At 71.8% G+C, this 57671-nt stretch carries 50 protein-coding genes (2 of these 50 running past the window's edge); 9 read left to right on the forward strand and 41 right to left on the reverse strand.

Annotation, left to right across the window (positions count from 1 at the left end):
* From ACG83_RS20575 to ACG83_RS20665, 19 genes are all read right to left on the reverse strand, one after another.
* On the reverse strand, positions 1-453 hold the 5' portion of the coding sequence (locus ACG83_RS20575) for an AMP-binding protein (RefSeq protein WP_054567970.1). 1140 nt of this gene lie to the left of the window's left edge; the window shows 453 of its 1593 coding nt (coding positions 1-453); the start codon lies at positions 451-453; its stop codon lies beyond the left edge, outside the window.
* 177 nt (positions 454-630) lie between these two features.
* A complete protein-coding gene (locus ACG83_RS20580) occupies positions 631-1038 on the reverse strand; it encodes a Zn-ribbon domain-containing OB-fold protein (RefSeq protein ID WP_054567795.1) in 408 nt (135 codons plus the stop codon).
* A complete protein-coding gene (locus tag ACG83_RS20585) occupies positions 1035-2273 on the reverse strand; it encodes an acetyl-CoA acetyltransferase (RefSeq protein WP_369812903.1) in 1239 nt (412 codons plus the stop codon). The genes ACG83_RS20580 and ACG83_RS20585 overlap by 4 nt, the downstream gene beginning before the upstream one ends.
* Positions 2270-3481, reverse strand: coding sequence for an amidohydrolase family protein (locus ACG83_RS20590; RefSeq protein ID WP_054567796.1), 1212 nt, complete (start codon positions 3479-3481; stop codon positions 2270-2272). Before ACG83_RS20590 ends, ACG83_RS20585 begins: the two co-directional genes overlap by 4 nt.
* 10 nt (positions 3482-3491) lie before the next feature.
* Positions 3492-4304 carry a mycofactocin-coupled SDR family oxidoreductase gene (locus ACG83_RS20595; RefSeq protein WP_054567797.1) on the reverse strand — a complete coding sequence of 271 codons (813 nt, stop codon included), beginning with the start codon at positions 4302-4304 and terminating at the stop codon, positions 3492-3494.
* A 71-nt stretch (positions 4305-4375) separates the two neighbouring features.
* Positions 4376-5203, reverse strand: a complete 828-nt coding sequence (locus tag ACG83_RS20600; RefSeq protein ID WP_054567798.1) for an enoyl-CoA hydratase family protein — start codon at positions 5201-5203, stop codon at positions 4376-4378.
* Complete coding sequence (locus ACG83_RS20605) at positions 5200-6462, reverse strand: acyl-CoA dehydrogenase family protein (RefSeq protein ID WP_054567799.1); 1263 nt, start codon at positions 6460-6462, stop codon at positions 5200-5202. Before ACG83_RS20605 ends, ACG83_RS20600 begins: the two co-directional genes overlap by 4 nt.
* The gene (locus ACG83_RS20610) at positions 6459-7445 is read right to left on the reverse strand and encodes a VOC family protein (protein ID WP_054567800.1); all 987 of its coding nucleotides are present in this window, start codon (positions 7443-7445) and stop codon (positions 6459-6461) included. Before ACG83_RS20610 ends, ACG83_RS20605 begins: the two co-directional genes overlap by 4 nt.
* Positions 7445-8335 carry an SDR family NAD(P)-dependent oxidoreductase gene (locus tag ACG83_RS20615; protein WP_054567801.1) on the reverse strand — a complete coding sequence of 297 codons (891 nt, stop codon included), beginning with the start codon at positions 8333-8335 and terminating at the stop codon, positions 7445-7447. Before ACG83_RS20615 ends, ACG83_RS20610 begins: the two co-directional genes overlap by 1 nt.
* Positions 8336-8415: 80 nt before the next feature.
* The gene (locus tag ACG83_RS20620) at positions 8416-9498 is read right to left on the reverse strand and encodes a cyclase family protein (protein ID WP_158230791.1); all 1083 of its coding nucleotides are present in this window, start codon (positions 9496-9498) and stop codon (positions 8416-8418) included.
* 140 nt (positions 9499-9638) lie between these two features.
* A complete protein-coding gene (locus tag ACG83_RS20625; protein WP_054567803.1) occupies positions 9639-10676 on the reverse strand; it encodes an LLM class F420-dependent oxidoreductase in 1038 nt (345 codons plus the stop codon).
* Positions 10673-12523 (reverse strand): AMP-binding protein, encoded by a 1851-nt coding sequence (locus ACG83_RS20630; protein ID WP_054567804.1) that lies wholly within the window; start codon positions 12521-12523, stop codon positions 10673-10675. The genes ACG83_RS20625 and ACG83_RS20630 overlap by 4 nt, the downstream gene beginning before the upstream one ends.
* A 5-nt stretch (positions 12524-12528) precedes the next feature.
* A complete protein-coding gene (locus ACG83_RS20635) occupies positions 12529-13272 on the reverse strand; it encodes an SDR family NAD(P)-dependent oxidoreductase (RefSeq protein WP_054567972.1) in 744 nt (247 codons plus the stop codon).
* An 8-nt stretch (positions 13273-13280) separates the two neighbouring features.
* Complete coding sequence (locus tag ACG83_RS20640; RefSeq protein WP_054567805.1) at positions 13281-14108, reverse strand: enoyl-CoA hydratase/isomerase family protein; 828 nt, start codon at positions 14106-14108, stop codon at positions 13281-13283.
* Positions 14102-15370 (reverse strand): acyl-CoA dehydrogenase family protein, encoded by a 1269-nt coding sequence (locus ACG83_RS20645; RefSeq protein ID WP_083473403.1) that lies wholly within the window; start codon positions 15368-15370, stop codon positions 14102-14104. Before ACG83_RS20645 ends, ACG83_RS20640 begins: the two co-directional genes overlap by 7 nt.
* Positions 15370-16551 (reverse strand): acyl-CoA dehydrogenase family protein, encoded by a 1182-nt coding sequence (locus tag ACG83_RS20650; RefSeq protein ID WP_054567807.1) that lies wholly within the window; start codon positions 16549-16551, stop codon positions 15370-15372. Before ACG83_RS20650 ends, ACG83_RS20645 begins: the two co-directional genes overlap by 1 nt.
* 136 nt (positions 16552-16687) lie before the next feature.
* Entirely contained in the window at positions 16688-16885 is a 198-nt protein-coding gene (locus ACG83_RS20655; protein WP_054567808.1) for a ferredoxin, read from the reverse strand.
* Between the two features lie 31 nt (positions 16886-16916).
* The gene (locus ACG83_RS20660) at positions 16917-18392 is read right to left on the reverse strand and encodes an aldehyde dehydrogenase family protein (protein WP_054567809.1); all 1476 of its coding nucleotides are present in this window, start codon (positions 18390-18392) and stop codon (positions 16917-16919) included.
* Between the two features lie 15 nt (positions 18393-18407).
* Complete coding sequence (locus ACG83_RS20665; protein WP_161934779.1) at positions 18408-19598, reverse strand: cytochrome P450; 1191 nt, start codon at positions 19596-19598, stop codon at positions 18408-18410.
* A gap of 200 nt (positions 19599-19798) precedes the next feature.
* Between ACG83_RS20665 and ACG83_RS20670 the strand changes: the two genes are divergently transcribed.
* Positions 19799-21001 (forward strand): CaiB/BaiF CoA-transferase family protein, encoded by a 1203-nt coding sequence (locus ACG83_RS20670; protein ID WP_054567811.1) that lies wholly within the window; start codon positions 19799-19801, stop codon positions 20999-21001.
* On the opposite strand, the gene ACG83_RS20675 is transcribed toward ACG83_RS20670, so the two are convergent.
* From ACG83_RS20675 to ACG83_RS20700, 6 genes are all read right to left on the reverse strand, one after another.
* On the reverse strand, positions 20977-22257 hold the full coding sequence (locus tag ACG83_RS20675) for an MFS transporter (RefSeq protein ID WP_054567812.1): 1281 nt from the start codon (positions 22255-22257) through the stop codon (positions 20977-20979). The genes ACG83_RS20670 and ACG83_RS20675 overlap by 25 nt on opposite strands.
* An 11-nt stretch (positions 22258-22268) precedes the next feature.
* Positions 22269-23276 (reverse strand): ABC transporter permease, encoded by a 1008-nt coding sequence (locus ACG83_RS20680; protein WP_083473405.1) that lies wholly within the window; start codon positions 23274-23276, stop codon positions 22269-22271.
* On the reverse strand, positions 23273-24103 hold the full coding sequence (locus tag ACG83_RS20685) for an ABC transporter ATP-binding protein (protein ID WP_063793137.1): 831 nt from the start codon (positions 24101-24103) through the stop codon (positions 23273-23275). Before ACG83_RS20685 ends, ACG83_RS20680 begins: the two co-directional genes overlap by 4 nt.
* A 49-nt stretch (positions 24104-24152) precedes the next feature.
* Positions 24153-25307 (reverse strand): CaiB/BaiF CoA-transferase family protein, encoded by a 1155-nt coding sequence (locus tag ACG83_RS20690; RefSeq protein WP_054567974.1) that lies wholly within the window; start codon positions 25305-25307, stop codon positions 24153-24155.
* A complete protein-coding gene (locus ACG83_RS20695) occupies positions 25304-26515 on the reverse strand; it encodes a CaiB/BaiF CoA-transferase family protein (protein ID WP_063793138.1) in 1212 nt (403 codons plus the stop codon). The genes ACG83_RS20690 and ACG83_RS20695 overlap by 4 nt, the downstream gene beginning before the upstream one ends.
* Before the next feature lie 127 nt (positions 26516-26642).
* On the reverse strand, positions 26643-27779 hold the full coding sequence (locus ACG83_RS20700; protein ID WP_131831146.1) for a hypothetical protein: 1137 nt from the start codon (positions 27777-27779) through the stop codon (positions 26643-26645).
* A 267-nt stretch (positions 27780-28046) separates the two neighbouring features.
* On the opposite strand from ACG83_RS20700, the gene ACG83_RS20705 reads away from it, so the two are divergent.
* Positions 28047-31061, forward strand: coding sequence for an AAA family ATPase (locus ACG83_RS20705; protein ID WP_054567814.1), 3015 nt, complete (start codon positions 28047-28049; stop codon positions 31059-31061).
* A 124-nt stretch (positions 31062-31185) separates the two neighbouring features.
* Positions 31186-32403 (forward strand): CaiB/BaiF CoA-transferase family protein, encoded by a 1218-nt coding sequence (locus ACG83_RS20710; RefSeq protein ID WP_054567815.1) that lies wholly within the window; start codon positions 31186-31188, stop codon positions 32401-32403.
* 157 nt (positions 32404-32560) lie between these two features.
* On the opposite strand, the gene ACG83_RS20715 is transcribed toward ACG83_RS20710, so the two are convergent.
* The 13 genes from ACG83_RS20715 to ACG83_RS20775 form a co-directional block, all read right to left on the reverse strand.
* A complete protein-coding gene (locus ACG83_RS20715; protein ID WP_152991457.1) occupies positions 32561-34426 on the reverse strand; it encodes an NAD(P)/FAD-dependent oxidoreductase in 1866 nt (621 codons plus the stop codon).
* Positions 34427-34666: 240 nt separating this feature from the next.
* Positions 34667-35857 carry a galactokinase gene (gene galK, locus ACG83_RS20720; protein ID WP_076828669.1) on the reverse strand — a complete coding sequence of 397 codons (1191 nt, stop codon included), beginning with the start codon at positions 35855-35857 and terminating at the stop codon, positions 34667-34669.
* Between the two features lie 299 nt (positions 35858-36156).
* Positions 36157-36966, reverse strand: a complete 810-nt coding sequence (locus ACG83_RS20725; protein WP_054567976.1) for an NAD(P)-dependent oxidoreductase — start codon at positions 36964-36966, stop codon at positions 36157-36159.
* 29 nt (positions 36967-36995) lie between these two features.
* Positions 36996-37736: a 3'(2'),5'-bisphosphate nucleotidase CysQ gene (locus ACG83_RS20730; RefSeq protein WP_116437454.1), complete on the reverse strand. Its 741-nt coding sequence runs from the start codon at positions 37734-37736 to the stop codon at positions 36996-36998.
* Positions 37737-37750: 14 nt separating this feature from the next.
* Complete coding sequence (gene cysN, locus ACG83_RS20735; RefSeq protein WP_054567977.1) at positions 37751-39679, reverse strand: sulfate adenylyltransferase subunit CysN; 1929 nt, start codon at positions 39677-39679, stop codon at positions 37751-37753.
* Between the two features lie 16 nt (positions 39680-39695).
* Complete coding sequence (gene cysD / locus ACG83_RS20740; protein ID WP_054567978.1) at positions 39696-40625, reverse strand: sulfate adenylyltransferase subunit CysD; 930 nt, start codon at positions 40623-40625, stop codon at positions 39696-39698.
* Positions 40625-41383: a carboxymuconolactone decarboxylase family protein gene (locus tag ACG83_RS20745; protein WP_054567818.1), complete on the reverse strand. Its 759-nt coding sequence runs from the start codon at positions 41381-41383 to the stop codon at positions 40625-40627. Before ACG83_RS20745 ends, cysD begins: the two co-directional genes overlap by 1 nt.
* Positions 41384-41422: 39 nt before the next feature.
* Positions 41423-42457 (reverse strand): zinc-binding dehydrogenase, encoded by a 1035-nt coding sequence (locus ACG83_RS20750; protein ID WP_054567819.1) that lies wholly within the window; start codon positions 42455-42457, stop codon positions 41423-41425.
* Positions 42454-43260, reverse strand: coding sequence for a sugar phosphate isomerase/epimerase (locus ACG83_RS20755; protein ID WP_054567820.1), 807 nt, complete (start codon positions 43258-43260; stop codon positions 42454-42456). Before ACG83_RS20755 ends, ACG83_RS20750 begins: the two co-directional genes overlap by 4 nt.
* Entirely contained in the window at positions 43257-44492 is a 1236-nt protein-coding gene (locus ACG83_RS20760) for an MBL fold metallo-hydrolase (RefSeq protein ID WP_054567821.1), read from the reverse strand. Before ACG83_RS20760 ends, ACG83_RS20755 begins: the two co-directional genes overlap by 4 nt.
* Complete coding sequence (locus ACG83_RS20765; protein WP_054567822.1) at positions 44489-45760, reverse strand: sulfotransferase; 1272 nt, start codon at positions 45758-45760, stop codon at positions 44489-44491. The genes ACG83_RS20760 and ACG83_RS20765 overlap by 4 nt, the downstream gene beginning before the upstream one ends.
* Positions 45751-46557: an SDR family NAD(P)-dependent oxidoreductase gene (locus tag ACG83_RS20770; protein ID WP_054567823.1), complete on the reverse strand. Its 807-nt coding sequence runs from the start codon at positions 46555-46557 to the stop codon at positions 45751-45753. Before ACG83_RS20770 ends, ACG83_RS20765 begins: the two co-directional genes overlap by 10 nt.
* A 32-nt stretch (positions 46558-46589) precedes the next feature.
* Complete coding sequence (locus tag ACG83_RS20775) at positions 46590-47384, reverse strand: SDR family NAD(P)-dependent oxidoreductase (RefSeq protein ID WP_054567824.1); 795 nt, start codon at positions 47382-47384, stop codon at positions 46590-46592.
* 161 nt (positions 47385-47545) lie between these two features.
* Here ACG83_RS20775 and ACG83_RS20780 point away from each other — a divergent pair, with 161 nt between their 5' ends.
* The 6 genes from ACG83_RS20780 (at position 47546) to ACG83_RS20805 (ending at position 54896) form a co-directional block, all read left to right on the forward strand.
* On the forward strand, positions 47546-48478 hold the full coding sequence (locus tag ACG83_RS20780) for an IclR family transcriptional regulator (protein WP_054567825.1): 933 nt from the start codon (positions 47546-47548) through the stop codon (positions 48476-48478).
* A 646-nt stretch (positions 48479-49124) separates the two neighbouring features.
* Positions 49125-50690, forward strand: a complete 1566-nt coding sequence (locus ACG83_RS20785) for an ABC transporter substrate-binding protein (RefSeq protein WP_083473408.1) — start codon at positions 49125-49127, stop codon at positions 50688-50690.
* A 109-nt stretch (positions 50691-50799) separates the two neighbouring features.
* Positions 50800-51750 carry an ABC transporter permease gene (locus tag ACG83_RS20790; protein WP_054567826.1) on the forward strand — a complete coding sequence of 317 codons (951 nt, stop codon included), beginning with the start codon at positions 50800-50802 and terminating at the stop codon, positions 51748-51750.
* A 1-nt stretch (position 51751) separates the two neighbouring features.
* Positions 51752-52663, forward strand: coding sequence for an ABC transporter permease (locus ACG83_RS20795; protein WP_083473409.1), 912 nt, complete (start codon positions 51752-51754; stop codon positions 52661-52663).
* A gap of 120 nt (positions 52664-52783) precedes the next feature.
* On the forward strand, positions 52784-53848 hold the full coding sequence (locus tag ACG83_RS20800) for an ABC transporter ATP-binding protein (RefSeq protein ID WP_054567827.1): 1065 nt from the start codon (positions 52784-52786) through the stop codon (positions 53846-53848).
* On the forward strand, positions 53802-54896 hold the full coding sequence (locus tag ACG83_RS20805) for an ABC transporter ATP-binding protein (protein ID WP_235498053.1): 1095 nt from the start codon (positions 53802-53804) through the stop codon (positions 54894-54896). The genes ACG83_RS20800 and ACG83_RS20805 overlap by 47 nt, the downstream gene beginning before the upstream one ends.
* 319 nt (positions 54897-55215) lie before the next feature.
* Here ACG83_RS20805 and ACG83_RS20810 read toward each other — a convergent pair whose 3' ends face one another.
* From ACG83_RS20810 to ACG83_RS20820, 3 genes are all read right to left on the reverse strand, one after another.
* The gene (locus ACG83_RS20810) at positions 55216-56244 is read right to left on the reverse strand and encodes a ketopantoate reductase family protein (protein ID WP_054567828.1); all 1029 of its coding nucleotides are present in this window, start codon (positions 56242-56244) and stop codon (positions 55216-55218) included.
* A 224-nt stretch (positions 56245-56468) separates the two neighbouring features.
* Positions 56469-57332, reverse strand: a complete 864-nt coding sequence (locus ACG83_RS20815; RefSeq protein WP_054567829.1) for an SDR family oxidoreductase — start codon at positions 57330-57332, stop codon at positions 56469-56471.
* 163 nt (positions 57333-57495) lie between these two features.
* On the reverse strand, positions 57496-57671 hold the final stretch of the coding sequence (locus ACG83_RS20820) for an aldehyde dehydrogenase family protein (protein ID WP_054567830.1). Its footprint extends 1225 nt past the window's final position; only the last 176 of its 1401 coding nucleotides appear in the window; its start codon lies beyond the right edge, outside the window; the stop codon is at positions 57496-57498.

Genomic DNA, 57671 nt, shown 5'->3' on the forward strand with positions numbered 1-57671 from the left:
GTATCGCTCGTCCGCCCGGATCAGCAGCGGCGGATGGGTGACGCCGCCGAGGCCGGCGACCGCGGCCGCGACCAGGTCATCGAACTGCGGGTCGTGGATGAGGACCGCGGCCTCGGAGTGCTCGAGGATGTAGGCGATCTCGCCGGCGGACAGCCGGGTGTTGACGGCGACGAGGGGCACCCCCGCCCACGGCACGCCGAAGCTCGCCTCCAGCAGGACATGGGTGTTCGGCGCGAGGACCGCGACGGGCCGCCCGCCGGCGGGACCGACGAGCGCTCCCGCCAGCCGGCGGCACCGGTCCCGCAGCTCGCGGTAGGTCCAGCGGTGGTCACCGTCGACCACGGCGAGCCGGTCGCCGTGCGCGGCGGCGGCCCGGTCGAGGTAGGCCACCGGAGTCAGGGGCTCGAACGACAGCGCGTCGAGCCTCGCCCGCTCGGCTCCCGGCCTCGGCATCGAGCCCGCCATCGACCCCGGCCCGAAGCCCGACCCGGACTCCGACTCAGACTCCGGCTCCGGCTCCGGCTCCGTTAATTCAGGCACGTGCGGCACAGCCGTCTCCTTCGTGCGGACGCGGCCGGCTGCCTGTCGCGGGCGTTGGAGGGGCCCACGGGGCGACCGCGGTGGTGACTGTCAGGACACGCAAGGTTCCCACTGGACGAGGGTCTGGGCGGGCGTGTGCACGAACACCGCTCGTACCGGCGTCCCGGCGGTGATGGCGCCATCCGGCACGAGATTGCCGAACATGGCCAGGCCGGGCCGTTCCACCAGCTCGACGAGGACCACGGTGTAGGGGACCCGGTCGCGCAGACCTGCCCCGAACGGGTGGTGGGTGCGCGTCCAGGACAGCACCCGGCCATGCCCGCTGACCGGCCGCCACGTGCACCGGTCGGAGGTGCACACGCCGCACCGCGGGCCAGGTGGGAAGCGCGGCGTCCCGCAGTCGTCGCAGTGCTGGACGAGCAGCGCACCCCGGTCGGCACCGGCCCAGAACGGCGCGATCCACGGCGGGTGCACCGGCTCGGCGGCAGGCGGGCTCATGGCTGCCTCCGCAGCAGGACGGCCGACGAGATGCCGGTGGGAAAACCGGGCTGGGCGGTCGACAGCGCCACCTCGCAGCCCGGCACCTGGCGCGCACCGGCGTCACCGCGCAGCTGCGACACCGCCTCGGCGATGTGGTTGATCCCGTGGACGTAGCCCTCGGACAGGAAGCCGCCATGGGTGTTCACCGGCAGCCGCCCGCCCGGGGCGGTGACGCCGCCGGCGACGAACGGCCCGGCCTCACCCCGACCGCAGAATCCGTAGTCCTCGAGCTGCAGCAGCACGGCGATGGTGAAGGCGTCGTACAGCTCGGCGACGTCGACGTCCGCCGGCCCGATCCCGGCCCGTGCCCACAGGGTGCGGGCGACCAGGGCGCTGCTGGACGTCGTGAGGTCGGCGGCGCCGTGCCCGAATCCGTCCGGGCCGAAGGCGCTCGCCCAGGCGCGGACGGTGACGGGCCGATGGCGCAGGTCCCGGGCCCGCGGCGTGGTGGTGAGCACGAGGGCGCAGGCGCCGTCGGTCTCCAGGCAGCAGTCGAGCAGCCGCAGCGGCTCGGTGACCAGGCGGGAGGACAGGTACTCACGCATGGTCAGCGGCCCGCGCATGACCGCGCGCTCGTTGTCGGCGGCGAAGCACCGCTGGGCCAGGGCGACCTGGCCCAGGTGTTCCTCGGTGGTGCCGAAACGGTCCATGTGCATCCGGGCGCTCAGCGCGTAGACCTGCGACGGCGAGACGAGGCCGTAGGGCACCTGGAACAGGGTGTCGGGGCGGGTGATCGGGGCGCCGCCGCCGGTGCCGCCCATCCGGTGACCGGACCGGCCGTTGAGCGAGCGGTACACGACCACATGGGTCGCCTGCCCGGTGTGCAGCGCGGCGGCGGCGTGGCCGACGAGGGCGGGTGCCTTGCTGCCGCCGCCGAGCTCCTCATGGCTCCAGGTGATGCCGCGCAGGCCCAGGGCCGCCGCGAGCTCGTGCGGCCCGGCCGAGTCGTTGAGGTGGTGGGTGGCGACGCCGTCGAGGTCGGCGGGGGCGAGGCCCGCGTCCTCGACGGCGGCGAGGACCGCCGAGGCCGCCATGGCCAGCGGGGAGAGCCCGGACCGCTTGCTGAAGGGGTGGTAGCCGACGCCGACGACGGCGGCGGTGTCGCGCAGCTCGGCGAACGGGTGCCCCGCCGGGGCGGCCCGCGGCGCCACGGCGGCCCGCGGCGGCAAGGCTGCCTGCGGCGCCATGGTCACGGCAGGGCCGGGGGCTCGGCCGGGGTGAACCGGAACAGCCTCTCCGCGTTCCCCCGCAGGATCTTGTACTGGGTCTCGGCGGGCAGGTGCGCCATCCGCTCGCGGGCGAGCTTACGGCTGTGCGGCCAGGTCGAGTCCGAGTGCGGGTAGTCGGTCTCGATCATGATGTTGTCCTCGCCGATGAACTGCAGGTTCGCCAGGCCCACGGCGTCGTCGATGAAGCAGCCGTAGATGTGCCGGCGGAAGGTCTCCCACGGGTCGAGCGTCATCAGGTCGAGGTCGGGGTTGACGGCGGTCGGGAACGAACCGGGCATCGGGTCGAACGAGACCCCCTTCGTCGCCCATGCGCGCTGGGTGTGGATGACCTGCTCGGCGCGCTGCAGGAAGAACGGGATCCAGCCCATGTTCCCCTCCGACAGCGCGATCTTCAGGTTGGGGAAGCGCTGGAACACCCCCGAGAAGATCCATTCCAGCATCGCGCCGGCGGTGCGCACCGAGCCGAACGACAGGTTCGCCAGCACCGGCGAGTCGGGTGAGATCGTCGACAGCTGCGACGAGGACCCGACGTGCATGCACACGACCAGCTCGAGGTCCTGCGCCGCCGCGAACACCGGGTCCCAGTAGCGGGCCGGGTCGTGGATGGTGGGCAGGCCCAGCGGCGCCGGGTTCTCGGAGAACGCGACGGCCCGCGCCCCCTTGGCCGCCACCCGCTCCAGCTCGCGCGCCGCCAGCCGCGGGTCCCACAACGGCATGATCACCAGCGGGATGAGCCGCCCGGGGGCGGCCCCGCACCACTCGTCGATCATCCAGTCGTTGTAGGCCCGCACGCCTTCCAGCGCCAGCTCCTTGTCGGAGGCCTCCCAGAAGATCTGGCCGCAGAAGCGCGGGAAGGACGGGAAGCACAGCGACGCGAGCACCCCGTCGACGTCCATGTCCGCGACCCGCGCCACCGGGTCGTAGCAGCCGGGTGCCATGTCGGCGTACCGGATGGCCTCGGGCGAGTAGTCCTTGCCCTTGCCGACCACGGCGGACAGGCCGCTGGTCGGGACACGCTTGCCCTCGAAGACCCAGAACTCCAGGTCACCGTCGGTGACCAGCCGGGGCGCGGCGTCGCGGAACTTCGCCGGCATCCGGCTCTGCCACACATGCGGCGGCTCCAGCACGTGGTCGTCGACCGAGATCAGCCAGTCGAGATCGAGATCGGTCATCGCTGCCCCTTCACTTGACGAGGATTCCGGCGTCGACCGGCAGCGTGACGCCGGTGACGTAGCGGGCGGCGTCGGAGACCAGCCACAGGATGGCGTTGGTGACGTCGGACGCCTCGACGTAGGGCACCGGCAGCGCGTTCGACATCGCCTGCGAGCTGCCCACGGTGGTGATCCACTTCTCCATCACCGGATTGATGATCATCGGGGTGTTGACCCCGGTCGGGTGCACGGTGTTGACCCGGATCGAGTGCGGGGCCAGCGCGTTCGCGTAGCTGCGCATGAGCCCGACGACGCCGTGCTTCGAGGCCGCGTACCCGATGGACCCGGGGGCGTCCCCACCCACTCCGCGCAGGCCCGCCGTGGAGCTGGTGAGAACCACCGAGCCGCCGGGCCCGCGGTCGATCAGCGCCTGCTTGGCGACCTCGACGGTGTTCCAGACACCGACCAGGTTCACCGCGACGACGTCCAGGAACTGGGCCGGGTCGTCCGCGCCGATCGCCATCGGCGCGATGCCCGCGTTCGCCAGGACGATGTCGCATCCGCCGAGCTCGGCGACACCGGCCTCGAACGCCTCCCGAAGCCCGGCGCGGTCACGGACATCGGCCTGGCGGGCCACGATCCGCCGGCCGTGCGCGCGGACCTCGGCGGCGGTCTCGGCCAGGTCGTCCTCGCTGGCCAGCGCGTAGGCGACGGTGTCGATCGGGGCGCAGATGTCGACCGCGATGATGTCGGCGCCCTCCTGCGCGAGCCGCACGGCGTGGCTGCGCCCCTGGCCACGCGCCGCACCGGTGATGAAGGCGACCTTGCCTTCGAGCAGTCCCATCGATGACCTCCTGATCGGTTCGGTTCGGACGCCGGCGGCTTCCGGCTGCGTCCGGCGGTGTCCCGGTGGCGTCAGCGGCCCGTCCACGCCGGTGGGCGCCGGGCGTTGAACGCGCTGTGGAACTCGGAGTGGTCCGCCGTCGTCATCAGCAGGGCCTGGGTCATGGCGTCGAGCTCCATGGACGCGCCGATCGGCATGTCGAGCTCACGGGTGAGCAGCGCCTTCGTCTGCCGGTAGGCCAGCGTCGGGCCGTCCGCGAGCCGGCGGGCCAGCGCGTCCACCGTCGCGGTCAGCTCGTCGTCGTCGACGAGCATGCTCGCCAGCCCGTAGCGGTCGGCGGTCTCGGCGTTGATCGTGTCCCCGAGCATCAGCAGCTGGGTGGCGCGACCGAGCCCGACGACCCGCGGGAGCAGGTACGCCGCGCCCATGTCGCCACCGGAGAGCCCGACCTTGGTGAACAGGAACGCGAACCGGGCCTTGTGCGAGAGGACCCGGAAGTCCGACGCCAGCGCGATGACCGATCCGGCGCCGGCGGCGATGCCCTGGATCGCCGAGATGATCGGGATGTCGACCTCGCGCATGGCGCGGATGACGTCGCCGGTCATCTTGGTGAAGCCCATCAGGTCGTGGGCGTCCATCTTGATCAGCTCACCGATGATCTCGTTGACGTCGCCGCCGCCGCAGAACCCCTTGCCCTCACCCCGGATGACGAGGACCTTCGTGTCGCCCCGGTGCGGCAGCTCGTGCAGCAGGTCGCGCAGGTCCGCGTAGCTCTGGAAGGTCAGCGGGTTGAGCTTCTCCGGCCGGTTGAGGGTCACCGTGGCGACCCCGTCGGCGACGTCGAACTTGAAGTGCTCCCAGTTCTCCGTGATCGACGCTGAGGCGCGGTACAGGCTCATCGGGCAGGCTCCCTGGTAGGCGGTGCGGAACGGGTCGTGTCGGCGGTGGCCGTGTCGGCGGCCGCGGCCGCCCGGGCGTACAGCGACCGGGCGATGATCGTGCGCTGGATCTCCGAGGCGCCCTCGTAGATCCGCGGGGCCCGGACATCGCGGTACAGGTGCTCCAGCAGGTGCCCGCGCTGCAGGCCGCGGGCCCCGTGCAGCTGCAGCGCCTGGTCGACGACGACCTGGGCGGCCTCGGTGGCGAAGAGCTTGGCCATCGCCGCGCTCCGGGTGATCTCGGCCCGCCCGGCCGGCCCGCTGTTGGCGGCACCGCCATTGGCCGCGCCGCCGTCGGCCAAGCCGTCGTAGGCCGCGGCGGCGGCCCGCACCAGCAGCCGGGCCGCCTGCACCCGGGTCGCCAGGTCCGCGAGCGTGTGCGCGACGGACTGCTGCGCCGACAGCGGCCCGCCGAAGGCCTGGCGCCGCGCCGTCCAGTCGACGGCGGCGTCGAGGGCGGCCTGAGCCATGCCGACGGCGAACGCGCCGACGCTGGGCCGGAACAGGTCGAGGGTGCGCATCGCGACCCGGAAACCGGCGTCGACCTCGCCGAGAACGTCGGCGCGGCCGACCCGGACACCGTCGAAGTCGAGCGTTCCGAGCGGATGCGGGCTGAGCATGTCCAGCGGCTCGCCGGTGAGCCCCGGCGCGTCGCCGGGCACCGCGAAGGCGGTGACACCGCGGGCGCCGCCGTCCGCGCGGGTCCGGGCGAAGACGGTGTAGACGTCGGCCCACGGCGCGTTGGAGATCCAGGTCTTGCGGCCGGTGAGCCGCCAGCCGTCGCCGTCCGGGTCCGGATCGGCGCGCAGGGCCAGCGCCGCCGCATCCGAACCGGCTTCCGGCTCGGACAGCGCGAACGCGGCGATGACCTCGCCGGTGACGACGCCCGGGATCCACCGGCGCACCGTGCCCGGGGAGCCGGACTGCAGGATCGGGTAGCTGCCCAGCCCCTGCAGCGCCAGCGCGGTCTCCGCCTCGGTGCTGACGGTGGCGAGCGTCTCGCGCAGCAGGCACAGCTGCATCGCCGCGGCGTCGCGCGGTTCCTCGCCGGGCTGCCCACCGAACAGCGCGCGCAGCAGCCCCAGCTCGCCCAGCTGCCGCAACAGCGGCCGGTTCACCCGGCCCTCGGTGCTCGGGACGTGGACGAGTTTCGCCGTCGCGACGTCGCGGACCTGGTCGGCGAACGCACGCTGGGCGTCGGTCAGGTCGAACTGGCTCACGCCATCACCTCCGATCCGAGCGGGGCCAGGTAGGGCAGCTCCCGGGCGAAGCGCCACTGGACGCCGAACCCGTCGGCGGGCGCCACCACGACCGCGCCGGCGCCGTCTCGGTGGGCCGCGGTGCCGACGGCGGCGAGGTGCGCCGCGGCGGCGCCGGTGTCGGCGACCAGGAAGGTGATCCCGAGGTAGTGGTCGGCGGCGTCGGTCACCAGGCCGGCGTACGGGCTGCCCGGCCGCGGGACGCCCAGCTCGAACACCGAGCCGGCGAGCATGAGGTAGGTGCTGTCGGTGCCCAGGTCCGGGTTGGGTGCGGTGCCGAGCACGGTGCCGCCAAGGGCTTCGGCGTACAGGCGCAGCGCCCGCTCGGGCCGCCGGGTCAGCACGGTGTGGTGCGAGCCGCGGATGATCGTCATGGGGTCGTCCGGCGGCGGGGCGCCGGGCAGCCTCCAGTCGGGCCGCAGCCGCGGGTCACCCTTGCGCGAGTAGTACTCGACGTAACGGTCCGCGAGCTGGAAGAACTCGTAGCGCAGCCCGGTGTCGGCCGGTTCGCTGAAGAACAACAGGATGTCCGGGGCCATCGCCGAGACGGGGACGTGGCCGCCCTCCACCCGGCGGCCCAGCTGGTCATGGGTGCGGATGCCATGGCCGGCCAGGTGCGCGGCGGCGGCGACGGCGTCGTCGACGTACCAGCCGAGCCCGATCGGGCGCTGGTCGGCGAGGTCGTAGCGGTCCTGGCCGGACAGCCGGCCCTGGGCGTGCATCGACGGGCACAGCGCGTCGAGGACGACGTCGCCCACGACCATGAAGAACGAGTAGTCCTTCGGGTAGTCGACGTCGAGCATCGAGATGTCGTACCGGTCCGCCCAGCGGACGTCGGGGCGGCTGAACACGGCCCGGTACCAGGCCCGGGCCGCCTCCAGGTCGACCACCGCGAACGTCGGGTGGAACATCCGGCGGACCACCTGGGCACCGGCGGCGCCCATCAGTTCGCCCGCCGGTACTGGTCGGCGGACGTCGACAGGACCTGGAACCGGTCGGTGGCGAGCAGCCCGTCGAGGCGGTCGAAGACGTCGTCGAGGTCGTCGGTGGCGGCGACGCCGTCGGTCTTCGCGGTGAAGATGTTCGCCCACACCCCCATGCCCGCGCTGAGCACGTGGCCGGTGACCGCGCAGTCCGCGTGGGCCAGGTAGAGCGCGACCGGCGAGGCCAGCTCGGGCACCAGCAGTGCCGCGTCGACGCCAGACCTCTCGGCGAACCACGCCTGCGACATCGGGGTGATCGCGACCGGGCACAGCGCGTTGATCCGGATGTCGGTGTCGGTGTTGTCCTGGGCGGCGGCCCGGGTCATGCCGATGACGCCGGCCTTGGCGGTGCAGTACGCGAGGACGCCCTGCCCGCCGAACGCGCCGAGCGCGGACGCGGTGTTGACGATCCGGCCGTACCCCTGGCGGCGCATGTGGCGCAGCGCCGAGCTCATGGTCCAGAAGCCGCCCATGAGGTTGACCCGCCAGTTGTCGTACATCAGCGCCGTCCCGGTGTCCTGCGCGGTGCCGAAGCCGTGCATCCCGGCGTTGTTGATGACGATGTCGATGCGCCCGTGCGCCTCGACGGCACGCTCGACGAGCCCGCGGGCGTACCGCTCGTCGCCGATGTCACCCTCGTCCGCGTCGGCGGTGACGCCTTCGGCCGCGAGCAGCTCGACGACGCCGCGGGCGGTCTCCTGCTCGGCGCTCTCCCCCTGCTCGCGGCGGATGTCGTTGAGCACGACGGTGGCGCCGCGGCGGGCCAGGGCCAGGGCGTGCCGGCGGCCCAGGCCGCTGCCGGCCCCGGTCACCACCGCGACCTGTCCGTCGAAACGGTATTTGCCGGTCATCGCGCGAAAGTCCCTTCTGGAGATGGACGGGCTGGGCGGACGGGCGCGCTGACGTGGGCCTGCGGGCCCGCAGGCCCACGTCAGCGCAGCGCGACCGCGTTCGCCGGGGAGCTGACCCCGCCGGGCAGGTGCAGCGGCGCGGAGACGACGAGGCACTCGTAGCGGCCGTCGCCGTGGCAGGCCCGGGCCAGCTCGTCGAGGTCCCACAGCTCGCCGAGGGCCATCCCGAGCAGCGGCACGAGCAGGAAGTGCAGGAAGACGTCCTCGCAGTGCGCCGGGTCGAGCAGCCACGAGGTGGCCTGCGCGCGGCTCAGCGGCCAGCCGCGCGGCCACACCTCGACCGCCGGGTTGTCCACGGCGACGGCCGCCGGGTGCAGGTCCCACAGGAACGCGGCCATCTCCCGGCCGGGCGCGAGGCCCGGGTTGGCCAGCTCCTCGGCCATCGCCTCGCCGAGCCGCGCCCGCCGCCGCGCGCTTCCGGCGCGGTACCAGCCGAGCCAACCGGTGCGGATCAGCAGGATGTCCCCGGTCTCGACGGTCGTGCCCTGCGCGGCGAGCGCGCCGGCGAGGTCGTCCGGGGTGACGGCGACGGAGCTCGCGTGGTCGATCGGCCGGCCGGCCGCGCCCAGGTACCGGTCGACGTCCACGAGGACGGCCCGGCCGGCGATGCCGCGGCTGGCCCAGTGCTCCATCCCATGGTCGGTGCAGGGCAGGCCGTTGTAGTACTCCCACCGGGGGTGGCGGACGTGGCCGAAGCCGTCCCACTGGCTCGACCCCTGCGGGTTCCAGTCCGACAGCGTCTCGTCCCGGCCCACGGGCAGGGCCCGGATCGTGTGCTGGAACCGGGAGCGGCGGAACAGCGGCGGCCCGGGGACGTCGAGAGGCAGGTCCAGCGGGATCACCCGGTGGTCCCGGACGGTCGCCACACCGGCGGCCAGCCGCGCCGGAGTGAGCAGGTTGAGCGTGCCCAGCCGGTCCTCGGCTCCCCACAGGCCCCAGGACGAGCCTGGCGGGGCGCCCGGCGTCACCGGCAGCTCGGCGTAGCTGGGCAGGTCCGCGGAGACGGCCGCAGGTGCGGGGGAACGAGCGGGTGCGGGTGCAGGAGAACTCGGGGCAGCCGGGGAATGCGCGGCTGCCGCCGGTAAGGATGTCCCTGTCGTCAACGTGCCTCCCTGAATCAGGGCCACCGCGGGAGTGGCCTGGCCCCGTTCGTGTGTTTCCACCGTCGCGTGGCCGCGTTACGCGGGGCGTTTCGCGCCCGCTTCCGACCGCGTGGGGATGCGCAGGATCCGCGCGACGGATGTCAGTCCGCCAGGTGGGCGGCAAGCGCGGTGATCAGGCGCTCGTAGGCCTCGACGTCGCCGGCGGCGGTCTCCGGCACGATCACCGGCTCCAGCCCGGTGCTCGCGAACTCGCGCAGCCGGCGGGCGCACTCCCGGGCGGTGCCGACCACCGCCAGGTCACGGACGACGTCCTCGGGCAGCGCGTCGGCCATGGCGTCCAGGTCGGGCTGCGCGGTGACCCGTTCGACGACGGCGCCGAGCCCCAGCGAGGTGAACCAGCGGGCGTACGGCGGGACCCGCAGGTAGGAGGCGAGGCCGCGGCGCAGCGTCACCGGCGTGCGGTCGGCGCCCGGCTCGGCGAGCGCCACCCGCACCAGCGCGAGCCGGCGGAACGGCCGGCCCGCCACCGCGGTCTCCGCCGCGAGCGTGGCCGCCGCGGAGGCCGGGACGAAGTTGAGGATCACCCCGTCGGCGCGCTCGCCGGCCAGCCGCCGCATGCCCGGCCCAAGTGCTGCCAGCAGCAACGGCGGCCGGGCGGCCGGCACGGTCAGCGTGAACCCGCTGGAGCTGAAGGCCTCCCCGGAGTGGAAGGTGCGGCGCCCGCCCAGCACGTCGTCGAGGATCGTCAGCGCGTCGCCGACCGCGGCGAGCGGGCGGGTGGGCGCCAGCCCGTGGAAGGACCGCATGATGCGCGGTGAGGAGACACCGATCCCCAGGGCGAACCGGCCGCCGGACAGGGTCGCCAGCGTGTTCGCCGACATCCCGAGCAGCGCCGGGGTGCGGGAGCCGATCGGGACGATGGCGGTCCCCAGCTCCACCGAGACGGTCGCCGCGGCCGCCGCCGCCAGCTGGGCGAAGGCGTCCGCTCCGCTGACCTCGGCGGCCCACACGGAGGTGAAGCCGAGCCGTTCGGCGAGGCCGGCGAGCGCCGCGGTGCGTGGCGCCGGCACCGCCCGGTACGGCAGCAGAACGCCGGCACGCAGCCCACCGAGCCCGGCACGGCCAGCGCTCACGGCTCCGTCGGCGCTCAGTACACGGGCGGCTCGGTCGGCGGTCACGCCGTCACCGCCCCGCGCCCGCCGGGTGGCAGATCCCGTACCAGGTCGCGCAGCACGAACTTCTGGATCTTCCCGGACGCGGTGCGCGGCATGACATCGACCAGCTCGACCCGCTCCGGCCAGTAGGTCTTCGAGACGCTCAGCGTCGCCAGGTAGGACGTCAGGTCACCGAGCGTCAGGCGCGGCCCCGGTCTGGGCACGACCACGGCGCAGGCCCGCTCCCCGAGCCGTTCGTCGGGGTAGGGCACGATCGCGATGTCGGCGACCCGCGGGTGCGCGTAGAGCATCGTCTCGACCTCGGTGACCGGGATGTTCTCGCCGCCGCGGATGATGATGTCCTTGAGCCGGCCGGTGATCCGCACGCCGCCGTCGGCGTCGAGGCGGGCGATGTCACCGGTGCGGAACCAGCCGTCGCCGTCGTAGGCCTCCCCGGTCCGTTCCGGGCGGCGGACGTAGCCGAGCGCCTGCGAGGCTCCGCGCACGAGCAGCTGGCCCTCCTGCCCGACCGGCAGGTCGGCCCCGGTGGGGTCGACCACCCGGGCCGACATCCACGGGCAGGGGACGCCGTCGCTGCGCGCGGCCGCGTCCCGCCCCTGGCCGGCCCGGGTGAAGGTGACGGCGCCGTTCTCGGTCATGCCCCAGACGGCGACCACCCGGGTGCCCAGCACCTCGTCCGCCTCGGTGACGACCGCGGGCGGGATCGCGGCACCCCCGGCGATGAAGTAGCGCAGCGACGTGGCCGTGGGGGTGGCGGCGCGCTGGGCGCGGATGATGTCGACGAGGAACGCGGTGGTGGCGAACGTCCACGTCGCCCGTTCCGCCGCGATGATGTCCAGCCCCGCCCGCGGCTCCCAGACGTCCTGCAGCACCGTCGTCATCCCGTGCGACAGCGGTGCCAGCACGCCGTAGACCAGCCCGGTCGAATGGGTGACCGGCGACGGCATGAAGACGACGTCGTGTTCGGCGACGTCGAGCGCGTCGAACAGGGCGCGGGTGCGGGCGGTCAGCGTCGCGTGTACGTGGCCGACGCCCTTGGGCTCGCCGGTCGTCCCGGACGTGAACTGGATGTCGCTGACCAGGTCACCGTCCACGCCTCGGTCGTGATGCGAGCCGGGGCCCGCCGCCGGCGACGGTGGGCGGCCCAGGACGTCCGTCTCGAACGACAGCGCGCGGATGTGGTCGCAGCCGAGATCTCCCGAATGGAGATCGCCGGTGCCGACGTCGTCGGAGCCGGGGGCGTCAGGCCCCGGGCCGACGAGCACCACGGTCGGTGCCGCCGACCCCGCCTCCGCGCCGTCGTCCGGCCAGATCTCGGCCAGCATCGCCGGGTAGTCGAACGACCGGAACCGGCGCGGCGCGAAGTACACCCTGGGCCGTAACATTCCGGTCGCGAACGAGATCTCGCGGGCGCGGTGGATGGGCAGCACCGGGTTCAGCACCGCGCCCACCCGCAGGGTCGCGAGCGCGACGGCCGGGAACTGCCACCAGTTCGGCAGCTGCACCGACACCACGTCGCCAGGACGCACGCCGACGCCGAGCAGGAACGACGCCACCCGCTCGACCCGGTCTGCGAGCTGGGCGTAGGTGAGCCGGTCAGCGGTGGCGCTGCCGGGGGTGGCGCTGCCGGCGCGGTAGCCGACGACGGCCTCGCGGTCGCCATGTGCCCGGCAGGTGGCGTCGAACTCGTCGAGCACGGTGGTGTCCGGCCACCAGCCCCGTTCCCGGTACTCCCGGCGGCGGGCCGGATCGATCGTCAGGCCGAACGTACCGAGCACCCGGCGGCTCTGCTCACCGACCTCACGCTCACCGACCTCATGTCCTCCGACGTCGCGGATGCACTCCCCCATCGGGCTCAGCCCGCCATCGTGAGGCCACCGCTGACGCTGATGACCTGGCCGGTCACATACGACGCACCCGGCGAGCCGAGGAACGCCACGACCCGGGCCACCTCGGCGGGCTCGGCGAGTCGGCGGAAGGGGATCGCCCGGACCAGCGCCTCCTGGATCTTCTCCGGCTGCAGACGGAACAGCGGCGTGTCGGTCGGGCCGGGCGCCACCGTGTTGACCGTGATCTTGTGGCGGGCCATCTCCCGCGCCAGGGACTTGGTGAACGCGATGACGCCGCCCTTCGCCCCCGCGTACACGGTCTCGCCGAGGCTGCCGACCCGGCCGGCGTCGCTGGAGATGTTGACGACGCTGCCCGGCCGGCCGGCTTCGACGAGCGGGGCGAGGAACGCCTGGCAGACCCACATCGGGCCGAGCAGGTTCAGCGTGGTGACCCGCATGATGTGCTCGGCGTCGTTCTGCAGGAACGGCTGCCCGACGTTCCAGCCGGCACCGTTGACGACTAGGTCGGTGAGGCCGAACTCGCCGGCCACGGCGTCGCGCAGCGCCAGGATGCTCGGCTGGCTGGTGACGTCCACCGAGAACGCCTTCGCCGTTCCGCCGGCAGCGGTGACCAGGCTCGCGGTCTCGTTCGCGCCCGCCGGGTTGATGTCGGCGACGGCGACGGTGGCACCGGCGGCGGCCAGCTCGACGGCGACGGCCTGGCCGATGCCGGATCCGGCCCCGGTGACGACGGCCACGCGCTCGCACAGGTCAGCAGTCACGTGTCGATCTCCTTGGTCTCGGTGTTCTGGGTGCGGCTGCTCTGGGTCCGGCCGTGCTGGGTGCGGCCGTGCTGGGTGCGGCGGTCGTGCAGGAAGCGCCGGAGCCGGTCCTGGGTGTCGGGGTCGGCGTGCAGCCGGCGCTGGCTGACCGTCTCGGCGGCGAAACCGGCGGCGGTACCGGCCCGGGCGACGCACTCCTTGGCCGCCCGTTGCGCGGCGGCCGAACCGGCCAGGATCCGCGCCGTGACGGCGTCGACCTCCGCATCGAGGTCGGCGTCCGGGACGCACCATTCGACGATCCCGAGCTCGGCGGCCCGGCGTCCGTCGACGAGCTCGGCGGTCAGAATGATCCGCATCGCAGCGCCGCGGCCGATCGCCGCGGTCAGGCGCTGCGTGCCGCCGCCGGCCGCGACCAGCCCCAGCTGGCTTTCCGGCAGGCCGATCCGGGAACCCTCGGCGGCGATCCGCAGGTCGCACGCGAGGGCGAACTCCAGGCCCCCGCCGGTGACCGCGCCGCGCAGCACGGCCAGGGTGGGCACCGGCAGCTCGGCCCACAGCGTGAACGCGTGCTGGATGCGCCCGGCGAACCGGTTGAGCGCGGTGACGTCGCCGCTGTCGACCGCGGCGGCCATCATCGCGATGTCACCGCCGGCGGAGAAGTGCCTCCCGGCGGAGCGCACCACGGCGAGGCGTACCTGCGGGCTGGCGGCGAGCCGTGCGGTGATGGCATCGAGGCGGTCGAGCGCGTCGTCGTCCCAGGCGTTCACCGGCGGCCGGTCGAGCGTGACGCTCGCGAGCGGGCCGTCGACGGCGAGCGTCAGCACGGCGTGCCCTCCCGGACGAGTTGGCGGGCCAGCAGCAGCCGGTTGACGTCGTTCGTCCCGTCGTAGATCTCGCCGCCCTTCGCGTCGCGCAGCAGGCGGGCGAACTCGTACTCCTCGATGTAGCCGTAGCCGCCGACGAGCTCGACCGCGCGCGAGGTGATCTCGGCGGCGGTGCGGGTGCAGAAGACCTTGGCGGCGGCGGCCGAGCCCATGCTGCCCCGGCCGGTATCGACGGCCCGCGCCGCGCTGTAGAGCAGCGCGCGGGCGGCGAACAGCTCGATGCGCATGTCCGCCAGGCGCAGCTGCACAGCCTGGTGGTGGGCGATCACCCGGCCGGACTGGTGGCGTTCCAGGCAGTAGCGCCGGGCCAGGTCCAGGGCGCGCTGGCCGATCCCGACGGCCTGCGCCGCGGTGCTCAGGCGCGCCCCGTCCAGCGGTTCGAGCAGGTAGCGGCGGCCGTCGGCCTCCGCGCCCAGGCAGTCGGCGGCGGGCACGGCGACGTCGTCGAACGCCACCTCGTTCGTGCTCGACCCGCGCAGCCCCAGCTTGTCGAACCCGGGGGCGACGGTGATTCCCGGGCTGTCCGCGGCCAGTATGAACGCGGCCACGGTGCCGTCCGGTGCGTCCGATTCACGCACCTTCGCGAAGACGACGAACGTCCCGGCGAGGTCGCCGTTGGTGATGAAGGTCTTGCGTCCGTTCAGCACGTAGTGGTCGTCGGCTCCGGCCGTCGCCCGGCGGCGTCGCGCGGTCGTCGTCATCGACAGGACGTCGGTGCCGACCGCCGGCTCGGTGAGCAGGACGGCGGCGATCGACTCCCCGGTGGCGACGGCGGGCAGCCAGCGCCGGCGCTGGTCGTCGGTGCCGTAGCGGGAGATGACACCGCTGCTGTGCGCGTTCGCCATCACGGTCATCGCCGCCGACGCGCAGGCGCGCGCCACCTCCTCGACGACGAGCGACAGCTGGACCCGGGTGGCGCCCCCGCCGCCGTGCTCCTCGCTGACGGCCAGGCCGAACAGGCCCATCCGGCGCAGCTGGTCGAGCGTCTCGGGTGCCAGCCGGTGCCGCTGGTCGGCCGCGCGCGCGCCTGGCACCAGCTCGGCCTCGGCGAACTCGCGGATCCGCCCGCGCAGCTCGATCTCGTCCTCGGTGAGCAGGACGTCGTCGGCCGCCGCCAACGTCTGCGATGCGGTCGACGCCGGGGGCAGCGTCGATGTCGCGGACGCGGACGCGGACCCGGACAACGTCGCGGACGCCGTCATCAGGTGAACGCCCGGTGCCCGGTGAGCGCCTGGCCGATGGAGAGCGCGTGGATCTCCGCGGTGCCCTCGTAGGTGAGGACCGACTCCAGGTTCATCATGTGCCGGATCACCGGGTACTCCAGGGAGATCCCGTTCGCGCCGAGCATCCCGCGGGCGGTGCGGGCGACGTCGCTCGCCATCACGGTGTTCGCGAGCTTGCCCATCGAGACCTGCGCGGGCGCGAGGCCCTGGACGTCCTTGAGCCGGCCCAGGTGCAGGGCCAGCAGCTGGCCCTTGCCGATCTCCAGCGCCATCGTGGCCAGCTTCTGCTGGGTGAGCTGGAAGCCCGCGAGCGGCCGGCCGAACTGCGTGCGGGTCGAGGTGTAGGACAGCGCCGCCTCGTAGCAGGCCCGCGCGGCGCCGGTGGCCCCCCAGAGGATGCCGAAGCGGGCCTCGTTGAGGCAGGACAGCGGCCCGGCCAGGCTGCGGGCCAGCGGGAGGCGGGCGCGCTCGGGCAGCCGGACACCGTCGAGGACGAGCTCGGCGGTGACGGAGGCGCGCAGCGACATCTTGCGGTGCAGGGTGTTCGTCGTGAACCCCGGGGTGCCCCGGTCGACGAGGAAGCCGCGCACGCCCTCGTCGGTGCGGGCCCAGACGACGGCGACGTCGGCGATGCTGCCGTTGGTGATCCACATCTTGGACCCGTCGAGGATCCAGTCGTCCCCGTCGCGGCGCGCGGTGGTGCGCATCGCGCCGGGATCGCTGCCCGAGTCGGCCTCGGTCAGCCCGAAGCAGCCGATCAGCTCGCCGGCGGCCATCCGGGGCAGGTAGTCGTTCTTCTGCTCCTCACTGCCCCAGCGGTGGATGGCGAACATCGCCAGCGAGCCCTGCACGCTCGCGAACGACCGCAGGCCGCTGTCACCGGCCTCCAGCTCGGCGCAGGCCACTCCGTAGGCGACCGCGCTGCCCCCGCCGCAGCCGTAGCCCTCCAGGTGCAGGCCGAGCAGGCCGAGCGCGCCGAGCTCCTTGGCCAGCGCGGGGTCGAAGATGCCGTGCTCGTACCAGTCCGCGACCTGCGGCAGGAACCGTTCCGTGACGAACTGGCGGACCGTCTGTGCCAGGGCGCGTTCGGTGTCGTCGAGCTGGGTCGTCAGGGCCAGTGGATCGAGCGGATCCACGGTGCGCGGCGGGGTGGCGGACATGGTCGACGTCCCGTTCCTTTCGCAGTGGTGAGGCGGCATGGCGCGGCCGGGCGGTGGTCTCGCCCCTGGGGTGTCACGCCTGGGCTGCCGCGCCTGGGCTGCCGCACCTGAGTTGTCGTGCCTGGGTTGTCGTGCCTCAGGGGGATTTCGAGATCGCCTGCTCCGGGCACGCCACGATGGCGTCGTCGAGCTGGACGGTCTGGGCCACGGTGAGATCGTCGGCGACCAGCAGGAAGGCGGTGCCGCTGTCGCTGACGTCGAAGAGGTCGGGCGCTTCCAGGGAGCACCGGCCGTGCCCCTGGCAGCGGGCCTCGTCCACGGACGCTCTGGTCATCGGGTCTGCTCCTTCTGCGTTGTCGGCGAGATCAGCCGCGGGCTCGGGTGACCACCTGGGGCTGGGTGAACTCCAACAGCCCGGGCAGGCCGTTCGCGACACCGATCCCGCTGGAGCGCGCCCCGAAGAACGGCAGCTCGGGCGGCAGACCGCCATGCCCGTTGACGTACGTCATGCCGGTCTCCAGCCGCTCGGCCAGCACCGCGGCGCGTTCGGGGTCGGCCGACCAGACCGAGCCGCACAGGCCGAACTCGGTGGCGTTCGCGCGCGCGACGGCGTCAGCCGGCCGGTCGTAGCGGATGATCGGCGTGACCGGGCCGAACTGTTCCTCGTCCACCAGCGGCACGCCCTCGGCGACGTCGGCGACGACCGTCGCGGGGTAGAAGAATCCCGGCCGGTCCGGCGGCGCCCCGCCGGTGGCGATCCGGCCACCGCGGGCCACCGCGTCCGTGACCAGTCCGCGTACCCGCTCCCACTGCGGCCGGGTGGACAGCGGGCCCATCGTCACGCCGGGCTCGTAGGGCCCGCCGACCACGACCCGCCCGTACGCGTCGGCGAACGCGGCGACGACGTCGGCGTAGATCGCGGCCGGGGCGAAGATCCGTTTCGGGATGGCGCAGATCTGGCCGCAGTTCTTCAGCGCGAGCGCCGCCAGCGCGGCGGCCGTGGCCGGCACGTCGACGTCCTCGAGCAGGATCGCCGCGTCGTTGCCGCCGAGCTCGAGGGTGACGCGGGCGAGGCGGCTGCCGGCCGCGGCGGCGATCTGCCGGCCCGCCCCGGTCGACCCGGTGAAACTGATCTTGCGCACGGCCGGGTGCGCCGTCATCCGCCGGCCGACATCATCGCCGCCGCTGACCACGTTCAGCACCCCCGGCGGCAGCACCCCGGCCAGCAGCTCGCCGAGGCGAAGCGTGGCCAGCGGCGTGAACGGCGAGGGCTTCAGCACGACGGTGTTCCCGGCGCGCAGCGCGGGCGCGACCTTCCAGGCCGCCATGCCGATCGGGCCGTTCCACGGCGTGATCGCGGCGACCACCCCCAGCGGCCGGTAGGCCAGCTCCACCAGGCTGCCCGGGACGTCCCGCAGGACCTCCCGGGGAATGTCCAGGTCGGCGTAGTAGCGAAACCAGCTCGGCGCATAGGAGACCTCGCCGGCGGCCCAGGCCAGCGGCTTGCCGGACTCCAGCACCAGCAGCCGGGTCAGCTCGCCGTGGTGCGCCTCGATGGTGTCAGCGATGTCGCGCAAGGCCTGGCGGCGGCCCGCCTCATCGTGGCGCCAGGCCGGGCCGGAACCGCCGCCGGGCCTGCCGCCGAGGGCCGGGCCCCACCCGCCACCGGGCTCCTCGCCGAAGGCGCCGGGCTCCTCACCGAACGCCGCCACGGCGGCGGCCACGGCCTCGTCGACCTGCTCGGGCGAGCATTCGGGCGCACGCCCGGCGGGCTGGCCCGTCGCCGGGTCCACGACATCGAAGGAGGCGTGCGTCGACGCGGGCCGGCCGGCGATCGTCATCCGGTGCGTCATGGGTCAGGCCCGGCGGTCGAAGTGCAGCGGGACCGAGCGCAGCGAGTTGCCGACACCGGCGGTCCACTCGTAGCGGGCTCCGGGCACCGGTCGCAGGTTCTCAACCCGCCGCAGCAGCTCGTCGAGGGCGATCTCGATCTGCATCCGGGCCAGGTTGGAGCCGATGCACCGGTGCACGCCGAGGCCGAACGCCGCGTGGCCGGGCCGGGTCGCGCCGAAGGTCAGCTGGTCGGGGTTGGGGAACTTGGCCTCGTCCCGGTTCGCCGAGTCGAAGCGGACCATGACCCGCTGGCCCTTGGCGATCGCGACCCCGCCGACCTCGGTGTCCCGGGTGGCGACCCGGGCCATGTACCCGACGGGGGACGCCAGGCGGAGGAACTCGTCCAGGTCGCGGCGGATCCAGCGCGGGTCGCGCAGGCGCAGCTCCAGGCCCGGGTTCGTCGCCAGGTAGTAGCCGATCGCGCCGATCGCGGCGCGGGTGGTGTCCAGCCCGCCGAGGATGAGGATCGCCAGGATCCGCAGCTGCTCGTCCGGTGTGGGCACCTGGCCGCCGAACGGCCCGGTCACGATGGTCCGCAGGATTCCGTCCGGCAGCTCGTCGAGGTGGGCGCGGGCGTGGTCGAGGAACCGCTCGCTCATCGCGATCAGCTGCCCGATCACTTCCGGCGTGGGCTGCTCGGAGGCCCGCAGCGAGATCTCGCGAGCCTGGGCGAGCTGCTCGGGGGTGATGTCGTTGAGGACGATCTCGACCAGTGCCTGGCTGGAGAACGGGCCGGCGAACTCGGTCAGCAGCTCCACCTCGCCCCGGTCGGCGAACGCGTCGGCCAGGTCGGCGGCGATCGCGCGCATCCGGGGCTCGAACCGGGCCAGCGCCTTCCTCGACAGCAGCGGGTTGAGCATGTCCCGGGCGTGCGTCTGCACCGGCGGGTCGGTGTGGATCGGGCACATCTTCAGGTTCGACGGCGCCGGACTGGCCTCGGTGGAGGAGAACGTCTCCCAGTCCTCCAGCACCCGGCGGATGTCGTCGTAGCGGGTCAGGATCCAGAAGCCGCCGTAGTTCGCCTCGGTCCGGCTCACCGGGCAGTGCTGGCGGGCGTAGGCCAGGATCTCGTGCTTGCGGTCGGAGTGCTCGGGGTTCAGCACATCGAACTCCCGCAGCATCGTTCCTAACGCGGGCCGCTCGGTCGTCGTCACGGCGATCTCCCATGCGTGGCTGGGCGTTGCTGGACAGTGGGTCATCCGCGCTGCGGCGCCCGGTTCGCCGTCGACGTTCGGCGGCCGGCGTTACCGTGTCCGTTATCGGGCTCATGACGATCCCGGCCCTGTGCCGCCCGGGCGTGACCGGCGGCGCGCGGTAACGCGCTGGATAACTCGCCGGCGCTGTCGTTGGCGGCATGTCTGACACGCCTCCTCCCGGCCCGCTCGCTGGCATCAGGGTTGTCGAACTGGCCGAGTGGGTCTTCGTGCCGACCGTCGGCGCGCTGCTCGCCGACCTCGGCGCGGACGTCGTGAAGATCGAGCACATGCGCCGTGGTGATCCGTACCGGTCCCTGCGCACCCACGGCCAGCCGCCCGACGTCGGCGTCCAGATGACCAACCGCGGCAAGCGCAGCGTGGCGCTGGACCTGAAGAACCCGCTGGGCCTGAACCTGTTCTGGGAGCTGCTCGGGGACGCCGACGTCCTGCTCACCAACTTCCGTCCCGCGGCGGCCGAACGGCTCGGGATCACTGCCGAGGAGGTGCACCGCCGGTATCCGCGCGTGGTCCTCGCCCGCGGCTCGGGTTTCGGCCGGCGCGGCCCGGACCGGGACACTCCCGGCTACGACCTCACCGCCTTCTACGCACGCGGCGGCCTCGCCCAGGCCTTCGCCGGCCAGGACGCCCCCTGGCCACCGCCCATGCCCGGTGCCATCGGCGACCGCACCGCCGCGGTGGCCCTGTCCTACGGTGTCTGCGCCGCGCTGCTGCGGGCCCACCGCACCGGCATGGGCAGCACCGTGGACGTCTCCCTGCTCGGCATGGCCGCCTGGTTCATGTCCGCCGACCTGATGCGGGCCGCGTCCGGCATGAGCGACGCCGTCGACCACGGCCGGGGCGCCACCTCGAACCCACTGGTCAACTTCTTCGCGACCGCCGACGGGCGCTGGGTCAGCCTCTGCCTGCTGGAAAGCGACCGTTACTGGCCGCGGCTGGTCGAGCTGCTGGGCGTGCCGGGCCTCGCGGCCGACCCGCGCTTCGTCGACCACCACGCCCGCGCCCGGGAGAAGGCGGCCTGCCTGGCGGAGCTCGACGCGGCGTTCGCCCGGCACACCCTCGCCGACATCCGAGCCCTGTTCAGCGACTTCGACGCGCCCTGGGCGGCCGTCCAGTCCGCCGACGAGATCGTCCAGGACCCGCAGGTGGTGGCGAACGGCTACGTGACCCGGATCGAGGAGCGGGGCGTGCCCACCGTCCGCGGGCCGGTCACCGTCGACGACAGCGCGCCGGCGCTGGCCCGCGCCCCGGAGTTCGGCGAGCACACCGAGCTGGTGCTGCTCGAATGCGGCAAGACCTGGGAGGACATCGCCGCCTATCAGTCGGCGGGCGCGATCCCCTGACCCACCGCCGCCGCACGGTCGGCGGGAGCGGGCGCGGTGACCGGCGCGCCCGCTGCCGACGCCGACGCCTGGTCGGCCGCGGTTCCCTGACGCCACAGCAGGGTGCCGGTCACCACGGCTGTCGCAGCCAGTGCCGCCACCGCCCAGCGCGGTCCCAGCCGGTCGCTGAGGAAGCCGTCGGCGAGCGCGAAAACCGGCTTGCTCGTGGCGACGCACACCGCGAACAGCGCCATCACCCGGCCGAGCGCCACCGCGGGCACCCGCTGCTGGATCAGTGACAGCGCCCGGTTCACCCCGAGGATGAAGGCGCTGCCCATGACAGCGACGGCCACGAGCGCCACCGGCAGCGAGGGTGCGAGCGCCACCCCGGCCAGCCCCAGGGCCTGGACCAGAATCGCCGCGGGCAACCGGCGGCGGAACCGCTCGACCCACGAGGCGAGACCGATCGCGGCCAGCGCGGCGCCGCCAGCGAAGGCCGTCATGATCGATCCGGCGGCACCGTCGTCGCCGGCCAACGTGACGCCGAGCGCGGGCCCGAGGGTGACCGCCGCGTCCGTCGCCCCGCTGACGACGAACGCGACAGCCAGCAGTGTGGTGACGTAGCGGGTCCGCCGGACGGTCTCCAGCGTCGCGAGCAGCCGCGGCCTCGACGCGGGCCGTTCCTGCGGTGCCGGCCGGACCAGCAGGATCGCCAGCAGGTAGAGCAGGAACGTCACCGTGTTCAGGGCGAAGACCACGGTGAAGCCGAAGCTGCCGACGAGCAGGCCGGCGAGGACGGGAGCCACCGCGCGCGCCAGGTTGAACTGAGCCCCGTTGAGCGAGAAGGCGCTGTCGAGCTGCGCGGGGGTGACCAGCAGCGGCACCAGCGCGAGCTGCGCCGGTGTCTGGAAGGCCAGGAAGACACCGAGGACCAGCGTCACGGCCAGCACCAGCGCCGGTGTCACCGTTCCGGTGGCGCTGGCGACCACCAGGACGAGTGTCGCCGCCGCGCCGAGCAGCTGGCAGACGATGATCGTCAGCCGCCGGTCGACCCGGTCGGCCACCGCGCCGGTCCAGCGCACGAGCAGGATCGGCGCGGCGAACTGGGCCACGCTCACCAGCCCGACCTGCGTGGTCGAGCCGGTGAGGCGGTAGACGAGCAGCACGGCCGCGAAGTTCTGCGCCCAGGTGCCGATGTTCGTCAGGATCGAACCGAGGAAGAACATCCCGAACCGGCCGGGCCCGGCCAGCAGCCGCCACAGGGCGAACCGGTGCATTCCCCGGCCTGTCAGCGGTCGTTGCGGGTCCAGGGCAGCAGCAGGGTGCCCGCCCACTTGATCGCGCTCTGGAACAGCACACCGAACACGGCGGCGACGACGATGCCCACATACATCCGGCCGGTGTCGAAGACCTGCCAGGAGCTCCAGATCATCGCGCCGAGGCCGTTCGCGCCCTGGATCATCTCCATGCCGACCAGGACGAGCACCGCCATCCCGGCCCCCAGCCGCAGGGCGTGGAACACCTCGGGCAGGACCGCCGGGACCGTCAGGTGGCGGAACGTCTGCAGCCACGACGCCTGGAACGAGCGCATCGGCTCGTGCATCGGCGCCGGGATGCTGACCACCGCGGCCAGCGTGGACAGGCAGGTCACGAAGAACGCACCGAGGCCGGTCAGGATGATCTTCGGTGCGTCACCGACACCGAACACCAGCAGCAACAACGGGAAGATCGCCAGCTTCGGCACCGTGTAGAGGGCTGAGACGATCGGCTCCAGCGCCACCCGCAGCGCCCGGACCGTGCCGAGCAGCAGGCCGAGCAGGATCCCGGCCGCCGCTCCGCCGGCGTAGCCGTAGATGAGCCGGACGAACGTCTTCCACAGGTTCTCGCCGAGGTAGCCGCTGCTCACCGAGTCACCGAACGCACTGGCCACCTCGGTCGGCGGGGGCCAGAACTGGCGGTCGATCGCACCGCTGGTCGACGCCCACTGCCACAGCAGCAGGAGCACGATCGGGGTGCCGAAGCGCAGCGCCATGTCCACCACCCGCTGCCGGCGCTGGTAGCGGGACCGATCCCGTTCGAGCGCACCGGGCGCGCGGACCACCGTGACCGCGCCGCCGGCCGTCGCGGCGGTCGCCGAGGCGGATGCCGGACGAGCACCTGGTTCGGGAGATGACGCGCCCGGTTCGGGAGATAAGGCGGCGGTGGCCGCCGGTCGCGCGGTGCCGGCGGCCGGTGCCGGTGCCGGTGCCACCTGCGGCGCCGGTGGCATGCTCTGCTGGCTGCTGCCAATGCTCACGAGATCACCTGCTCTGCGAGGGCGGTGTGGTGACGGTCGGAACCGGTGTCGGTTCCGCCGGGGTTGTGGTCGCGGATCTCCCGCCGCAGCAGGGACCACAGGTGGTCCTCAAGGGCGGCGAACTCGCTGGTGCCCCGCAGCGCCGCCGAGCGTGGCCGGGCGAACGGCACCTCGACCTGCTCCAGGATGGTGCCGGGGCCCGCCGACATGACCACCACGCGGTCGCCGAGCAGGATCGCCTCGTCCAGGTTGTGGGTGACGAAGACGACGGTGCGCCGGTCCTGCTGCCACAGCGCCAGCAGCTCCTCCTGCATGACCAGCCGCAGCTGCGCGTCGAGCGCTGCGAAGGGCTCGTCCATGAGCAGGATCTCCGGCTCGACGACGAGCGCCCTGGCGATCGAGACACGCTGGCGCATGCCCCCGGACAGCGCGTGCGGGTAGGCCTTGCGCACGCCGTACAGGCCGAGCCGGTCGAGGATCGCCTCGACGCGCTGCTTCGCCTCCCGGCGCGGCACCCGGGCGATGTCCAGGCCGAGCCGGACGTTCGCCTCCACGGTCTTCCAGGCGTAGATGCTGTAGTCCTGGAAGACCACGGCCATCAGATGCCGGCTGATGTCGTCGTGCTCGATCGAGACCGCGCCGCCGGTCGGGTTGACGAGCCCGGCGATGATGCGCAGGAGCGTCGACTTCCCGCAGCCCGACGGCCCGACGACGCAGACGAACTCGCCGTCGCCGATGTCCAGGTCGAGCGGGCCGAGTGCCTGGACCGTCCGGGTGCCAGTGCCGAAGGTGCGCTCCACTTCCTGGACCGCGATTTTTCTGGCCATCTGCTGTCCGTTCCTCTCCGTCCCGGCGGACTGGTCGCTGCTGCCCCGCTCACGCGAGGACCTCGTCGGTGTGTTCGCCCAGGTGTGGGCTGAGCCCGGGAACCACCGGCTCGAACGCACCGAACCGGACCGGTGGGACCGTGTGCCGGATGCGTCCGACGCCGGGCTGCGTCGTCTCGTGGAAGAAGCCGGCGCCGGCGAGCTGCGGGTTGCGGTGCATCTCCGCGAGGGTGCGGACGACCCCGATCGTCACGTCGTTGTCCACCAGCCGGCGGGCGGTCTCGTCGCGGGTCAGCGTGCGCGCGGCCGCCCGGGCCTCGGCGAGGAACGCGTCGAGCAGCCGGGGGCGCGCGCCACCCGGCCCGGGGCCGGCCTCCTCGGCCAGACCGGCGTAGCGCGCCAGGTCGAGGCCGAGCACGCGGCACAGGCCGCCGACCGCACCGGGCCGGCCGAACGACACCGTCACCCACCCGTCGGCGAGCTGCAGGAAGTGCCGCCGGCCCACGGTCACGCCGCGCGACGGTTCTCGCGGGGCGTCGAGAAGGGTCTCGTCACCGGCTACATCGGCCCACAGGAAGTCCACGGCGACGTCGAGCATCGGCACCTCGACGAGCTGGCCGCCCAGTCCGCGCTCGCGGGCGAACAGCGCCGTCACGGCGGCCTGCGCCGCGGCCATCGCCGTTATCTTGTCGATGATCGTGTGCTCGGAGAACCGCGGCACACCGTCGGCGCCGGCCTGCAGGTCGGCGAACCCGGCCTCCGCCTGGATCACGCTGTCGAACGCCGGCCGGTCGGCGTCCGGTCCGGTCGGCCCGAAGCCGGTGACGGCCACGACGATGACGTCCTCGTTCACCGCGCGCAGCTGCTCGTAGGCCAGGCCGAGGCGTTCGGCCACCGCGGGGCGGAAGTTCTGCACCACGATGTCGGACCCGGCCACCAGCCGGTGCGCGGCGGCGAGGCCCTCCGCCGTGCGGAGGTCGAGGACGATTCCCCGCTTGCCCCGGTTGACCATGTGGAACATCGCCGAGATGTCGCCGGCCCGGGTGCCCGACCAGCGGGCCTGGTCGCCCTCGGGCCGCTCGACCTTGATGACCTCGGCGCCCTGACCGGCGAGGATGCCGGCGGCCCAGGGCCCGGCCAGTGCCGTGGACAGGTCGACGACCTTCACCCCGGCGAGCGGGCCGTGGCGGTGACGCGCTGTCATCTGGCCGCCGCCTCGGCCGGCGCCACCGAGTCGGCCAGCCCTGCCACCTCGACCGCCTCGGCTGACCCTGCCACCTCGACCGACCCGGCGGACCTGGCCGACCGTGCTGACCCGGCCCATTCCCGCCGGCATTCCTCCGCGGTGGCCGGGCGGGGCAGCGCGGTGACCCGTCCCGGCGTCCGCGAGAACCGCGGCACCGGCGCCGGCTGGACGATCCCACCGACGTCGACGAAGGCCTCCCGGGCCACGCTGTGCGGGTGGGCGATCGCCTCGCCCTGCGTGAGAACCGGGGTGACGCAGGCGTCGAGCCGGTCGAAGACCTCCCGAAGCTGCGCCGACGTCCGCCGGGCGATCGCTGCGGCCAGCGCCGCCCGCAGCTCCTCCCGCCGGGCGATGTCGAGCGGCCCCGGCACCTCGGCCGGGTCGAGCCCGAGCCCGGCCAGCAGGACGTCGAAGAACCGGGGTTCCAGCGCCCCGACCGCGACGTGGCGTCGATCGGCCGTCTCGTACACCTCGTAGGCCGGGTGCCCGGTGTCGAGGAGGTTGGTACCGCGGGGGCCGAGCGCCAGTGCCGGCGCGTGGAACGCCGTCATCAGGTGGCTGACGCCGTCGACCATCGCGCAGTCGACCACCTGGCCCTCCCCGCGGCGGTCGGCCTCGCGCAGCGCGGCGAGGATGCCGAACGCGAGCATGAGGCCGCCCCCCGCGAAGTCGCCCACCAGGTTGAGCGGCGGGACAGGCGGGCCGTCCCGCCTCCCGAAGGCGTCCAGCGCGCCGGCGGCCGCGATGTAGTTGATGTCGTGACCGCCCCGCTCGGCGAGCGGGCCGCTCTGGCCCCAGCCCGTCATCCGCACGTAGACGCTCCTGGGGTTGCGCGCGGTGATCTCGGCCGGCCCGACACCGAGCCGCTCGGCGACGCCTGGCCGCCAGCCCTCGACGACGACGTCGGCGGCCACGGCCAGGCGCACCGCGGCGGCCTGGTCGTCCGGCCGGCGCAGGTCGAGGGCGACGAGCCGTTTGCCCCGGTCGAGCAGGTCCACGCCGTCCGGGCGGTTCGGGAAGGGATGTCCGGGCCGGGTGATGCGGACGACGTCCGCGCCGTGGTCGGCCAGCAGCATCGCGCCGTACTGGATGGGCCCGATGCCGCCGAGCTCGACGACGCGGAGGTCGGCCAGCGTCCCGGTGCCGGGCCTGGCAGGCTGGGTCATGTGTGCTCCCCTCCTGGGATGCGGTGCGTTCCGGGCACGGTTCGTCCGCCGAACGCGGGGCGTTCCGGAGGTGGGGCGTTCCGGAGGTGGGGCGTTCCGGAGGCGGGCCGGATGTGTCCGCCGGCTGCTAGCTCTGCTGCGCGAAGCCGATCGCGTCGAGGTAGCGGTAGTCCCAGAGGTCCGACTCGGTCAGGTCCTTGTCGTACTTGAGCAGGCCGCGGGCCCGCCAGAACCCCTGGCCGTCCGACAGGGCCGGGGCGATGTGGCTCTGGAAGGTCGGGTCGAAGTACAGCTCGGGAATCGACCTGAGCTTCGCGGTGTCCATCTCCAGCACCTTCGCCAGGGCACTGAGCGTGTCCGGGTCTTCCTTGTAGCCCGGCTGCAGCTTGTCGAGGGTGGTGCGGGCCATCGCCCGGACGAACGCCAGCGTGACGTCCTCCCGGCCCTTCATGGACCTGCCCTCGACGATCCCGGAGACGGTCGCCTTCGTCGGGATGACGCCGGACATGAACTCGCAGCAGGAGTCGTCGCTGAGCTGCTGGTCGTACGGGGAGTTGACCTGGCCGGCCGCGGCCGCCCCCTGCTGGAGCGCCTGCGACACCAGGGTGGCGTCGAACTGCTCGAAGGTCAGGTCGGTGGGCTTGACGGAGTCACCCCCGGGCAGCGTCCTGATCCACGCGGCCATCTGGAAGGCGCTGGGGCTGCCGTCACCGGAGACCGTGAGGATCTTCTTGCCCTTGAAGGCCGCGGCCGTCAGCTCACCCCCGGAGGGGTTGAGGACCGACTTGTTGGCCCAGAAACCCTGGGTCGAGTCCTCGGGCTGGCTCGCACCGGGGAAGATGAACCGCACGTCGGGGTTCGCGGAGACGATGTTGAAGAACCCGGCCGTGTAGGAGCCGAAGACCATGTCCAGCTTGCCCTGGGTGACCAGGAGCGTGGTCTCGGACACTCCGGCGTAGGTCAGCTCGACCTTGATGTTCTCCTTCGCGAGCTCGTCGGTCGCCAGCAGCAGCGCGGAGAAGGACTCCAGCTTGGAGCTCACGCCGATGCGGAGGGTCTCCTGCCTGGCCAGTGGCTGGGGCGCGAGCGGATCGCCGGTCGACGACGCCAGCGGAAGCGTCGAGGCGGCAGAATCGCTCGTGTCGCCGCCTCCCCCGCACGCGGCGACCGCCGAAGCGAGTAACAGCCCGACCGCCATCGTGCGTGGCCAGGCGAGTCGCCGACCCACCCGGGCGGCGCGTGCTCGGCCGTGTCCTACGGTCACCACGGACTCCTCTCTCGGTCCCCACGGCAGATGCCCAGTGGCCGGGGACGGTCGGCCGCACGATCTGCGGGCGGTGTTACCTGCGTCATTACGGGTGGATTCGTCGGGCCGGACGCCCTCGGGCAGGGCGCTGACCTGCGCGGCCGCGCACTCGTCCGAGATTGCGATGGGTCGCGAGGCGGAGCTAACATCCCTTTTCCCGGCATCTGCGCTGCTCCGGGGGCTGACCACTCGCATCGACGCGGGACCGAAAGGAACGCCTGCCCGGTGACCACGACAGCCGACGACGAGCGGCGGGCCGGTGAGACCCGCCCGGGGCTGCCCGGTGCGGTGCTGCACCGCCCGCGGGTCGACCAGCTGCTGGAGAGGTCGTTCGCACGCTCCCCCGCGGTGCTGATCTCCGCCGCCCCGGGCGCCGGCAAGACGGTCGCGGCGCAGCTCTACAGCGCCGCGCTGGACCGCCCGACGATCTGGGTGACGCTCGACGGCTCCCATGTCTCACCGCACCGGCTGCTGGCCACGCTCCTCGACGCGCTGCGGGACCTCCGGCCGGCGCAGGCCCAGGGCTCGACGAACCCGGCCTTCCGGATCGAGGCCTCGCTGCCCGAGGCCGCGGCGGTGGCCGCCGGCACGATCCAGCGCCGCCCCGCACTGCTCGTCATCGACGAGTGCCAGTACCTGATGCTGGCCGACGAGGCGCGGCACGCCCTCGGCACGTTCGTCGTCGGCGCACCCGACACCCTGCGGGTCCTGCTGCTGTCCTCGGGCGCGTTGAAGGGCTTCATCGAGCATCGGCTGGTCGAGGGCGGGATCTCCCTGGTGGCCGACAGCGACCTGGCGCTCACCGAGGAGGAGAACCGCCAGCTCGCCGAGCTGCTCGCCAGCGACACCGGCCAGGCCGCGAAGGTCATGCGGGCAACCGGCGGGTGGATGGCCGGCGCGGTCTTCAGCTACCGCTTCGGCCTGCACGAGCAGAGCCGGACGAACCACCTGCCCACGGTCCTCATGTCCGCGGTCCTGGAGCGTCTTCCGGCGGAGGACGCGCAGTTCCTGCTGGACACGAGCATCCCCACCGCCGTCACCCGGGAGGCGGCGACCGCGCTGTGCGGCGACGACGGCCACCGGCTGTGGGACACGGTGCGCTCACGGCATCTGCCCGCCACCACGATGTCCGACGACGCGGTCGTCTACCACTCGCTGTTCCGCACCTTCCTGCAGCGCACTCTGCTGTCGACCGAGCCGCGCCGGCACGCGCTGATGGTGCGCCGCTACGCCGGCCATCTCGCCGACAGCGGGCGGGTCGAGGAGGCGGTGGAGCAGTACCTCTCGATAGACGCCCGGGACGAGGCCCTCCTCGCCTTCGACCGCGCGGCCGAGGGACTGCTGGCCCGGTCGGACTGGGCCACGTTCCTGCGCTGGGCGGAGCGGATCGGGCGCGACCGCATCACCACGAACCCGCGGCTCATGGCCGGCCTGATCCGCTCGCTCTTCGGGCAGCACCGCTTCGAGGACACGATCTCGCTGATCCGCCGCCTCGACGTCACCGGCTCGCTGCGAGCCTGCACCGAGGCCGACCCGGCCCTGCTCGCCACGGCGGCGTGGGCGCTGCAGTCCGACGTCGCGGAGGCACACCGGCTGCTCGACCGGTACCGGGGCGACTACCGGTCCGAGGTGCTGCGGTTCATGACCGAGGCCACCTGCGGCCTGCGGCCGGCCACACCTCCCGTCTGGCGGGAGTGGGGCGACTTCGAACGGCCCTTCAGCTGGGGGCTGTTCCTGCAGGGCCGGACGAAGGAGCTGCGCCGCCTCGCCCCCGACGACCCGGCGGCACCTGTGCTCAACCCGAACGTGGTGCTCGGCATGTGCTTCACCGGCGATCTGGCCGACGCCCGGGACAGCCTCGAACGCGTCCCGCCGGAGCTGCGGGAACGGCCGCACACCCGCTACATCGAGGCCGTCGTCCAGCTGGCCGAGGGCGACGCCGAGGCCAGCATCGCCACCCTGGACGCGGCGTTGCACAACCGGGAGCGCAGCCCGTACGCGATCTCGCCGGCGTACCCGATGTTCCACGGCTGGGCGCTGCTGCTGGCGGGCCGGGCCGAGGAGGCCCTCACCGAGCTCGAACGCTCCGTCGAGGCGACCGCCCGCTCGGGGCATCTGGCACTGCTGGAGTGGGGGCAGGCGTTTCTCGGCTGCGCCCTGCTGACCCTGGACCGCGCCGCCGAGGCACGTGGCTTCCTCGAGGAGTGCGTGCGTTCCATGAAGGCGGCGCAGCGGCGCCTCTACCTGCCGCTCGCCGCGGCCGCGCTGTCCGAGGCGCAGGCCAGGACGGGCGACCCGGACGCCGCACACGAGGCCGCGGAGCTGGCCCAGCACACCGCGGCGATGATGGGGACGACGATGTCCTTGTTACCGGTCGTGACGCTGTTCCCGGCGATCGCCGAGCGGGAGGACCGTCATGACCCGTCCGGGCGGCGCTGGCGGCGTCTCGTCGTGGCCCCGTCGGCACGGCCCGTGCGCCGCCCGGCCACCCGCGGCGGCGTGCACCTCGCGCTCCAGCCGTTCGGCGCCAACCGTGACGTCCTCGTCGGCGGCGTACCCCAGCACATCGGACGCCTCAAGATCATCGAACTGACCGCGCTGCTGGTACTGCACCCGGCGGGCGTCGACCGGGCGCAGCTGCAGTCCAGGCTCTTCCCGGACGCCTCCCTGCGCAACGGCGGCAACCACTTCCGCCAGGTGTGCTTCAAGTTCCGCCAGATCACCGGCCTCGCCCTGGACCGCCGCCACGGCAACCTCGTCGGCCTGCCCGGCGACACCGTCGTGGACGCCGCGGACCTGCAGTTCGAGGAGCTGGCCCGGTCCGCCAGCCTGGTGACCGGGCAGGAGCGGGTCGAGCGCCTGCGGCGCACGCTGGCGCTGGTCAGCGGACCGTACCTCAGCGGCAGCGACCTGGCCTGGGCGGAGGAGCGCCGCACCCACCTCGCCGTCGTCGAGGAGGAGGCCCGCCTGGAGCTGGTCAGTCTCCTGCTCGACCTCGGACGTCCCGAGGCCGCGCGCGACGAGTGCGAGATCCTGCTGCGCCTCAACCGCTACAGCGATCCCGGCTACCGGCTGCTCGTCCAGATCGAGCGCAGCATCGGCAGCGAGACCTCGGCGCTGGCCGCCTACAGCCGCGCGGTCGCAGCGCTCGGAGAGCTGGGTCTGCGTCCCGGCGACGCCCGCCGGCTCATCGACCGCCCCCGCCACGCCGTGGGACCGGCCGCGCCGACCGGCGCGTAGGCACCACACCGCCCGGACCGACGCAGACCGGACCGACGCAGACCGGATCACCAGGATCGGGGCACGAGGACCGTAACGGCAGCGATAACGGGTCGGCGAGCAGCATTCCTTCGTGAACGGACCGATGAATGGTGTGCGTGTGGTGGAGGCCGGCTGGTTCGCGTCGGCACCGTCCTGCGCGACGATCCTCGCCGACTGGGGTGCGCAGGTCATCAAGCTCGAACCGCCCGGCGGCGAGCCGGGCCGGGCGACCCTGGCCCGGTCGGGCCCGTCGAACGCGCCGGTGGCCAACCCGCGTTTCGACGTGCACAACCGCAGCCGCCGCAGCGTGGTGCTCAACCTGCTCGAGCCGGGCCCCCGGCGGGTCGCCCACCAGCTCGTCCGTGGCTGCGACGTCTTCGTCACCAACCTGCGACCCAGCGTGCTGCGCCAGATCGAGCTCGACAGCGCCACCCTGCGCGCGGACCATCCCCGGCTGATCTACGCCCATGTCACCGGCTACGGCGACGACCAGGTCGGGCAGCGCCGCAGCTATGACCTCGGCGCCTTCTGGGCGTACTCCGGCCTCGCCTCGCTGTCGGGCGACGCGACCGGACGTCCGCCGCACCCGGCGACGGGCATGGGCGACCGTGCCGGCGGCGCCGCCCTCGCCGGCGCGGTCAGCGCCGCGCTGTTCCAGCGGGAACGCACCGGCGAGGGCACGGTGGTCACCGTGTCGCTGCTGCGGACCGCGATGTGGCTGATGGCCTCGGACGTGGCCGACGCCCTGCACCGGGACGACCGGCCCTACCCCACCGTTCACGAGACCACGCCGAAAGCCACGCTCAACTGCTACCGCTGTGCCGACGGCCGGTGGATCTGGCTCCAGGTGCTGTTCCCCGCCCGAGACTGGTACCTGCTGCTCGACGTCCTCGACGCACACTGGCTGGACGAGGATCCCCGCTTCCACGGCGGCGAACCGACCCGGCTGGCGCAGCACAGCGAGATCCTGGTCGAGACCCTGGAGGAAATCTTCCGGCACCGCACGGCAGCGGAATGGGCGAAGCGGCTGGCCGCCGCAGGCCTGCCGTTCACCCCGGTGCAGAACCTGCCGGAGGCCCTCGCCGACCCGGTCGTGCACGCCAGCGGCGCGTTCCTGGACATCCCGCTCGGCACCGGCACCTACCGTTCGGTCAACTCTCCGGTGGACTTCGCCGGCGCCGACCTGCCGGCCAGCCATACGGCACCGCAGGTAGGCGCCGACACCGAACAGGTGCTGACCGAACTGGGCCTGTCGCCCGCCCAGATCGCCGAGATCCGGGCGACCGAGCACGTGCACGGCCCAGCCGCCACTCTCGACTAACAGGCACCTCTCACCGCCGCCGCCTTTGCCACTTCTGCCGTCGGGCAGGTGTTGAGGATTCTGGGCGCCGAAACGACCAGAATCCTCAACACCTTCGATTCCGCTCCGACGACAGGCTCTGGGGCGAAGAAATTCCTCCGCTCCTGTCGGGCCGCGCTCACCAGGTAAGCAGGTAGTCGTCCAGGTGCGGCTCCGCGAGCATGTCGTAGAATTCCGGCAGCGCCCACGGGACGTTCGCGACCTGCCGCCCCTGCTCGCTCACGTAGTAGTTGCGTCCCCTGGTCCGGGCGGCCTCGGTAAGCCAGATGATCTGCTCACTCTCGTCGTCGAGGCGCTTGTTGTAGGCGGCGCAGACCTCGGGCCTGATCTCCACCGACCGGATTCTGCGCTCGGCCATCAGCGCGATCATCTGCGCGACATAGCGGGCCCAGTTCTCGATGGCGTTGATGAAGGATCCTGATCTCGGCTGCGAGTTCGGCCCGTACAACATGAAAAGGTTCGGGAACGACGGCATGGTGATGCCGAGATAGGCCCGCGGCCCGCCCTCCTCCCAGGCCTTCTCCTGCGTGATCCCGCCGACGCCGACATACTCGGTCGGGTACAGGTACTTCGTCACCTGGAAGCCCGCGGCGTAGACGATCGCGTCGACCTCGCGGTGCGTCCCGTCGGCGGTCGTGATGCCGGTCTCGTCGATGGCCACGATGCCGTCGGTGACGAGCTCGACATTTTCACGCAGAATCGCGTCGTAGTAACCGTTGTCGACGACAAGGCGCCGCGCCAGCGGTGCGTAGTCCGGGACGCACCGGGCGAACAGCTCGGGGTCGTGCCCGAGCTTCTGGCGGATGATCTCGGTCAGGGTGGCCCGCAGGCCATCGTTGCGCTCGCTGACCTGGCCACCGCGCGCGACCCAGTCCGGGTCGACGGTCTGCGCGGCCTCCATCGACATCCCGATCGCCCAGTTCTTCAGGCAGAACCAGTTCCAGTAGAAGGGAATGCCGTCGAGCAACGCCCGGTCGTCCGCCGAGATCGGCTCCTTGTAGCCCTCCATCGGCGAGATCCACTGTGGCGTGCGCTGGAACTGGTAGAGCCGCTCGGCGGCCTCCGCGAGCCGCGGCATGAGCTGGACCCCGGTCGACCCGTTACCGATCACGGCGATGCGCTGGCCGGCCGGATCCCAGCTGTCATCCCACTGGGTCGTGTGGAAGTGACGGCCCTGGAAGGTCTCGATTCCCGGAATGTCAGGGAACTTCGGCGTGCTGAACATGCCCGCGCCGCTGACCACGACCTGGGTCTCGATGTGCTCGACGCTGGCCGGGCCACCGGTACCGTCGCCGCCGCCGCCGGCTCCGGTCACCTCCAGGTGCCAGGTCCGGCTCCGCTCATCCCAGCTCGCGCGGGTCAGCTCGACACCGAAGCGGATCCGCGCGGACACACCGTGTCTGTCCGCCACATGCTCCAGATAGGCCCGGACGTCCGCCGCCGAGGCGAAGTAGTCCGGCCACGGATAGTTCTTCTCGAACGTGAACTGGTACTGGAAACTGTTCACGTCGACCCGGGCATCCGGATAACGGTTGAGCAGCCACGTCCCGCCGACGGCGTGCTGGCGTTCCAGAATGGTGTAGCGCAGCCCGAGGCGCTCCAGCTGCACGGCGGTGGCGATGCCGCTGGGCCCGGCCCCGATGATGACGACACCGAGATCATCGGCGCCCGCAGGCCGGCCGGCGGTCCAACGCGCCGCGCGGGGAAAGTCGTCGACGCACAGCTGCTCGCGGCCGAGCCGGAACTCACCGTCGGTCAACGGCCGCCCGAGGAACGCCGTCATCATCGCCCGCAGCTCGGCGTCACCGCGCGCGGCACCGGTGTTCTCGGCGAAACCCGGTGCCAGTTCGATCGCCCGACGTCGCACCTGTTCGTGATGGACCGGGTCGAGCTGCGCGGACAGGAACGCGCCACCACGCAGCGGAGTCTGTTCGACCGACATGTCGAGCAGGATCGGATCCCCGGTCAGGTGCGCCAACGCCATCCGCAGAACATTCAGGTTTGCCGCATCGTGCAAACGGGCGATGGCATCCTGCAGACGCGCGATGGCACTGGTCACAGCGGGCTCCACTCTCCGTCAGACGGTTCAGGCGCGGCCGCGGCCGGGTCTGAGCGGTCAGCCAGGAGGGTGGCCAGCCGGTGTTATCGCGATCGTTACCGGCGTTACGGGCTGACGGCCACGAACCAGAACCCGCGGATCAACTGCGCCGACGGGGCCGCCGCGCTAACGGATCCGGTGCGCCCCCGCGGACGGGACGGCGCGGAAGTGGGTGGGCGGCCGGAAGCCGAGCCGGGCAAACTCCTGCGCCACCGCGGCGGCCACCTGGTCGGACCGGGCATCCTCGACGAGGGCGATGACGCAGCCCCCGAAACCGCCGCCGGTCATCCGGGCTCCGTACGCCCCGGCGGCGACGGCGGCCGCCGCGGCGACGTCGAGCTGAGGGACGGTCACCTCGAAGTCGTCCCGCAGCGACGTGTGGGAAGCGGTGAGCAGCGGCCCGATCACCCGCACGTCGTCGCCGCCGCGCAGGATCGCGGCGGTCTCGGCGACACGGGCGTTCTCGGTGACCACATGGCGGGCGCGCCGGCGCAGCTGCGGATCGGCCAGCCCGCGAACGTCGTCCAGGGTCGCATCTCGTAGGGCGGGCAGGCCGAGCTCCCGCGCGGCCCGCAGGCAGGCCTGTTGGCGGGCCGCGTACTCGCCGTCGACCAGGGCGTGGACGGTCCGGGTGTCGATCACGAGCAGGGTCAGGCCGGCGGCGGTCAGATCGAAGGGGATCTGCTCGGACGTCTGGCTGCGGACGTCGAGCAGCAGCGCGTGCCCCGCGGTGGTGAGCAGCGACGCGGACTGGTCGAGGATCCCGCACGGAACACCGACGAAGCCGTTCTCGGCCCGCTGGGCGAGTCGAACAAGCTCCGGACGGCTGAGCGCGAGGGAGAACAGGTCCCGCAGGGCGAGCGCGGTGGCGCATTCCAGCGCCGCCGAAGAGGACAGCCCGGCGCCCTGCGGAACGTCCCCGTCGACGACGATGTCGACACCGCCGAGGTGATGCCCTGCCTCGCGCAGCGCCCAGGCGACACCGGCCAGATAGGCCACCCAGCCGTCGACACCGCCGGGGCTGTCGGCGCCGCTGGCCGCACTGTGGCTGCCGGCGTCGCCGGGTTCCAGCTCGTCCAGCCGAAGGGTGCGCCTGTCATCGGGCTTCTGGGCCGAGTGGATGACGAGCTCGCGGTCATCGCGGCGGGCCGCGGCGACGACCACCTGCTGGGGCAACGCGATCGGCAGCGCCAGCCCCTCGCTGTGGTCGGTGTGCTCGCCGATCACGTTGACCCGGCCAGGCGCGGCCCACTCCCCTTCGGGCGTCCGGCCCATGACGGTCCGGAAGATCTCGGCGGCATCCGACACGCTGCTCACCGATGCATCATCCTCAGGACCACGGCCTCCTCGCCGACTGTCGGCGCGGTCATGGTGGTTCGGCACCACACAATTGTCGCCCGGGGTGGTGAAGCTCCGGCCCGTTCAGGCGTGCGCGACCAGGTGGATCGGCATTCGCCACGCCGAGAACCACATCCGCATCGTCGCCGCTCGCGCCCGCCGAGACCGCCGCGCCGTCTGGCTCTGGAACGACGCCCAGTCTCTGCGCCGCCGTCGTCGACCTCCTCATCTTCGGCGGCACCATCCTCCAGACGGGCGCCGGGCACTGACCACTCTTTCTATTCCAGCGTGCTAAGGGCTGCGTCGACGAGCTTCATCAGAGCGGCGGGTTCGGTTACCCCGTCTGTCCTCGCAACGTCGAGCATGATGCCCACGTCCTTGCGCAACAACGTCGCGGCCTGCCGCAACCCGGTCGTGTTGAAGCCGGAGGCGGCGAGAATCCCGGCGGCTCGACTTCCGCCGCTGCCGTGCGCGAGGACCTGCGCGACCGCGGCGGGGTCCATGCCGAGTCCCTCCGCGAGCGTGAAGGTCTCCCACGCGACGGTGAGCTGCGCGGTGAAGACGAAGTTGTTCAGCGCTTTGGCGAGCTGCCCGCTGCCGAGTTGGCCCAGGTGGATCAGCGGATTCGCGAAGGTCTCCAGCATCGGCCGGCAGCGGGCGACGTCTTCCTCCGCACCGCCGGCCATGACCAGGAGCGCACGCTTGGCCGCGGCGGCGCCGCCGCCACTGACCGGAGCGTCGACGACGGCGATCCCTCGCTTGGCGGCCTTATCCGCGAGCCTCCGGCAGGTGTCCGGATGAATCGTGGAGTGGATTACGACGAGGCCGCCGGGTGCGAGTCCGGCCAGGACTCCATCTGGCCGTAGCAGGACGTCCTCGACGTCGGCGTCGCCGACGACGCAGACGCAGACGATGTCGCTGGACGCACCGACTTCGGCCGGCGTCGCGGCAAGGTTCGCGGCGGTGTCGGCAAAGGGCTCCGTTGACGCGCTTCTGCGGGCCCACAGCGTGAGAGGGAAGCCGTCTTCGACTATGCGGCGCGCCATGGGTGCGCCCTGGCTGCCCAGCCCGATGAATCCGACCCGCATCGACTGTGCGTCGCCGCCACTCGACGTGCTCACAGGTCCCGCAGCGCGTCGAGGACGGCGTCGGCCAGCTCCGGGCGGCAGACCAGCAGGTCTGGCAGGTAGGGGTCGGGCTCGTTGTAGCGAAGCGGCGAGCCGTCAAGCCGGGAGACGTGCAGCCCGGCGGCCGCGGCGACGGCGACGGGCGCGCAGGAGTCCCATTCGTACTGGCCGCCGGAGTGCGCATAGACGTCGACCTGCCCGCGCAGGACCGCCATGGCCTTCGCTCCGGCGGAGCCCATCGGCACCAGGGCGGCCCCCAGCCGGGTGACGAGTTGGTCGACACAGGCGGGCGGCCGGGTCCGGGACACCGCGAGGCGGATCGGGCCGGCGGACCGGGTGGGCAGAGCGGGCGGAGCCCCGGTGTGCAGCACCAGGTCGGCGGCGGGCAGCGCGACGGCGCCGGCGACGGGCTGCCCGTTGACCGCGAGCGCGACGTGAACCGCCCAGTCGTCCCGCGGCGGCTCGCCGTACTCACGTGTCCCGTCCAGTGGGTCGACGATCCATACCCGCTCGTGATCGAGCCGGGCGGGGTCGTCGGTGTGTTCCTCGGACAGCACGGCGTCGCCTGGGCGTGCCTGGGCGAGGCGGCGCAGCAGCAGCTGGTTGGACTGCTGGTCCCCGGCAGCGCCGCCCTGGTCACGGATGACGAGCAGCAGGTCACCGGCCTCGGTGGCGAGGTCCGCCGCGAGCGCGTGATCGTCCACCGCGCTCAGGTCGCGTCCGTTACTCATATCTCGTCCGCCGCTCATGTCTCGTCCGCCGGTGTGAGATGACCGATGTCGCGTAGATAGGCGACGACCAGGTCTGCATTGGTCTCGGCGGAAACCTCGCCGGAGGCGTCGAGACGGATCTCGGGATGGTGGGGTGGCTCGTAGGGAGAGTCGATGCCCGTGAAGTTGACCAGCTCGCCGCGGCGGGCCTTGGCATACAGGCCCTTGCGGTCGCGCGACTCGGCGACCTCGAGGGGCGTGTCGACGAATACCTCGACGAACTCGCCGTCACCCGCCAGATCACGGGCCAGCTGACGCTCGGCACGGAACGGCGAGATGAACGAGGTGAGCACGATGAGCCCGGCGTCGGCCATGAGCCTGGCGACCTCGGCGATGCGGCGGATGTTCTCGACCCGGTCAGCCTCGGTGAACCCGAGGTCCTTGTTCAGTCCGTGGCGGACGTTGTCGCCGTCCAGCAGATAGGTGTGGAAGCCGAGGTCGTGCAGCCGCTTCTCGACGAGGTTGGCGATCGTGGACTTGCCGGCGCCGGAAAGCCCGGTGAACCACACGATCGCCGGCCGCTGGCCCTTGCGTGCCGCCCGCGCTCGCCGGTCGACCTCGACGGCCTGCCAGTGGATGTTGTGCGCGCGGCGCAGCGCGAAGTGCAGCAGCCCGGCGGCGACCGTCGCCTGGGTGAACCGGTCGATGAGGATGAACCCGCCGGTGTCCCGATTGCTGGTGTACGGGTCGAAGGGCACGGCGCGGTCCAGGCTGATGTTGGCGACACCGATCTCGTTCAGATCGAGCGTGCGCGCGGCGCTGTGCTCCAGGGTGTTGACGTTGACCTTGTGCTTGGGCTGCGCGACGGTCGCGCTGACGGTGCGGGTGCCGATCTTGAGCAGGTAGGGCCGGCCGGGCAGCATCGGTTCGGGGCTCATCCACACCAGGTGGCACTCGAACTGGTCGGCGACCTCGGCGGGGGCGTCCGCGGCGGCGAGGATGTCGCCCCGGCTGACGTCGATCTCGTCCGTCAGCGTGATCGTGACGGAGTCTCCCGCGCGGGCGGTGTCCCGGTCGCCGTCGAAGGTGACGATTCGGCCGACGGTGCTTTCCTGGCCACTCGGCAGCACCCGGACCCGGTCACCCGGGCGGACCGCCCCGCCGGCGATCTGCCCGGCGAAGCCGCGGAAGTCGAGGTCGGGCCGGTTGACCCACTGCACCGGCAGGCGGAACGGCCCGGCGTCCGACGCGTTGTCGATCTCGACGGTTTCCAGGTGGCCGACCAGGGTCGGGCCGGAGTACCAGGAGGTGTTCGGGCTGGGGGTGGTGATGTTGTCACCGCGCAGCGCCGACAGCGGGATGCAGGTGACGGCGTCGCCCGCCAGGCCGATCCGGGCGGCGAAGGCCCGGTAGTCCGCCTCGACGGCGGCGAAGACGTCCGGCGAGTAGTCGACGAGGTCGAGCTTGTTGACCGCGAGGACGACGTGGCGGATGCCGAGCAGCGAGACGAGGTAGCTGTGCCGGCGCGTCTGGGTGAGCACACCCTTGCGCGCGTCGACGAGGATCACGGCGAGGTCGGCCGTCGACGCCCCGGTGACCATGTTGCGGGTGTACTGCTCGTGCCCGGGGGTGTCCGCGACGATGAACTTGCGCCGCTCGGTGGAGAAGAACCGGTAGGCGACGTCGATGGTGATGCCCTGCTCGCGTTCGGCCGCGAGCCCGTCGACGAGCAGCGCGAAATCCAGCTCACCGCCCTGCGTGCCGACCTTCTTCGAGTCGGACTCCAACGCCGCGAGCTGGTCGGAGAAGACCAGTTTCGCGTCGTAGAGCAGTCGGCCGATCAGGGTGGACTTCCCGTCGTCGACGCTGCCGCAGGTGATGAACCGCAGCATCGACTTGTGCTCGTGCCGGCGCAGGTATTCCGCGATGTCGGTCGTGACGAGGTCGTCGGTCGCGTGCGCCATCACCGCTCACCCGCCATCAGAAGTACCCCTCATGCTTCTTCTTCTCCATCGATCCGGACGAGTCGTGATCGATCACCCGTCCCTGCCGCTCCGAGCTCGTCGTCAGCAGCATTTCCTGGATGATCGCCAGCAGGGTCGCGGCCTCACTTTCCACCGCGCCGGTGAGCGGGTAGCAGCCCAGCGTGCGGAACCGGACGGAACGCTGTTGGGGAACCTCACCGGGGTGTAGCCGCATGCGCTCGTCGTCCACCATGATCAGTGCGCCGTCGCGTTCCACCACCGGCCGCGGCGCGGCGAAGTACAGCGGCACGATCGGGATGTTCTCCCTGTGGATGTAGAGCCAGATGTCCAGCTCGGTCCAGTTCGACAGCGGGAACACCCGCACGCTCTGCCCCGGTGCCCGCCGCACGTTGTAGAGCCGCCAGAGTTCGGGGCGCTGGTCCTTCGGGTCCCAGCGGTGCTGCGCGGACCGGATCGAGAACACCCGCTCCTTGGCCCGGGATTTCTCCTCGTCCCGGCGAGCGCCGCCGAACGCCAGATCGAAGCCGTACTTGTCCAGCGCCTGCCTGAGTCCCTCGGTCTTCCAGACGTCGGTGTGCAGGGCGGAGCCGTGGTCGAACGGGTTTATGCCCCGCGCGAGCGCCTCCGGGTTCTGGTGGACGAGCAGCTCCAGGCCCAGGTCGCCGATCAGGCTGTCCCGGAAGTCATACATCGCGCGGAATTTCCACGTCGTGTCGACGTGCAGCAGCGGGAACGGCGGCTTCGACGGGTAGAACGCCTTGCGCGCGAGGTGCAGCATCACCGCGCTGTCCTTGCCCGCCGAGTACAGCATCACCGGCCGTTCGCTCTCCGAAACAGCCTCGCGGAATATCTGGATGCTCTCGTTCTCCAGGCGCTGCAGATGGGTTGCGCCGCCATGAGGTCCCGAAAGGGGCTGTGCTGGCATCATGCGGCCTTCGCTGCCCACGCGGCCTCGGCCGCGTCATGCAACGCCTCGCCCTTGGCGAATCCGTAGTAGGCGGAGAAATGCAGCACGATCTCGTCCATCTCCTCCTTGGTCAGGTCGCCGGAGTGCAGCGCCGAGGAGACGTGGGTCCGCAGCGGTGTCGGGGAGTCGTCGATCGCGACGGAGGCGACCGTGATGATCCGCCGCTCGCGCCGGGTGAGGCCGGGGCGCTGCCAGACATGACCGAAGACGAAGTTCAGGATTCCGGCCTGCCGGTAGGGCGACGAGGGCGGCGGCGCCTGGGTGAGGTTGACGTCGATGAACTCCTGCACGCCCCGCGCGATCCGCCGTTCCCAGTCGTTCTCCCCCAGGGTGTCGTTGGGCAGCACCGGCCACGGCTCGGGATCCCGCCCGTTCTCCTGGGCGATCCGGGCCGACATCCTCGCGATGACGCCTTCGAGGTGGCTGGCCTTGGGCCAGCCGCAGTAGACGGCGAAGTGCAGGACGAACTCGAGCATCGCCGGGAGGTCGATGTCCCCGCTGTTCAGTGCGGCGTAGACGTGGTCGTCGATGGGCCCGGGCGCGTCCGCGGCGGCGACGCAGGTCAGCGTCACCCATCGACGGTCGCGTCGGGAAAGCCCGGGGCGGGACCAGACCTCGCCGAACACGAAGTCACGGGTGAGTGCCTCGTGTGGCGTGCCGGCCGGCGCGGGCTCTCTGGTCATCACCTCGCGGTAGATCTTCTCCGCGTTGCCCATGTTCAGGATCTCCTGCCGTGGTGTCGCGTGGTCTGCGGGTCAGCTCATCCGGAGTGCGACCCGTACCGAGTCACGGCCGGGCGTCGAGCGAGTCAGGAGAGCGAAGGCGTCCTCGAACTTCTCCAGCGGGAACGAGTCGCCGAGCAGTTCGGCGGTCGGCACCTTGCCCGCGTTGATGAGCGCGACGGCGCCCGCGGCGTCGAGGCCGGCGCCGGGGTGCAGCGTGATGCGGCGGGTCGGGATCCAGTCGCTGTGGAATCCCTCGAGCGGGCGGTCCTTCATTCCCGCGATGACGACGTGGCCGCCCTTGTGGACGAGGTCCATGGCCAGGTTCACGGTCACCGGGTTGCCCGCCGCGGCGTCGATGACCACGTCGGCCATCGCGCCGCCGGTGATCTCGCGGACCCGTTCGACGACGTCCTCGGCCTCGACGTCGACGGTGTGGTCGGCGCCGATCCGGCGCGCGCAGTCCAGCCGGAACCGGTCCCGGGCCGTCCCTGTGACGATGACGTTCGCGGCGCCGGCCGCCCTGGCCGCGACGATCGTGGCCATGCCCATGTGCCCGGGGCCCTCGATGACGACGACGTCACCGTCCTTGACCGGGGCGACCCAGGTGACCGCACAGCTCAACGGCTCGAAGACTGTCAGCTGGTCGGCGGGGACGTCCTCGCGCAGCTTGTAGACCATGGACCCGGGCAGCAGCTCCAGGTGCTCGGCGAAGCCGCCGTAGAGCCCGGAGCCCTCGTCGACGGGGAAGTCGTGCCCGTAGATGCGGTGGCCGGCCGGTGTGAAGACGATGTCCCAGACCGCCACCCGATCGCCCTCGGCGACGCCCCACTTCTCGGCGGCGGCGGGGTCGATGCGCTCGATGCGCCCGACGATCTCGTGCCCGGGGATGGAGGGGAAGGCGCCGCCCCACGAGGTGTGGACGTGCCCGCGGAAATGGTCGATGTCGCTGTGGCACAGCCCGGTGGCCTCGACCCGCAGGACGGCCCCGCCGGGCTGCGGGGCCGGCACCGGGAGGTCGCGCAGCTCCCACGTCTCGTCGCCGTTGAACACGACCGCCCTGCTCATAAGATCACCTTCTCGAGAAGTTCGGTGGCCCGCTCGACGGCGCGGCGGGTCGCGGACTCGAGGCCCTCGGCTTCGACCGCCGGGCCGACGAGCTCCAGCTCGAAGGGGCCGGCGTATCCGGTGTCGAGCACGGCCCGCACGAAGGCCTCGACCGGCATGTCCCCGTCGCCAGGGACCATCCGGGTTCCGGCCGGCAGCGGCCCGTCCTCGCGGGCGATGACGTCGCAGAGCTGCGCGACCGCGAGGCGGTCGCCGATCTGGCGCACCGCCGCGGCCAGGTCGGGTTCCCGCCAGCAGTTGCCGAGGTCGACGATGAGCGCGAGGCCGGTGCGGTCGGAGACCTCGGCGGCCTCGCGCAGGGTGTGGACGAACGACCGGTCCGCGCGCTGCGTCGGTTCGATCGCCAGCCGGACACCCCGGGCGTCGGCGCGGGCGAGGCAGGGTGCGGCCGCGTCGGCGAGCGCCGCGGTGAGCTCGTCGAACGGCCGGCCGTCGGCGGCGCCGGGGGTGAAGTAGACACAGCCACCGAGCAGGGCCGCGAGGTCGATGGCCTGGTTCACCCGGGTGCGGGTCGCGTCCCAGGTGTCGGGGGCGCTCAGGTCGAAGGAGTGCGTGATGACCGTCGTGAGGCGCATCGACCGGGAGGTGAGCGCACGCACCGCCTCGCCGCGTCCGTGGTCGGTGAGTTTGACGTCGAGCACGCCCACGCGGTGGACGTCGAGGGAGTCCCACAGGAGCAGCTCGTCGGCGAACGCCCACGGGTAGGTGCACATCTCGCTGACGGACAGCCGGGGGTGGGTCATGACCCGTCCTCCCGCAGGTCACGGATCTCGGCTTCCAGCCAGCGGACCTCGCTGAAGTTCTCCCGGCCGCTGCGCTCCAGCAGCCTTTCGTGGGCCTCAAGCCTGATGTTCAGCGCGGCGGTGTCCTTCGGCGTCTGCGACAGGACGATCTCGGCGAAGTGCAGCGCCTGCAGGGGCCGCCCGGCCGCCAGGTGCGCCTGCGCACGGGTGACCAGCGGTGCCGTGCCGCCGGCGAGCTCGACGAGCTCGCCCCAGATCGCGCTGGCGGGGACGTCGTAGAGCTCGGTCGTCGACTCGTAGCGGAACCAGCCGGCGTGCTCCTCCCAGATCGCCCGCACGATCCACGGGACCTTGCCGTGCCCCTGTGGGATGTCGAGCTCGGGCGGCAGTGTGATCTGCCCCATCAGGGTCCACAGGTCCACACCTGCGTTCATTCCCTCGATGGTCCGGTCACGCAGGTACTGCGTGGCGTCACGCATCCGGGTCAGCTGCTGGCGGATGTTCTCCTCGCCGCTGACCGGTTCGCCGTGCCCGGTGATCAGTTTCTCGGGGCGAAGCGCGATGACCCGGTCGACGGCGTGCAGGTAGCCGATGGCACTGCGGATCTTGTCCCCGCGCACCGTGTACAGGTTCGGGATGTGCCCGAACAGCGGGCCGAACAGGTTGCCGGTGAAGGCGATGCGCTCCGCGGGGAGCCAGACGACCAGCGAGTCGGTCGTCTCCCCGCCCGGGGTCGCGTACAGCTCGATCCGGCGGCCGCCCAGGGTGAGCGTGTGGCTGTCGAGGAACGTTGTCGTCAGGACCGGCTCGGGCGGCTGGTAGAGCGGGTCGACCCGGGTGACGTCGCGGTTCCACAGCCGTCGACTGCGGCGGGCGAAGAACGGCTGCAGGCGGTGGAAGTACTCCCGGACGTCCCCGTGGTTGGCCTGGGCGATCGTCTCCACCTCGGGAGTCACCAGCTGTGACCAGCCGCCGACGTGGTCGGGGTGGCCCTGGGTGAACACGATGGCGCGAACCGGGTGGTCGCTGACCTTGGCGAACCGCGCCCGGATCTGCTCCGCCTCGAAGTACATCCCGGTGTTGATCAGCAGGTCGCCGCCGGGGGTGGTGACCAGATAACTGTTGGAGATGCCCTTCGACGCGTGGATCCCGTCGCCGAGGTCCACGGCGTCCTGCACGCCCTCCCCCGCCCTGACGATGAGGGCGTTGAGTGGCTGCTTCTCCGAGCTCATCGGCTGTCTCCCCTGCGCGCCTCGGAACGGACCCCGAAGGCCTCGGTGTAGAAGGCGAACCGGCGCCGCAGCCCATCCGCGTCGAGACCGAAGTCGCCCTCCAGGTCGTAGACGACCCGGCCGCGCTGGCCGCGGGGATGCGACGCGAGATAGTGCTCGATGTCGGCGATGGTGTCGTCGGTGACCTCGAGCCCGGCGCGTTCCAGCACGCCGGCCGCGGCCTGGACGTCGTTGCCGACGATCTCGTCGAAGTGCACCTCGACGAGCTGTTCGGCAGGTACCAGGTGCCGGTCACGCAGGTAGCTGCGCAGCATCCGTTCGAGACGGTCGACCCAGTAGGCGACGTGGGCGTCGATGTCCGGCTGCTTCTGGCTCATCTTGAGCGCGAGCCCGCGCATCGTCAGCAGGGACTGGATCGTCGCCACGGGGTCGCGGTGGATCATCACGACCGTCGCGTCCGGGTAAGCCGCCAGCAGCGGGCCCAGCTGCTCGCTGTGCTGGTTGGACTTCAGCATCCAGCGCCCCTTGCTGGGATGCTGCCAGGTGATCGCCCGCAGCACGTCCTTCATGTAGTGGTAGTGCGGGGTCTGGTCGTGGGTCAGGTAGTGATCGCGGAAGCCGGGGACGTTCGCCATCCACTCCCACTGGTAGCTGGCAAAGTCCGGCACCTGCAGCTCGTTCTCGCCGCAGGCGTGGTCGGGTGAGTGCTCGTGCATGGCGGCGAAGATCTCGTTACGGCTCAGCTGCTGCCACCGCGCGTCGGACCGGGCCCAGCGCGGGTCCGTCCCGCCCGGGCCCGCCGTCTCGCCCGGGTTCGGAGCCGGCTGCGCGGCCAGGTAGACCGGCAGGTGGCGCAGCCGCCGGTCGGCGGCGAGGAGGTTCTCCAGGTGGGTGCTGCCCGACCGCGGCAGGGCGACGACGTTGATCGGGCGTTCGATCGGCGCGTCGAGGCAGGCGGGGTACTCGTTCCAGTAGTGCTGGATCAGCAGCCGGTTCGCCGCCGCCCGGACGCACTGGTCGACGAAGGTCGCCTTGCTGGCCCGCCACACGTTCCCGTCGGCCTCGACCTCGGCCAGCAGCAGCCCGAGGCGCTCGGTGAAGTCGAGGGCGCCGAAGTCGTCGAGCCCGGTCTGGCGCCGGGCCGCGGCCAGCACCGCGTCGACGCTCATGTCCAGCGGACGTCCCTCGACGGCCTCGAGGGCGGCCCGCTCGGCGGCGGTGCGGGTGTCGGTGCGCATCCCGTCGACGCGCAGCACTTTCACGGCCATGGCGGCAGCTCCGTGATGTCGGTCTTTCCGGCGTTCGCCAGCCATCCGCCGTCGACGACGACGACGTCGCCGGTGTGGAAACGGGATTCGTCGCTCATGAAGTAGACGCCGATCCCGGCGAGCTCGTCCGACTCCGCCATCCGGCCCAGTGGGCTGAAGCGGCGGATGCGCTGGGACAGCGGGGTTTCCTGCGCGACCTGCACCGTCTCGCTCACGGTGTAGCCGGGACAGACCACGTTGCAGCGGATCCCGTAGCGGCCGGCCTCCACCGCGATGCCCCGCGACATCGCCACCATGGCACCCTTCGCGGCGTTGTAGTGCTCCATCCCGGGGCTGCCGGTCAACGCCGACAGGCTGGCGCAGAACAACAACGAGCCGCCGGGGTCACCCTGGTCGTAGCGCCGCTTCATGTGCCGCGCCCCCTCGCGGACGGCGTAGAACGCCCCGTGCTGGTTGACCGCCAGCAGTCCGTGCCACGCCTCGCTGGTCATCTCCACGAAGCTGCGCTCCCGGCGCATCAGGCCGGCGTTGGCGATGACGCCGTCCACCCGGCCCAACTCCTCAACCACTTCGGCCATCGCGGCGACGACCCGCGCCTCGTCGGAGACGTCCACCTCCTGTGCGAGGACCCGGTGGCCGAAGGCAGCCAGCTCCCTGGCGGCCTCGGCGTTCCTGTCCGCGCGCCGGCCCCAGACGACGACATCGCCACCGGCCTGGGCGACCCCGCGCGCGAAGGCCAGCCCGATCCCCGCGTTCCCGCCACTGACCACGACCACCCGGCCCGTTAAGTCGAACATGGAATATTGCTATAGCAAAATCTTCTTTGCAGTCAAGCCTGATGTCCACGCAGGGAGCCACCCCCGTCGACAGGGAGGACGGCGCCCGTGATGTAGGAGGCGTCGTCGGAGGCGAGGAACAGGGCCGCCCGGGCGATGTCCCAGGCGGTGCCCTGGCGTCTCATCGGCACCTGGGCCGCGCGGGCGGCGGCGACGTCGTCGCGGGAGCGGCCACTCGCCACCGCGACACGGTCGACACCGATGGGGGTGTCGATCATGCCGGGCACGATGGCGTTCACCCGGACGCCGTGCGGGGCGTACTCGAGCGCCAGGCCCCGGGTGAGAGCGTTGAGGGCCGCCTTGCCGACCGAGTAGCGATTGGCCCCGGTGAGAACCCCCGCCAGGGAGGAGATGTTGATGACCACCCCTCGCCCCTGGGCACGCATGACGGGCAGCACCTGCCGGCACACCATCCACAGGCCGGTGAGGTTGAGGTCGAGGCCGCGGTTCCAGTCGGCGACACTGAGGTCCTCGGTGGCGGCGGCCACGACGACACCGACATTGTTGTGCAGGACGTCGATCGCCCCGAGAGTCTCCACCGCGGCCTCGGCGAGGGCCGCACACTCCTCGGGGCGGGTGATGTCAGCCTGGTGGGCGTACGCCACACCCCCGCCGGCCCGGATCTCGCAGGCGGTCTGTTCGGCCGCCTCCCGGTCGCGGTCCACGACCAGGACGGTGGCGCCTTCGCGGGCGTAGGCGAGGGCGGCGGCCCGCCCGTTGCCCACCGTCGCTCCGGCACTCTGTCCACCGCCGACGATCACGGCGTTCCTGCCTTCGAAGCGGTTCATGCGGCCGCACCTTCCGGTCTCGACGAGGTCCAGGCGGCGAGAGCCGCCCTGACCTGGGTGGCGAGAGCCACCCCGACCGCCGCATTTTGCTATGACGAAATCCCCGTTGCAGTCAGTCCGGTGGACAGCCTCTTCTTGTCGGGGTTCGCTACGGTGTCCGCATGCCCAGGCCCGCGCCCGCGTCTGCCCGCGCGACAGACATCGTCTCCTTCCTGACCGCGCATCCGTCCCGTGGCTTCACGATCAGTGAGCTGGTCGCGCACCTCGGCATGAACATCGCTTCGGCCCACGCGACCCTGGCGGTGCTGTGCGACTGCGGCTTCCTCATCCGCGACCCGGTGCATCGCACCTACGTGCTGGGTCCGGCGCTGGCGGCGACGGGCTTCGCCGCGCTCGAGCAGCATCCGGCGATCAATGCCGCCATCGAGCAGGCCGAGGTGCTCGCGGGCGAGCTCGGCGCGGAGGTCGGCGTCTCCGCGACCGCCGGACGGGACGTCATCTTCCTCGCTCGGCGCGGCCCGCAGCCGCTCACACCCAGCGTCGGCTACCCCGGAGACCGCACACCGCTGCTCGCGCCGATCGGTGCCGTCTTCCTCGCCTGGGCGGACGACGACGCGATCACCTCGTGGATCGACCGCGCCGCCCTCACAGCCCCGCTCGCCCAGCTGTACCGCGGAGTCCTGGCGGAGATCCGGGCCCGGGGCTTCAGCGTCCCGCTGCAGGCGATCGCCGCCCCGGCAGTGATCGACGCGGTCGCGAGGCTGCGCAGCGAGCCGACCGACGAGCAGGCCGAACAACGCCTCACCGAGGCCCTCGCGGCTACCGACGAGATGCTGCTGTCGTTCGACGGGCTCGAGGACGCGGACGAGATCGCGGTCAAGACCATCGCCGCCCCGATCTTCGACCCGATCGGCCGGGTGCTGCTGTCACTGAGCATCACCGCCGCGGAGCACCCGGTCCCCGTCTCACAGGTCGGCGAGCTGGGCCGTCGCCTGGCCCAGTCAGCGGCCATCGCGACTCGTCAGGCCCGCGGCCGGATTCCCGGGCGCGATCTGCCGGCGCCCGCGTCGGCCGGCTCGGCCCGCCAGCGCTGACAAGCTCTCGCGTGCCCAGCGGACACGTGAGACCGCGGCCGGGCCACCAGCCCCTGCGCTGCGGCTGACCAGCGGCGCCGGGTGCGCCGGACGCGATCTGGGCGTCACCGGCGCGCCCAGGGCGGACCCGCTTTTCACGGTTCGGGCACGAGGACCACGGTGCCGCCGGAGCAGGCAGATGACGTCCGCGCACCGTCGTGATGCGCGTCCGCCACTGCGGTGGCTCGTACGCGACCGGCCACCAGGCTAGCCGGACGCTCACGCTCGGTGGGTCGTCCGGCACCGGTAGGCCGCCACCAGTTACCACCGGTCATTGATGAACACCGACGGCCTGACCTGGCCAAACGGACCGCCAAGCCCACGGCGCTGGCATGCCTGAGACACCTTGACCCGATTTGGTTTTCGTTATAGCAATATTGCCATCGACTTCTGCTCGAGGAGTCCTCTTGACGATGAGCCGCCGGTCCCGGGGCTCGATCCCGGATTTCGGCGTGCCGTCCACCGCAGACAGACCCGAAAGAACCTGACCGGCCGGCGCGCCGCGCACGCGCACGCCTGGCATCGCGGCACGTGCTCGTCAGACGCCACGGCCGACCCGCTGACAACGAGCTCCGGAAAGGTCCGGAGTACCGATGAGAGGTCACAGATGATCCGCAAGGCACGATTACTGGCCATCACGGTTGTCTGCGCCATGACGCTCGTGCTCGGAGCCTGTGCCGGCGGCGATTCCACGCCGTCCGCATCAGCAGGCGCATCCGGGGCGCCGGTGGCCGGAGGCAACGGGCGAGTACTCACCTTGAACGACCCACGCAGCCTGGATCCCGTGGCTATCGGCAATGCCTATGCGACCTCGGCTGTCATCGGCAACGCCCTGTACGGGACGTTGATGACCAACGACAGCGCGGGCAAGGTCGTCTACAGGATGGCCGAGTCGTTCACCACTGCCGACAACGGCACCTCGTTCCGGCTCACGCTGAAACCGGGCCTGGTGTTCTCCGACGGCACCCCGCTCGACGCCGCGGCCGTGAAGTTCAACTGGGAGCGGGCCAAGGATCCGGCCACCGGATCGGTCAACGTCTCCGAGGCGTCGATGATCGCCTCCGCCGAGGTGATCGACCCGGTGACACTGAAAATCAGCCTGACCAGCCCGGTGCCGAGTTACGTCCAGTCCGTCATCACCTCGACCCTGAACTGGATCGCCTCACCGGCGGCGTTGGCCAAGGGGCAGGCGGAGTTCGACCGGAACCCGGTGGGAGCCGGGCCGTTCACGCTGAGGAGCTGGACCAGGCAGGCGACCATGGAAATGGTCAGGAATCCGAAGTACTGGGACGCCCCCAGGCCCTACCTCGACAGCCTGACGTTCCGCCCGGCGCTCGATGCCACCCAGCGCTACAACACGATCCTCAGCGGCGGCGCCGACGTGGCCATCGAGTCGAACTGGGTCAACCTCGACAAGGCAGCCAAGGCCAACCTGCCGACCGACGTCATGGACCTCTCCGGCGGCGTCCTGATGGCGCTGAACAGCCGGCGGGCGCCGTTCAACGACATCCGGGCCCGGCAGGCGGTAGCCGCCGCGCTGGACACCAATGTCGTGAACCAGGCCGTCTACGGCGGTACCGCGAAACTCGCCAGCACTCTTTTCACCGAGGATTCGCCCTATTACTCGAACACCCCGTTGGCACACCCGGACAAGGCGAAGGCGCAGCGGCTGTTCGACGAGCTCGCCGCAGAGGGCAAGCCGGTGTCCTTCACCTTCACCAGCGCACCCTCGACCGAGAACAAGGCCCTGGCCGAGAACGTCCAGGCCCAGCTCAGCGCGTTCCGCAACGTCACCGTCCATGTGAAGGTCGTCGAAGTGACGGAACTCGCCGGGCTTCGCCGGACCCACGACTTTGACGTGGCCACCACCTCCGCGTTCTTCCAGGACCCCGAGCCACGGTTGTTCACGGCGCTGCATTCGACCTCGGCGGCGAACCTGGGAGGCCTGGCCGACCCGCAGCTCGACCAGGCGCTGCAGGACGCCCGGACCGCCACCACCGAGCAGGACCGTAAGGCGGCCTACGACACGCTGCAGGAACGGCTGGTCGAGCAGGTCCCGGTGATCTTCTACACCCGGGCCGCGCCCAGCGTCATCACCGCCAGGAACGTCGGCGGTGTGCGGCAGTACGGCCTGGGTTCATTGCTTCCCGAAGAGCTGTGGATCAAGCCATAGCCGATGCGACTGCCCATAGCGGCCGGTCGGCGCCGAGATCGGCCATCGGCATCGGCTGCCGTGGACGCGGCGCGCAACCCGTCGACCACCACCGGAGGAAGCAAGCCACATGCTGCTCACCACCGCGCAACGATTAGGGCGCAGCCTGTTGGTCGTACTGCTGGTAACCATGGGCTCGGTCGGGCTGCTGAGCCTGGCACCGGGCTCCGCGGCCGCCGTCATGCTCCAGGAGAACGCGACACCCGAGCAGGTCGCGGAACTCGAGCGCCAGCTCGGCCTCGACAAGCCGGTGTGGGAGCAGTACGTCAGCTGGCTCGGTAACGCGATTCGGGGTGATCTCGGCAGTTCACCGATCACCAACCAGCCGGTCGTCGAGGCGATCAACCAGCGGCTTTCGGTCACCATTGAACTCGCGGTGTTCGCCCTCATCCTCGCGCTGGTCATCGCGGTCGGGCTGGCCATCGTTTCCGCGGCATTCGAGGGAACACTGCTCGATCGCGCGATCACCGCACTCTCCTCAGGTTTCCTGTCCGTTCCCGCGTTCATCGCGGGACCTCTCCTCACCTACCTCCTCGCGGTCCAACTCGGTTGGTTTCCGGTGACCGGCTGGGTCAAAATCAGCGCGGGCTTCGGGGGAAATCTGGAGTCCGCTTTCCTGCCCATTCTGGCGATCTCACTGACCGAGATCGCCGCGTTCCACCGGCTGCTGCGCGCCGACCTGGTCGGAACGATGCGCGAGGACTTCGTCGAGGCAGCTCGCGCCAAGGGCATGAGCCCCGCCTACGTGATGACGCGCCACGCGCTTCGTCCGTCATCCTTCTCCCTGATCACCCTGATCGGGATCAATCTCGGGCGACTGATCGGCGGGACGGTCATCGTCGAGTCCCTGTTCTCGCTGCCCGGTCTCGGTCAGCTGGTCGTCAGCTCTATCACCAGCCGGGACGTCATCACCATCCAGGGAGTCGTGGTGTTCGTGGCGGTGGTCTACGTGGCGTTGAACACGCTCGTGGACATCAGCTACAGCTGGCTCGACCCCAGGGTCAGAAAGGCCGGGGCGTGAGATGACCCGTCCTTACGGCACCGCGGCGACTGTGACCGAGCAGCGAACCGCCGCACCGGCGGAGGTCCTGCCTGGCACGCCGATCGTCTCCGCGGCGCGCAGGCCGCGGTCGTTTCTGGTCTACCTGTGCTACGGCTGGCTGGCACTGGTGTTGGGGGTCGCCGTACTGGCCGACGTGCTGCCGATCCCGTCGTACACGATCCCGGTCGGGGACCCGCGCCAGGGACCGAGCGGCGGGTTCGACCTCCTGCTGGGCACCGACTCGCAGGGCCGGCCGATGATCTCCCGGGCGGTCTACGGCGCGCAGGTCTCGCTGCTCGTCGGCACGGTGGGCAGCCTGCTCGGGGCCGCGATCGGCGCGGCCCTGGGCCTGCTGGCCGGCTACCTCGGCGGATGGCTCGACTGGGTTGTCCGGCTGCTCACCGACGCGTTGCTGGCCTTCCCACCACTGATCCTGCTGCTCGCGATCTCCTCGATCCTGACGCCGAGCATCATGACGCTCACCGCCGGGCTCACGCTGCTGATCATTCCGACGTTCACCCGGCTTGCCCGCGCGAACACCCTGACCTGGGCTTCTCGCGACTTCATCACCGCGGCCAGGAACATGGGCGCTTCTCGCGGACGGATCCTGATCCGGGAAATCCTGCCCAATCTCCTGCCGTCACTGGCGGCCTACCTTCCGGTCGTGATCTCGGCCCTGATTGTCGCGGAAGGCTCGCTCAGTTTCCTCGGCGCCGGTATTCCGCCGCCCCGGCCAAGCTGGGGCGGCATGATCTCCGACGGCAAGGACTACCTGGTGGACGCGCCGCACATGGTGCTCATACCAGCATCGATCATTTTCCTCACCGTGTTCTCGCTGAACCAGGTCGGCGATCACCTGCGCCATCGACTCGACCGCACCCTGCATGACTAGGGCCCGCCGGGCGCATTCGCCTGAGCGCCTTGTTCACCCGAGCGGGCCAGACACCCGTCGATCGCGGGAGATACCCGCGCAACCGCCGCCGACGCTCCGAAGGGAAGGTGCTTCCGGCTCATGAGCACCGAACCAGTCCTGCGGGTGCGCAACCTGCGAGCCCACATCGGCACCACACGCGGCGTCGTACGCGCGGTGGACGACGTCAGCCTGGACCTCGACCATGCCCAGGCGTTGGGCGTGGTCGGGGAGTCCGGGTCCGGGAAGTCCGTGACGGCGAGAGCGATCATGGGCATCCTGCCCGCCCGGTCCGGATGCTCCGGTGAGGTGTTCTTCCAGGGCCGGGACCTGCTCGCGCTCCCCCGAGCGCAGCGGGCGGAGATCTGGGGCAAGCAGATCGCGATGGTCTTCCAGGACCCGGGCCGCTCGCTCAACCCGGTCGTCCGGGTCGAGCGCCAGCTCACGGAGGGCATGCGCAGGCACCTGGGCATCGGACGCTCCGAAGCCCGTGCTCGGGCCCTCGATCTTCTGCAGGAGGTGGGGGTGCCCGACCCGGAGAAACGGTTACGCAACTATCCGCACGAGCTCTCCGGTGGCATGCGACAGCGGGTGATGATCGCGACGGCGCTGGCATGCGAGCCGGAGCTGCTGATCGCCGACGAGCCGACCACCGCGCTCGATGTCACCGTCCAGCGCCAGATCCTCGACCTGCTGCGCAGGGTCCAGCACGGTCGCGGCATGTCCATGATGCTCATCAGCCACGACCTGGCCGTCGTCGCCGGACGCACCGACCGGGTCGCCGTGATGTACGCCGGCCGGTTGACCGAGTACGGGTCGACCCGGGAGGTGTTCGGCTCCCCCAGGCACCGCTACACCCAAGCCCTGCTGGACGCGACGCCGTCGCTCGACCACGTCCGGCACGCCCCGATGCGCCTGATCCCGGGCGCACTGCCCGACCCGACCAACCCGCCCTCCGGCTGCCGGTTCGCGCCGCGCTGCACCCACGCCGACGACGGGTGCCTGGAACCCGGACCGGCGATGTCGTCGGTCGGCGCCGACCACAAGGTGGCCTGTCTGCATCCGGCTGGACCCGACACCGGGAAAGCCGGAATGCAACCCGCCGGACAGGTTCCGGCCGATGCCAGGACACCCGCCACATCTGGAGGTGAGCCTGTTGGCTGGTAGCGGCACCGCGCATCTGCGCGGCGAACAGGCGTTGCTGTCCATCCGCGACCTGGTCGTCGAGTACCGATCCAAGGGCGGCGTGGTGCAGGCAGTATCCAAGGTCAGCTTCGACGTCCTGCCCGGGGAGACCCTCGGTATCGTCGGCGAGTCGGGCTGTGGCAAGTCCACGACGGGCCGGGCCGTCCTGCGGCTGGGCAAGATGGTCTCCGGCCAGATCTCGTTCGCGGGTGAGCCCCTCGAGAGGGCCGGCGAGCCCAGGATGCGCGAGTTGCGCCGGCACATTCAGATGATCTTCCAGGACCCGGTGGCGTCACTCAACCCCCGCCGGCCGGTGAAGGACCTGGTGGTCGAGGGCCTGGCGATCGCCGGCGTCCCGGCCACCGCACGGGCCGCCATGTCGTCCGCGGTTCTCGAACAGGTGGGGCTGGGCAGCGAGCGTTTCCGCGACCTGCTGCCCCGGCAGCTCTCCGGTGGACAGGCCCAGCGGGTCGCGATCGGTCGGGCACTGGCCCTCAGACCCCAGTTGCTCATCTGCGACGAGCCGGTCAGCGCCCTCGACGTGTCCGTCCAGGCCCAGATCCTCAACCTGATCGAACAGCTGAAGGCCGAGTACCACCTCACCGTCGTGTTCATCGCCCACGACCTCGGGGTCGTCCGCTCGGTCAGCGACAACGTGCTGGTGATGTATCTGGGCAAGGTCTGCGAGGTCGGTGACGCCGCCCTCGTCTACGGCAGCCCCGCCCACCCCTACACCCGGGCCCTGCTGGACTCGGTCCCGCGGGCCGACCCGGACAACGCCTTCCACGGCCCGGCCATCGAGGGCGACCTGCCCTCCCCTCTGGCTCCGCCGACAGGCTGCCGGTTCCGCACCCGCTGCCCACAGGCCACCAGGCGGTGTGCCGAGGAGGAGCCCCAGATCCGTGAGCTCCGCCCCAGCCAGTACGCCGCATGCCACCACCCGCTCACCACCGACAGAGTGGTCTCCTCCGAGGCCGCGAGCACGACTACGACCGCCCAGACGGTCCCGGCTGTGGACGAGACCGACTAGCGGTCCGATCCCGCCGGCGGGGAGACCCACGATCGACCGCGGCGAGATCACCCCGGCGCCACGGGTAGGCGACGGTGTGGCGGGGACGGTGTTGGCAAGCCGGACAGGTGAACGTCTCGGAGCGCGTGCAGGGCTTCGGCGGGGTTGCTCACCGAGACCAGGGTGTCGGGATGATCGTCGCTACGCTCCGGACACCGACGGGTCAGGATGTCCTCGTATATGAGCCTTGGAACCTGAACCCCCACGCTTATCCTCCGCAGCTCGATGAGCTGGCGGTTTGAGGGTCTGGGGCGGGTCGGGCGTCCGCGACGCGGCGCCGTCAGGTCCGTGCTGGAAGTGCCGCCAGCTCGGTCACTTCGCGCAGGGTGCGGGTTCCGGGCGGCAGGCGGCGTGCGTCCGCCTCGCCGAGCACCCGCTGCAGTGCGGCGTTGACCGGGGTCGGGACGCCGTGCAGCCGGCCCAGCAGCACGATCTCGCCGTTCAGGAAGTCGGCTTCGCTGGGAACGCCGCGGGCGAAGCTCTGCCAGGTGGACTGCCGGCCCGCCACGACGCCCGAGTTCGGATCGATCCCGAACGTGGAGAGGTCCTCCGTACGTTCCGCGGCGGTGTCGGCGACCGCGAGACCGGCGGCCTCGAACACGGCTCGGGCCTCCGCGACGAGCCGCTGGCCGAGGGCTGACCGTTCCTCGTCGTCGCCGCCGGCCAGGGCCTCGTCGCCGGCCAGGACCTCCAGCCCGTTACGCACGCTGTGCAGCAGCTTCGCCGCCTTCCAACGGGTGACGTCGTCCGTGAGCTGGACGATGTATCCGGCACGGCGCAGGTCGGCCGCGACGCCCTCCAGGGCCGGGTCGGTGCCGCGCGGCGCGCCACCGACGGTGAGGACGCCGATCGCGCCACTCGCACCCGAGCGCACCTCGCCGACGCTGTGGTAGTGGGCACTGGTGAGAATCGTGCCGCCGAGCACCCGCGCGAACCGGCGCAGCGCGATGCGGTCGGCGTCGAGGCCGTTCTGCAGGGTCAGCAACGGAAGCTCCGCCGCGACCCCCGGACGGCCGTCGATGTCGACCGGCCGCCACGCCCAGGTACGCACGGCGGCCTCGGCGTCCTGCACCTTCGTGGCGAGCACGAGCAGGTCACCGCCGCGCAGGTCCACCTCGTCGGGGTCTGACGCGGTGGACACCCGCACGGTCCGCGGTTCGCCGTGCTGCACATACCGCAGGCCGTCTTCACGTATCCGCCGGATGTGCTCTCCGCGGCCGACCAGCACGTGGTCGATGCCCGCTTCGGTGAGCTGGGCGGCGAGCATGGCGCCCACCGCGCCCGCCCCGATGATGATGTACCGGGTCACCTGTGTGATCCTGCGGCAGGAAGATCCGCCACGTCCAACGACGAAGCCCGATGACGTCCCATCATCTTTCCCGATGGATGTGGGCTCTTCTCCCAGGTAGACGCGACGCCTCCCAGGCAGACACGAGGCCCGGGCGACGGCCGCCCTCCCGGCAGGCCGCCGCCCGGGCCCGCGGCCCGGCCGGTTACCAGCTCAGCTGGATACCGGCCCGACTGGATACCGGCTCAGTGCAGCGGGTTCTTGGCGGGAACGGCCGCCGACATGTCGGTGATCTCCGCCCAGCGGTCGGCGACCTCGGCCGGCGTCGGGGGCTGCTCGAACTGCACACCGGCGTTCTGGAACAGCTGTACCCGCTGCACGAGCCCACCGCCGAGGACGAGGACCGAGCCGGTGTCGGTGCACTCGTCGGTCATCAGCTGGGTCACGACGGGCGCGACGAACGCGGTCGAAAGCTTGGCGAGAAGGTCGGCGGAGGCGATGTCGGCGGTCATCCGGGTCGCGGCGATCGGGGCGATCGCGTTGGCGGTGATGTCGTACTTCGCGCCCTCGATCGACAGGGTGTTGATGAGGCCGACAAGGCCCATCTTCGCGGCGCCGTAGTTGGACTGGCCGAAGTTGCCGAACAGGCCGCTGGTCGAGGTGATCACCACGATGCGCCCGTACCGCTGCTCGCGGAAGTGCGGCCACAGCGCGCGGGTGATGTTGTAGCCGCCGTACAGGTGGACCTGGATGACGGCGTCCCACTGGGCGTCGGTCATCTTCGCGTACGAGACGTCACGCAGGATCCCGGCGTTGCTGACCACGCCGTGCACGGCCCCGAAGGCGTCGAGGGCCGTCGCCACGATCGCGGCCGCGCCCTCGGCGGTGGCGACGCTGTCGTAGTTGGCGACCGCCTCCCCGCCGGCCTCCCGGATCTCGGCGACGACCTTGTCCGCCATCTCGGAACCGGAGCCCGACCCGTCCCGGGCACCGCCGAGGTCGTTGACGACAACCCGCGCTCCGTTCGCGGCGAGCAGCAGGGCGTACTCCCGGCCGAGCCCACCCCCGGCGCCCGTGACGATGACTACGCGACCGTCGACTCCCGACATCCCATCCTCCTGACACCCACGCCCCCGAACGCACCACTGCGTTCTGGCTCGGATGTTAGTTTCCGGACGTCGAGCAGGTACCGGGGCAGCGGCGCACAGCACACGGCATACGGCACACCGGAAACGCCAGCGCACACCCACACCGTCTCACGGAGCCGGCGGATCACAGGAGCCTGCGCAGGAGGCGTCGCGCCCGCTGCGTGTACGGCGGGTAGACGAACCGGAGGTCCGGCCGGTTGCTCCGGGCGAGGACCGCCTTGCGGTGGCTGAGCGTCTGGAAGCCCCACTCGCCGTGGTAGGCCCCCATCCCGCTGGCGCCGACCCCGCCGAACGGCAGCG

It is taken from the genome of Frankia sp. R43 (genome assembly GCF_001306465.1).
Lineage (GTDB): Bacteria > Actinomycetota > Actinomycetes > Frankiales > Frankiaceae > Parafrankia > Parafrankia irregularis.

Coding starts and splice junctions, on each gene's coding strand:
- ACG83_RS20580 (WP_054567795.1), bottom strand. CDS start 1,038: ATGAGCCCGCCTGCCGCCGAGCCGGTGCACCCGCCGTGGATCGCGCCG.
- ACG83_RS20590 (WP_054567796.1), bottom strand. CDS start 3,481: ATGACCGATCTCGATCTCGACTGGCTGATCTCGGTCGACGACCACGTG.
- ACG83_RS20595 (WP_054567797.1), bottom strand. CDS start 4,304: ATGGGACTGCTCGAAGGCAAGGTCGCCTTCATCACCGGTGCGGCGCGT.
- ACG83_RS20600 (WP_054567798.1), bottom strand. CDS start 5,203: ATGAGCCTGTACCGCGCCTCAGCGTCGATCACGGAGAACTGGGAGCAC.
- ACG83_RS20610 (WP_054567800.1), bottom strand. CDS start 7,445: ATGGGCGCCGCCGGTGCCCAGGTGGTCCGCCGGATGTTCCACCCGACG.
- ACG83_RS20615 (WP_054567801.1), bottom strand. CDS start 8,335: ATGACCGGCAAATACCGTTTCGACGGACAGGTCGCGGTGGTGACCGGG.
- ACG83_RS20630 (WP_054567804.1), bottom strand. CDS start 12,523: ATGGGGGAGTGCATCCGCGACGTCGGAGGACATGAGGTCGGTGAGCGT.
- ACG83_RS20645 (WP_083473403.1), bottom strand. CDS start 15,370: ATGACGGCGTCCGCGACGTTGTCCGGGTCCGCGTCCGCGTCCGCGACA.
- ACG83_RS20650 (WP_054567807.1), bottom strand. CDS start 16,551: ATGTCCGCCACCCCGCCGCGCACCGTGGATCCGCTCGATCCACTGGCC.
- ACG83_RS20655 (WP_054567808.1), bottom strand. CDS start 16,885: ATGACCAGAGCGTCCGTGGACGAGGCCCGCTGCCAGGGGCACGGCCGG.
- ACG83_RS20660 (WP_054567809.1), bottom strand. CDS start 18,392: ATGACGATCGCCGGCCGGCCCGCGTCGACGCACGCCTCCTTCGATGTC.
- ACG83_RS20670 (WP_054567811.1), top strand. CDS start 19,799: ATGTCTGACACGCCTCCTCCCGGCCCGCTCGCTGGCATCAGGGTTGTC.
- ACG83_RS20675 (WP_054567812.1), bottom strand. CDS start 22,257: ATGCACCGGTTCGCCCTGTGGCGGCTGCTGGCCGGGCCCGGCCGGTTC.
- ACG83_RS20685 (WP_063793137.1), bottom strand. CDS start 24,103: ATGGCCAGAAAAATCGCGGTCCAGGAAGTGGAGCGCACCTTCGGCACT.
- ACG83_RS20690 (WP_054567974.1), bottom strand. CDS start 25,307: ATGACAGCGCGTCACCGCCACGGCCCGCTCGCCGGGGTGAAGGTCGTC.
- ACG83_RS20695 (WP_063793138.1), bottom strand. CDS start 26,515: ATGACCCAGCCTGCCAGGCCCGGCACCGGGACGCTGGCCGACCTCCGC.
- ACG83_RS20710 (WP_054567815.1), top strand. CDS start 31,186: ATGAATGGTGTGCGTGTGGTGGAGGCCGGCTGGTTCGCGTCGGCACCG.
- ACG83_RS20715 (WP_152991457.1), bottom strand. CDS start 34,426: ATGGCGTTGGCGCACCTGACCGGGGATCCGATCCTGCTCGACATGTCG.
- ACG83_RS20725 (WP_054567976.1), bottom strand. CDS start 36,966: ATGCGGGTCGGATTCATCGGGCTGGGCAGCCAGGGCGCACCCATGGCG.
- ACG83_RS20730 (WP_116437454.1), bottom strand. CDS start 37,736: ATGAGTAACGGACGCGACCTGAGCGCGGTGGACGATCACGCGCTCGCG.
- cysN (WP_054567977.1), bottom strand. CDS start 39,679: ATGGCGCACGCGACCGACGACCTCGTCACGACCGACATCGCGGAATAC.
- cysD (WP_054567978.1), bottom strand. CDS start 40,625: ATGCCAGCACAGCCCCTTTCGGGACCTCATGGCGGCGCAACCCATCTG.
- ACG83_RS20745 (WP_054567818.1), bottom strand. CDS start 41,383: ATGGGCAACGCGGAGAAGATCTACCGCGAGGTGATGACCAGAGAGCCC.
- ACG83_RS20750 (WP_054567819.1), bottom strand. CDS start 42,457: ATGAGCAGGGCGGTCGTGTTCAACGGCGACGAGACGTGGGAGCTGCGC.
- ACG83_RS20755 (WP_054567820.1), bottom strand. CDS start 43,260: ATGACCCACCCCCGGCTGTCCGTCAGCGAGATGTGCACCTACCCGTGG.
- ACG83_RS20760 (WP_054567821.1), bottom strand. CDS start 44,492: ATGAGCTCGGAGAAGCAGCCACTCAACGCCCTCATCGTCAGGGCGGGG.
- ACG83_RS20765 (WP_054567822.1), bottom strand. CDS start 45,760: ATGGCCGTGAAAGTGCTGCGCGTCGACGGGATGCGCACCGACACCCGC.
- ACG83_RS20770 (WP_054567823.1), bottom strand. CDS start 46,557: ATGTTCGACTTAACGGGCCGGGTGGTCGTGGTCAGTGGCGGGAACGCG.
- ACG83_RS20775 (WP_054567824.1), bottom strand. CDS start 47,384: ATGAACCGCTTCGAAGGCAGGAACGCCGTGATCGTCGGCGGTGGACAG.
- ACG83_RS20780 (WP_054567825.1), top strand. CDS start 47,546: ATGCCCAGGCCCGCGCCCGCGTCTGCCCGCGCGACAGACATCGTCTCC.
- ACG83_RS20785 (WP_083473408.1), top strand. CDS start 49,125: ATGATCCGCAAGGCACGATTACTGGCCATCACGGTTGTCTGCGCCATG.
- ACG83_RS20790 (WP_054567826.1), top strand. CDS start 50,800: ATGCTGCTCACCACCGCGCAACGATTAGGGCGCAGCCTGTTGGTCGTA.
- ACG83_RS20795 (WP_083473409.1), top strand. CDS start 51,752: ATGACCCGTCCTTACGGCACCGCGGCGACTGTGACCGAGCAGCGAACC.
- ACG83_RS20800 (WP_054567827.1), top strand. CDS start 52,784: ATGAGCACCGAACCAGTCCTGCGGGTGCGCAACCTGCGAGCCCACATC.
- ACG83_RS20805 (WP_235498053.1), top strand. CDS start 53,802: ATGCCAGGACACCCGCCACATCTGGAGGTGAGCCTGTTGGCTGGTAGC.
- ACG83_RS20815 (WP_054567829.1), bottom strand. CDS start 57,332: ATGTCGGGAGTCGACGGTCGCGTAGTCATCGTCACGGGCGCCGGGGGT.